We start from the raw sequence: 57671 nt of genomic DNA on the forward strand, positions 1-57671 counted from the left end.
GCCAGGCCCGCAGCCGGGACGGGCGCCGCGGCTCGGTCAGTGGCCCCGTCAGCCACGGGGCGGGGTGGAAGCGGTCGGGGAGCAGGCCGAGCGGGGGCGGCGGGACACCGGGGGGCCCACTGGCAATCAGCGTCTCCATCCGCTGCCCGAGGCGCAGGTCGCGCGGTCGGGCGGCCAGGAACGCTGCGGCGACCCCGTTGGCGTCGGGGATCACCGGGCCGGTGCGGCCGAACACCGGCATCGGGATGTTCCGCAGGTCGGGGATCCCGACCGCGACCGTCTCCGGCAGTTCGAACACCGCCACCGGCCGGACCCACTCGGGTGAGGCATCGGACCGGTCGTACGCGACCGCGCGCACCGCGCCGGTCATCGTGGCGGTGAAGCGGTACGAGCCGCGGCCGGACCGTGCGTCGAGTTCGACTGTGTCGCCGTCGGGACGGGTGATGCAGATCAGGGACGCGCCGCGCGTACGCCAGCCGACGGTGACGGATTCGCCCGCGAGCACCGCGGTCCGGTCCAGGTCGAGGGCGGTGATGACGGCCCTCGGGCCCGTGCCGTGCCGGGCGGGGTGGGTCATGGTCTGTGCTCCGTCAGGTGCGGGGGAGTCGAACTGCGGGCGACAATCGCGGCGTTGTCAGAGGAGTCGACCGTGCCGGGGTGATCGTTACCTTAACCGGAACGGGTTAACGGTGGAACGTCCTTCGCAGACTTCACCGGTAACAGGCAACGCGAGGCGAGGAGCCGTGGTGACCGAGCGCAGAACCCGGGAAAGTGAGCAGCGGCCCACGTTCCGGGACGCCTATGCCGCGGCCCGCCGCGACGCGGCCCCGCTGCCCAAGGGAAACCCGGCGGTGCCGGTGTCCGTCGAGCCGCCGCTGGTGCCGCTGCCGCGACTGCACGGCAGAGCCGACATCAAGAAAGCACTCGCCGGGTTCCTCGACCGCGACACCCACCCGGGACTCGTTGTCCTGCACGGGATCGCGGGTGGCGGCAAGAGCGCGCTCGCGCTGTGGCTCACCGCGCAGGCGAAGGGCCGCGGGTGGGACGTGTACTGGGCGGCGGACGGGGACGTGGCGCGGACCATGCCCGCGGTCGCCGAACGGCGCGACCCCGGCCTGTCGCAGTCCGGCATGGGAGTCGGGCCTGACCAGGTGTGGGAGACGCTGGAGCGCGCCGATCGCCCGTGGTTGCTGGTGTTCGACAACGTCGACGATGTCGACCGGCCCGGGCTGCTCGGCCGGTCGGGCGGCCAGGTGGACGGCACGGGCTGGGTGCGGCCGGGACGGGCGGGCCTGGTCGTGGTGACCTCTCGCCGCGGCGACCGGTCGACCTGGGGTGGCGGGGCCGTGCTGCACCGGGTCGACTGCCTGCCGCGCGTGGCGGGCGCACGGGTGTTGTTCGACCTGGCGCCGGACGCGGGCACGCCCGAGGAAGCCGAGGAGTTGGTCGGGCAGTTGGGTGGCCTGGCGCTCGCCGTGCGGCTGGCGGGCAAATACCTGGCCGCCGACCCGCCGCGGCACCGCACGTTCGCCGAGTACCGGGTCGCGGTGAGCGCGGACCTGGCGTGGTTGGACGTGGGGGAGCAGCGGCCCGCGACGCTGTCCGACGAGGAGTCGGCGCGGCTGTCGATCCGGCTCACCTGGGAGCTGTCGCTGCGCCTGCTGGAGAGCAGGGGACTGGCCGCAGCGCGTCCTGTGGTCGAACTGCTCTCCTGCTATGGGGCGCCCCACCCGATCCCGGTGGCCCTCCTCGATGACGCCGCCGCGCTGCGCGAGACCCCTGTCGGCGAGATCTCGGCGCCGGACCTGGCGCGGGTGCTGCGGAACCTGGTCGCCGTCGCGCTGGTCGACCAGGTCGATGTGGACGGCGCCGCGCACCTGACGCTGCACCCGCTGCTGACCGAGGTCGTCGGCGCGGCCCGTGACGCCGGTCCCCATCGGGACGCGATCTGGGCCACCGCGGTCGACCTGCTCCACGCGCACCTGCCGGCCACGCCCGAACCCGCCGAGTGGCTGCGGTGGCGCGCGCTGCCCGCCGTGCAGGCGGCCGTGCTCGGCGGACTGCGCGGCGACGGGCTGGATCTCGCGGTCGACGGCGGTGCGCTCTGCGCCTTCCACCTGCTCACCATCGGCTCGCTGCACGCCGCGCACGAGATGAGCGAGTTGACGGTGCGGCGCTCGGCGGAACTGGACCCGAAGGCGCGGGTCCGGCTCACCGCTCGGCTCGTCTCGGCGCTGGTGGGCTTCGCCGAGGGCGGCGTGGCGGCCCGCGACGAGCTGGGCGCGCTGATCGAGGACGCGGGCGCGGTGCTGCCCGTGGACTCGGCGATGCTGATCGTCGCCCGGCAGCAGCACGCGCTGGCGCTGGCCACGACCGGGCGTCCCGCAGAGGCCGAGCAGGTCTACGCCGACCTGTTCGCCGACCACGACGCGGGCATCGGCTCCGACCACGTGATCGCGACCCGGTTCGGGTACGCGCAGCTCATGAGCATCGTCGGGGAGTACGACATCGCCGAGGCCGAGATCGAGGCCGTGTTCGCCGCCGAGACCGCCCAGCACCCCGACGAGCCGGACCACCCGAACCTGCTGGTGACCAGGACGCTGCGCGCCGAGATCTGGCTCGGCGGCGGGCGGCGGCTGGTGGAGGCCAGGGAGGATCTGCAGGCCGTGCTGCGCGCGCAGGAACGGCTGCACGGCCCCGACAGTCCCTTGACACTGGGCGCGCGGGTGACGCTCATCGGCGCGTTGCACCAGCTGCGCGACGAGTCCGGGGCCGAGGACCAGCTTACCAGCATGCTGCGCATCCAGCGCGACGCTCTCAATGCCGAGCACCCGCTGTCCCTGCTCGGCATGGCCGCGCTGATCAGCCTCCGCACCGCGAATCCGCCGGAGGGGACCGACGTCGAGGCCACGGCCCGGGTCGACGACGAGCGGCTCGCCGCGCTGGCCGCGTCGCTGGCCACGACCGTCGGCGACGACCACCTGGTGGTGCTGTCGATCCGGCTGTCCGCGGCGATGCAGCGCTGTGTGCACGATTGGGACGCCGGGAAGGCGGCTGTGCTCGACGTGCTCTCCCACCAGACCGCGGTCTATGGCGAAGGGCATATCGCGACGCTGAACACCCGGCTGGTGTACGCCCAGCTGCTCGTTGCCGCGGAGGAGGACCAGCCCGCCGCCGAGCGCGAGCTGCGGGACCTGCTGCGGGTCCAGGAGCAGCACCTGGGCGAGCGCCACCCGCAGACCGCGGCGGTGCGTGCGGCGCTGGCCAACATCACCTTCCTCAATCACGGGCATGCGGACAGCGAACGGCTGCTGCGCGAGTCCCTGGAGATCTTCGAGGAGCTGCACGGCCCAGACCACCCCGACACCCTGCAGACCCGCGCGACCCACGTCCAGGTGCTGGCCACCTTGGGTCGCTTCGCCGAGGCGCGCGCGGAACTGCGGGTGCTGATCGACGCGCTCAACCGCGCCGAACCGGACGGCGAGCGGGTGCTGGCGGCCCGGCTGATGCTCGCCCTGCTGCTGTGGGAGGACCGCGACCTGGCGCGGGCCGAACGCGAACTGCGGGACCTGGTGGCCGCCGTCACCGGGTACGACGCGCTGGTGGTCCGGTGGATCCTGGGCGAGGTCCTGAAGGACGCCGACCGCGCGGTCGAGGCCGAGACCGAACTCCGCGCGGCGCTGGAAGGAATCGAGGAGCTGGGCGACCCGGATGACGACGTGCCCGCCATCCGCCTCAGCCTGGGCGAACTGCTCCACGGCGTCGGCAGGCTGGCCGAGGCCGAGCGGCACCTGCAGGTGGCGCACCTGACATTCACGCGCATGGACGAGCCCGAGAAGGCAGCATCCGCCCGGCAGGCCCTGACCGTCGTCTCGGCCGAACTCCGCGCGCTTGAGGAGGCAGCCCTTGGGAAGGCAACCCCTGTGGACGCGGCTTCGGTGGACGAAGACCCGATGGAGACAGCTGCGGTGGAGACGCCTGCGGAAGCGACTTCGGTGGAAGCTGCCCCGGTGGACGAAGTCCCGGTGGACGAGGCCGCCGTCCCTGGCCACGGCGAAACTCCTGGCGAAGCGACTGCGGAACCCTCCACTCGGGACGAGCTGCCGCTCGGGCCCGAGCCGTCGGGCACCGATGACCTGAGCAGGGCGCTGACCGACTGGCGCGACGGCAGACTGGACGACGCGGAGCGCGCACTCGCCGCGCTGGGAGCTCGCCGCTGGCTGGGCCTGCTGCGATGGGAACGCGGCGCCATCGCCGCCGCCATCCCCTCGGGCGACTGGTCCCGCGCCGAACTGTTGGCACTGCGCCGCGAAACCTGCGCCACCCGGGCTGAGGACGACGCTCTGTGCGCCGAACTGGCCACCCTCGACTCCCTCGACGCCAGGCGCCTCCACGCCATCGCCCTGGCCGACCAGGGCTTTCCCCGCGCCGCCTACGCCCAGTTGACGGCGGTGGTCGCCGCTCGCGCGCGGACCGAGGGCCTCGCCGCCCGCGACCTCGTCGACCTGGAACTGCTCCGCCCCGACGACGGCGGACCGGAACCGCTGGCCGCTGTGGAGCGCCTGCACGAGCGGATCGTGCGCGGCTTCGGCGCCGACCACGACCTGGCCCTGCGCCTGCGCCGCGCCCGGGGGGAACGGCTGATCAACCGGGGCCGCGCTACCGAGGCGGTGAACGACCTCGACGCGACGCTCGTGGCCCGCACGCGCGGCTCGGCCTTCCCGGACCGGGAGAAGGCGCTGGTGCGGCACCTGCTCGCCACCGCTGTCGAAGCCACCGGCGGGCTCCGCTCGGCGGCCGGGCTCCACCGCCAGGCCATGGCCGACCTCACCGGCCTGCTCGGCTCCGCCCACCCGCTGACCCTGACAGCACGGGCCCACTACGCGGCTTTGCGCTCGACCACCGAGGACGGCGGCGGCAACGAACTGCACGATGTCCTCGACGCGCAGGTACGCCGCCTCGGCCCCCACCATCCGGACGTCGCCGCCACCCGCTACCGCATCGGCGTCTTGGCGCGTACCCGAGGTGACCACGCCACGGCCGCCAGGGAACTCGCCGCCGCCCTGCGGATCAGGACGACCAGGCTCGGCTGCGGTCATCCGCTGACGACGGCGAGCCGCCGGGCCGTGGCGGTCAGGGCCGAAGGTGCCGGATGAGGATTCCGTAAACGTCGACGTCGACGTCGGGCGGTAGTTTTCGGGGCTGGCCCGGCTGTCCCCTGGCCGGGAAGTAGGTGACCAGCGCCCCGCCGTCGCGGGTGCCGCGCACGACGAACTCGCCGCTGACGCTCGGATCGCTCAGGCTGGCCGGTCGGGCGAAGCGCACGCGCCGGGAGCCCTCGAGGGCGATCCGCTGCGCGCCGCCGTCGGCGGACTGGGCGAGCAGGTGGCCGCGAAGCTGGGGATTGCGCAGCTCCCAGGTGACGAGCCCGGTGATCAGCACGCCGAGCAGCAGGACTCCGATGAACACGATCCACGTCCAGCTGAGCCCCGTCGTCCACACCGAGGGCCACGCGGCGGTGGAGTCGAGGTCGCGCAGGGCGAAGTCGATGTCCAGTTCGGACTCGATGGCGGTGGTCCACGGCGAGCTGACGACCCCGGCGAGCCGCAACCGGGTGGGGACCTCGGTCGTGCGCTCGCCGAGCCGGAGCCCGGCGGCCTCGGTCGAGCGCACCACCACGTCGATGTGCTGGGCCTCGCCCGGGGGAAGGAGGATCTCCTCGGGCAGTCCGGTGACTGTCCCGCCCACGCCGACCAGTTCGCCGCGCAGGCCGCTCACCCAGAGGGGGAGTACGGACGTGGTGGTGCGCAGGGTCAGGGTGACCCGCACGGACGAGGCCAGGTCCCCGCCGTCGGGGAACGCGCTCCACGTCGCGGCGACCGTGCCGTTGACATCGCCTGCCACCAGGCGGCCGAGTTCGGTCCTGCGCACGCGCTCGTCAAGCCTGTCCAGCAGGTCCACCACCTCGCTCGGGTTGGCCAGCGCGAGGGTGACGGTCCCGGGCACGGTGCCCGTCAGCAGCTCGGCGCCGTTCTCGCCGCCCGCGAGCGGGATCGCGTACCCGGAGACGCGCTCACCTAGCGCCCGCCCGCGCTCGGCGAGCGCGGGCCACGCCGTGCTGCTCGCGAACCGGCTGCCTGCCAGTGGCGCGTGCTCGCCGTCGGTGAGCAGGACTACCGCGCCGTGCGCCCCGGTGTCGCCGCCTTCCAGGACGGCGAGTGCGCGGTCGAGCGCTGCACCGATGTCGGTGGCGTTCCCCTCGGGCGTCGCGGGCATCCGGGCGATGACGGCCGGGCCCGGCCGGGGTCCGGTGTAGACGATGGTGGGCACCTCGGCGAAGGTGATCAGCGTGACCCGGTCGGCCGCGTCGAGCCCGGCGAAGAACCCCCGCAGCCCCGACCGGACGCCGCTGTAGCGGCCGTCCTCGGCCATCGAGCGGGACGTGTCGACAAGCACGACGTAGTCGGTCGGGGTGTCGGCGACCCCCACCTCGTGGTAGATCTCGTCGATGCCGACCTGCGCGGGCTCGTCGGCCAGCGCGGGCGCGGGCGCCAGCGTCCAGACGGCGAGGACGGCGGCTAGCGCGCGGGTGATCAGGACTGGTCGCGCCATGGCAGCACCTTGGAGTGGTCCTCGACGAAGCGGTCATAGCGGGCAAGGGTGTCACCCAGCGCGGCGTCGACCTCGTCGATCATCATCTGGGCGTCGCTGAGCATGGTGCGCACGCGGTCGGGCAGGCTGCCCTCGGTGGCCGAGGACAGCCGCTCGGCCAGATCGGCGTCGATGGCCGCGTGGGCGCGCAGAGCGGCCACCTGGTCTGCGCGCTCGGCGCGGAGCTTGGCGTACTCGGCGTCCTTGGCGCGGAGTCTCGCGTCGTCGTCGGCCATCCGCTCGCGGAGTTCGGCCCACGCGGTCTCGGTGCCGCGCAGCTTTTCCAGCAGTTCCCGGGCACGCGTGTCCAGGTCGGCGAGTTGCTGCTCGGACAGCCGCACTGCCGTTTCGGCGGTGTCGGCCAACGCCTTCTCGGCGTCGGCGGTCTCGCTCGTCAGCTCCCTGACACGCGCGGCGAGGCGGTCGCGCTCGGCGCGGATGTCCGGCAGGGCGTCGGCCAGCCGCCGCAGCCTGCGCAGGTTGGCCAGTTCGGCCTCGATGCGCTCGTGCTCGGCCCCACAGGCAGTCAACTCGGCGGACACGGCGGACAGCGCGTCGCGCTCGCGGCGGGCCACCGCGACCCGGTCGGCCAACTCGGCCAGGCGCCGCGCCTGAGTGTCCAAATGGTCCGCGACGGCGACGCCCGCGACGGCCGCGTCGACCAGGGCGGGCACGCCGTCGACGAGGGCGTCGGCCTCGGTCAGGGCGTCGTCGAGGGCGATCACCAGCTCCAGGGCCTCGGTGTCGCCGGGCGGCGGGCTGACGGCTGTGCCGATCGCGGTCGACGCCCACGCCATGGCGTGGCGCAGCACGGTGAGCGCGGCCAGGGCGTCGTCGCCCTCGGTGGCCGCGGCCAGCAGGACCGCGCGCGGTTCGTCGGTCACGGTGCGCTCCTGGCGGGCTCGGGGGCGCGCAGGCCCAGCGGGTAGACGATGTCCGCGCCGTTCTCCGGGCGCAGCAGCAGCGCGCCCAGCCCGGCGCGGCGGCCCATGGCGCAGACGCGGTAGCGGCCGGGCCGCACGTCGACGGGCGTGACGGCCTCGGCGGGCCGCCAGTCGCCCTCGCGGTTGAGCCGGACCCGTACCGGCAGCGGGCCGGTGTGGTCGTCCGGCACGGTGATCTCGGTGTCCGGCGTGCTGGACTCGCCCACCGGCAGCACGGCCGACTCCAGCAGTCCGCACCGCACCCGCCGGATCGCCAGGCCCAGCTCGTGCGGGAAGCCGTCGAGGGCCCGCGCCCGGCCGGTGGCGATGAGCAGGGCGCCGGATGCGGCGGCGGTCGGCGGGACGACCCGCGCCGAACTCGCCCGGCCGCAGGCCGCGGCCAGCGCGGCGGCCGGGACGGGACCGAGCGCGTTGCCCCCGGTGACCACGATGTCCGGCAGCAGCGGCTCGGCGCACCGCGCCACCAGCCGCCCCACCACGGTCCCGACCAGCTCCGCCAGGGCGTCGAGGGCGTCGACCAGCACGTCGGCGGTGATCGCGCCGCCGTGCCTGCCCGGCAGACAGACCGGCGTCGCGCGATACCGCTCGCGCACCGCGGCCTGCGCGAGCACGATCCGCGCCCGGTCGGCGCGCACACACCGCTCGTTCTCCAAAGCCGCCCACCGCAGGGGATCGCCCGCACTCGCCCCGGCCCGGGACGCCTCGGCCAGCCGGGCGGGCAGGCCGCTGGCCGCGGTGTCGGCGTACTCGACATCCAGCAACCGCGTCGCCCCCGACTCGCACGCGTACACCGCCGCCGTCACCGTGCGCGCTCCGACATCACACACCAGCAGCGCCCCGTCGTCGGGCAAGACACCCGCGGCGACACACTGCGACCCCGGCACCACCCGCACCGACTCCACCCCGGCCAGCCGGGCCACCAGCTCGGCCAAGGCGGCCCCCTCCGCCCCGACCGCCGACGGCCAGGTGTCCCCGTCTCCGGCCATCCACCGGTCGGGCGCCGCCACGACAACCCGTGCCTGCGACAAGGCCACGTTCCGCGAACCCAGCAGCCACCGCAGGTACTCGCCCAGCATCCGCCCAGGCAACCCGGACTCAGGCGAGTCTGCGAATGCTCCAAGCAACCGGTCGTACGACGTCGCGCCGGGCGCCGTGGTCAACGCCGCCGACCCGAACCACAATCCCCGCCCGGTGTCCACCACCAGCGACGGCTGATGCCATAGCCCAGTCCGACCGGCCGTCGCAGCCTTGGTGCGGACGGACCCGATGTCGAGCCCCAGGGCGGCCACGACCTCACTCATCCCTGCCCTCACGCCGCTCGCCGTCGGAAGACCGTATGACGGTGTTGATCGCCTTCTTGATCAGCCCCGGTTCCTTCTTCTCGAGGCTCTTGGCGACTTCCCCCAGCGTCTCCTGGACAGCGCGCAGCTTCCTGGCCAGGTCCGTGGCTCCGTCTTCGAGGCGGATGTGCGGGTGCGTTCTCAGCAGCACGAACGCCGCCAGGTCGAGCTGAACCGCCGAGTCGAAAGCGACCGGCCTGGCGACAGCCTCGGGAGGGCCGCTGCCGAAGCCGTGGTCGAGCAACGCGTTGACGAGCCGCGCGACGAGCTCGTGCGGCTGGGCCACCCGGTTCGCGACCTGACCCGCCATCACCTCGACCAGGATCGCACCCCAGGCGTCCGGCGGGATCTTCTGCTTGGCGAGGAACCTCCGCAGGGCTTCGCTGCTCGAACTTCCCCACTTGGGGATCTCGTTCGCGATCCACGGCACGTCCACCGCACGGCGGATGCCTGCCCGTCTTTCCTCGAACAGCCGCCGCATCTCCTGGTGGTTGGCGAGGTACTCCTGCCAGAGCTGGACGGCGGGCGAGTCGAGGAGCGCCCGGTTGGTGAGGATCTCGCCTGCGATCGTGTCCACGAGCGGGCGCGACACGATCTGCTCCCGCCCGCCGATGCCTGCGACCCACTGGAAGAACAGAAGGACCTCGTCGAACTCGATCTGCTCGCTCCACCCGGTGCCCAGTTCCCCGGCGACGGCATCGATGAACCTGATCCGCGTGGCCCGCAGTATCCCGTCCGACAGGGCGCACTCGGCCAGCGCGCGTCGATAGTCGCGGCCTCTCGACAGCGGGACAAGAGGCGGCAATCCGGTGCAGTACCGCAGCAAGTCGGCAGCGGGAAGGTGACGTTCGGAAAGCAGGGACGAGAGATCCGTCCACCTGTGCGGGAGACCTTGGTCGATCCGGTCGCGCAGCCACACCAGGACCGCGTCCAGCACCTCGCCGATCCGTTCCGGGCGGGCTTCGTGGACGACCGCGACCAGGTCGAACACCGGGGCCTCGTCGACATGGCCCAGCTGCGCCACATCCCGGTTGGTGAACATCCCCTGGGGGCCGGTCAGTGCCTTGCGGTAGGGACCCGCCACTCGCTGCCACACCGTGTTCTCGCCCGCTCGGTCGAGGTGGGCGGCCAGCTCCCCATCGAGCCCACCGTCGTGCTTGGCGAGCCGTGCGGCCAACCCGACGGCCGTGACCTTCGCGTCAGCGACGACGGACCCCAGGACCGGGAGCCACTCGGGGCGCCTGCCGAGGATGTCGACCGCCAGCACGACCTCGGCCCGCTCGGGGGTGTCCATGCCGACCACGGCGCGCATGACCTGCTCGGCCAGGCCGAGGCGCCGCGCGACCTCGGCGACCCCGACGATCTCCTCCTCGGTCCATCGCGCCGCCTTCTGCTGCCTGCGCGCGAACTCCTCGAGCCGGGGCGCGAGTTTGGCGACCCAGTGCGCGCGCAGCAGGGCGGCGTCGCGAATGACGTCCGCGGGCGTGGCAACGGCCAGGTACTGCTCCAGGAGTTGCCGACGTGCGAACGCGTCGACAAAGTCCAGGTCGCCGGACTTGTGCAGCTTCCGGAGCATCTCCGGCTTCAGCGTGCCCGCCCGCGCGGCCTCGACGGCCACCTTGAGGAGATCGAGGTCCTGGAGGATCGCCTCAGCCGCCCACGGATCGCGGGTGCGGAGGTCGGTCTGCCTGGCCAGGTGCTCGGTGACCTGGGGCTCGCCCTTGCGTTTGATCAACTGCAGCAGGGCGCGCTCGTACGGCGACGGGTCCCCGGCGTGCGACCGGTCCAGGTGACCGGTACGCAGGTCAAGGGCCACATCACCGTCGCGGGCACGGCGGCCGAAGGACAGGTTGAGGCTGGTGTTGTCCGACCAGGTGCCCGTGAACAGCCACGCCTTGGCGCCCGCGGGCAGCATGCGGGCCACCGCGTCGAGCAGGTTCAGCCGTTCCGTCATCTCGCCCGGCCCGTTGAGCAGGACGACCGCGCCTTCGAGTAGTCGCGCCGCCGCCGCGACCGCGCTCTCCGTGGCGAGTGCGGCAGGCTTGCCGCCGCGGCGGACCGGGAGGGTGCGGGTCGGCTGGCTGAGCGGGTCGGCGCACTCCCATTCGACGGTTTCCTCGCGCACCGTCTCGTAGAAGTCCGCATAGGACACACCTGCGGCGAGCATGTCGTCCAGCGAGACGCAGAAGTACCTGGTGAACACGATCGGTCGGTTCGTGGCGTCGAAGTGCGGGGACCACTCGCGGATCGCGATGCCGACGTAGGTCACGCCGCGGATCTGGGGGTGGTCGAACCAGACCCAGGGCAGCGCCGACGGGCCGTTCTCATGCGGTGGGGGTGGGTTGCCCGGGGTCGACGACGAGACGATCTTCTCGAACTGACGGGGCGAGAACGGTCCCGCGCTGGCCGCGATGACGGAGTACTCCTCGTACAGGCCGGGCTTCTTGCCGACCAGTGCCCACCCGATGTCGATCGAGTCCATCATTCCGCCTTGGTGAGGCTGTTGTAGAGCCACAGCAGCGGTTCGAGGACGTTGATCGGGTACACCCGGCCCTTGATCTTGAAGTCGGTGTGCTCCGGGCCGACCCGCTCGACGTTGAGGCAGTCGTGCGAGCGGAACCGGTTGTCGGCGACGTAGAACCCGATCGACGAGGTGACGAAGTAGTTCAGCGTGCTGAAGTACTGGCGCAGGCCGCGCTCGACCATGTCGGTGTTGGTCTGCGGGTCCTCGCACAGCATGCGGAAGAAGTCGCCTGCGCGCTCGTTGTCCACCCGGGGCAGGTAGGGCCGTTCGTTGTCGAAGACGGTGTAGCCACGCACCCGGGCCTTCTTGTAGATGTCGGGCTTGTCGAACTTGGTGACGCAGACCGCCACGTGGTGGGGCAGCTTGGGCTTGCCGTGGTCCTGCTCCATCACCCGCCGGGTGAGCTTCTCCAGCACTGGGTGGAAGTAGCGGAAAGCGTCGCCCTCGTGCGCGTCCCGCTCGGGGTCGAACAGGTAGACGATGCCGTGGCAGTCCTGCAGGTGGTCCAGCAGCCGGTCCTCCATCTCGTCCGGGTCGTTGCCGCGCGGCTCGAAACCGGTCGGCTCGTTGCCGAGGGTGAAGCCGTCGTCCTCGTCGTCGGTGGTGGCGGGCGCGGTGCCCGACCGGCCGTACGTGCCGCCGGGGACGTCGAGCACGTCGAGGTCGAAGGCGATCGTGTGGCTTTCGGGGACCTTCTTCCCGTACCACTTGCGGGACGCGGACCGGCGCTCCCCGGTGAAGCGGAACACCATGCTGTCGGCGTTGGTGGTCGCGACCGGGAAGGTCTTGGCGGTGGTCAGCGCGTAGGTGGTGTCCTGGAGGAACCGGGTGGCGGCGTCGTCGGAGCCGTGCATGATCCAGCTCGGCGTGTCGACGCCGTGCCGCATGGTGGCGATCTTGAGCGCGGCCAGGAACGTCGTCTTCCCGCTGCCGGGCGGGCCCCACAGGCCGATCCGCAGTTGCGTCGGGTTGACTGGCCCCGGGCGGGTCGGTCCGGTCATGACAACTCCTCCAGTGGTTTCCCCCCCGCGATGAGCGGGAAGCGCAGGGGCGGTGCGGGCGGCCTGCCGAGCAGCCGCGCCTCGTCGACGATCGAGTCCGCGTCGACTTCGGACAGCTGCCTCGGCCTGCGCGGCCGGGCGATGGCGTTCCACGTCGACTCGGCGTGCTTGCTGTGCTGGTTCTGCCTGGCCCGGATCGGATGGCGGTCCCAGACGACGATCCGGTGGACGTCCCTGCCGGTCAGCCTGGTCACCTCCGCGCTCCACTGCCGGTGGTTCGGGCACCGGGCGACGCCGCCGTCCTCGGACGGGTGCGGAGGCCGGTCGCCGATGACGACGAGCCGCCGCGACAGCGCGCGCCAGCGCAGCAGCGCGGCCGCGTGCAGGGCGTCCTCGACGGGGGCGGCGTAGGGCTCGACCTTCGGTCGCTCCCGGAGTTCGACCAGCGTCGACCGGGCGGTATCGATGGAGGCGAAGTCGGCGGCGTCGACCACCGAGTGCGGCTTGTGCCCGAGGTGGTCGCGGTAGCCGATCACGCCGACGCGCACGGTGTCCGGGGCCGGGTGGCGGGCCCGCAGCGCGTCGACGATCCCGACGGCCAGGTCGCGGCGTCTGCCGACCTCGCGCTCGGTGCCGCCGATCTCGATGGCGAACACCAGGTCCACGGCCGCGGAGTACGGCTGGTAGTGCGGCGGCAGCTCATCGATGGGCTCCGGCCAGCTCGCGCGGGCGGACTCGTCGTCGACGCCCGGCGGGGAGATCAGCCGCACCTGACCCGCACCGTGGAGCTGGAACTGCAGGGTGTGCTCGGCGCCGCGCGCGAGGTCGCAGCGCAGCACGGCCACGGGCGCGCACTGGCCCGCGTACGCGCGGGCAGGCCCGGCGACGACGGCGATCGTCAACGACTCGTCGGGCTGGTCTGGCGCGGTCACGGTGACGGTGGCGCGGGGCCGCTCGATAGCCCGTGCCCCCGCGGGGAACAGCGGGCACAGCACCGGCCGGGGCACCCCCCGCTGGTCCACGACCGCAGCCACCAGCGAGTACCCGTGGCGCAGCGGCGCGATCGCGGGCAGCTCGCGGATCGCGCGGTCGTCAAGGCGGGGCTCGTCGACCCCGATCTGCCGGACCGACGGGTGGTACCGCAGCAGCTGGTCGGGCACGGGCCAGCCGCCGAGCCGGTGCAGCACAAGCACCTCGTTCTGGCGGCCCGCGGTTTCAACCGGGAGGTGCCGGGGGGCGGCGACGACCCGATCGGCCGTCGGCGGGTCGGTTCCGCCCCGGCCGACGCCGCCTGCGAGGACGAGGAGCCGCTCGTCGGGGTCGGCGGGCAGCCAGGGCAGCACCTCGTCCCACGGGAAGCGGCGCACCGGCTCCAGCGGGAGGGGCACGCCGAGGTGGTTGACGCCGAGGTGGGCCACGCCGATGCCGTCCGAGGCCACGTCCACCAGGGTCAGGACCGCGTGGTCCGCAGCAACCAACCGGGCGAGGGCGCGCTCCAGTGCCCCGGTCAGCGGCTCGATGCCGGGTCCGGCGACCGCGGCGCGGCGGGCGGCGGCCAGCTCGGCCGCGCTCGGCGGCCCGTCGCGCACGATCTCGGCCAGCCGCGCGAGGACCGCGTCGTCGCCGTGGTCGGGGAAGCCCGCGGCGCGGGCCGCCGCGGCGAGGTCGTGCGCGCGGCGCGCGGCGGCGAGGCGGTCGGCGAAGGCGGCGCGGTGGGCGTCGGTCAGCTCACCCACCCACGGGCCGTCGCTGAGCCGCCAGCCGCAGCGCGCGCAGGTCGCGGCGTCGGGGCCGCCGCTGCGGCACACCGGGCAGAGGACGGGCGCGCTGGTCATCGGCCGGCCTTCGGGTCGGGCACGTCGGCGGGGGTGATCGTGGTGGCGTGCGCGGCGCGCTCGGCGCGCGGCAGGCTCGTCACCCGGACGGCCACGTGGCGCTCGACGACCCCGAACAGCTCGCGCACGGCGCGGCCGTTGCCGAAGCCGTAGCCGCCCGCGAGCGCGCGCTCCCGTTCGGCCTCCAGCCAGCGCGCCGCCTTCGCCGACGCGGTGGGCGCGAGCTGGTAGCCCTCGGTCTCGGCCAGCCGCTCGAAGATCAGCCGCAGCTCGGGGGCTGTGTAGTCCTCGAACACCAGCCGCTGCGCGAACCGCGACCGTAGGCCGTCGTTCGCGCGCAGGAACGCCTCCATCGGGCCGGGGTAGCCCGCGGCGACCACCACGAGCCTGCCGCGGTACTCCTCCATGATCGTGAGCAGCTCGGTGATGGCCTCCCCGCCGAAGTCGTTGCCCTCCTTGACCAGGTCGTAGGCCTCGTCGACCAGCAGCACCCCGTCGAGCGCCTCCAGCGCCTTCGCCCTGGTCCGGCCCGCGGTCTGGCCGACGAACCCGGCCACCAGGTCGGCCCGGGTCACCGGCACCACGTGCCCCTTGACCAGCAGGCCGAGCGCGGCGAACACCCGGCCCATCAGCTTCGCCACGGTCGTCTTGCCCGTGCCGGGCGAGCCGACGAACAGCATGTGCGGGGCCACCACCGTCGACCGCCGGTGCGGTTGCTCCTGGCGCAGCTCCAGGACGGCGGCGATCTCGCGGATGGCGTCCTTCACCGCGCGCAGCCCGACGAGCTGGTCGAGTTCGGCGAGGACTTCGGGCAGTGGGGCGGTGGCGACCAGGTGCCTGCGGAACTCCTCCGGCACGTCCGCCGCGGTCGCCTGCTCGATGGGCCCGCCTCCGCGGGTGGGTTTCGTCCGCCGCGCCCACTGCCGCTGCACGCCGTTGGCCAGCTCGCGCATGACCCGGCCGTTGCCGAAGTCCTCGTCGCGGGTGCGGTAGAGCGTCGCGGTGATCGTCCGGAGGGCGGCCTCCAGGTCCGGCGCGCAGGGCAGCTTGGCGAGCCGCTTCCGGACGATCGCGTACAGCTCGTCCGGGGTGTAGTCGGGGAAGTGGATTCGGTTGCCCTGCGGGAACCGGCTGGGCAGGCCGGGATTGATCGCCAGGAACGCGTCGACGTGGCGGGGGTAGGCGGCGATCACCACGGCCAGCCGGTCGCGGTTGCGTTCCATCTCCTCGAGCAGCACGTTGATCGACTCCCCGCCGTGCCCGTCGGCCTGGTCGCTGAGCCGGTACACCTCGTCGATGAACAGCACGCCGTCCAGCGCGCTGCGGATCGTCGCCGCGGTGAGCCGCGCGGTCTCGCCCACGTTCGGGGAGACGAGCTGCTCGATGGACGCCTCCACCACGTGGCCGCGCCGCAGCAGCCCGAGGTCGCGGTAGAGTCCGCCGATCAGGTGCGCCACCGTGGTCTTGCCGGTGCCCGGGTTGCCGATCAGGGCGAGGTGCAGCGACGGCGGCTCCGGGTCGGCGCCGCCGAGTTCGCGCAGCACCGCGTCGGCCTCGACGGTGTGCCGGTGCGCGGCGAGGAACTCCTTGACCGGACCGAGCCCGACCAGATCGTCCAACCGCTGCCAGAGGTCGCCGCTGTCGGGCACGTCCACCCGGATGAGCCCGCGCTCGCGCAGCGCCGCGACCGACAGCGGCTGCTCGCCGAGCGCCCTGAGGTGCGCTTCCCACCGCCGGACCGAGTACTCCTGCGCTGCCATCAACCGCTGGAGGTAGGGGAGCGCGGTCCAGTCCGCGATGGCCATGCCGTGCTTGAGGCGCGCGACCTGCACGAGCCTGCCGAGTTCGTCCTCGTCGGGGAGCCCGAGCGCGGTCACCGGCCCGGCCGCGCCCCAGCCCGCGAACCTGGTGCGCAGTTGGGGCAGGTAGCGCTGGCCGCCGACGAAGTCGACGATCCTGGTGAAGTCGGGCTCGGTGAACATCAGCACGCACACGTTGCCCGCGCCGACCTGCCCGGTGTGCCAGCGGCCCATCATCTCCGCGACCGCGCGGCGCATGTCCGCCTGCAGGTTCTCCAGCAGCGTCTCGGCGTTGGGCACCACGACCGCGGTGCGCACCGAGTCCTGCTCCATGAGCGCGCTGATCATCTGCACCCGCTGCGGGTCCGACGCCGCGGGCCGCCGCGCCGGTTCGGGGCGCGGCGCGTCGACGACCATCCGCTTGCCGAGCGGACCGGAGAACCGGCGCATGGTGCGCGGGCGGGCCGGGGCGGACGCGGTGCTTCGGGTCAGTCCGCGCGAGTGCTCGTCGCGGAAGTACACCGGATTCCGGTAGGCGCTGAACACCACGCGCTCGAAGCCCGCCGCGCGCAGGGTCGCCCACACCAGTTCCTCGGCGGGGCGGACCCGCAGGTCGGCGCCGACGACGTGGTCCTCGACGCCGGGCCCGTGCACAATCCACAATGGCTCGCCGGGGACCGGAGCCCGCGCGCCGGTCAACCGTTCCGGGACAGCTAAGGGCGTCGGGAAGCGACGGCCGGTCACCCGGCCGGTGTCCGCGATCATCTCGCCCCCGTCAGGACTCGGTGGTCCGGTCGGCGGAGGCGCGCGCGGTGCGCGTTCTGGTTTCGGTCACCAGCGCCCGCACGTCGCGTTTGGTCTCGTCGGGGCGGGCGGCGTCCTCTTCGGCCGACAGCTCGATGCCGCTCTCGGCGAGCACGCTGTCCCGGATGGACCGGGTGCGGGCGGCGCGTTCGGACTCCGCGGCGTTGTCGGCGTCGAAGTTGTGCAGCCGCACCGTCGGCGGGGCGTCGGCCGGGCCCGGCTCCACCTCGATGACGATCTCGCTGCCGCTGGCGTGGTGGACGGTCTTGGCCAGGAACGCCGCGCGCTGGTCCTCGCCGCTGAAGCCCGCCTCGGCGACCTCGTAGTGGTGGTGCTCGTCGAGCGCGTCGGCGATAAGCTCGGCCAGGTTGGTGCGCAGCTGCGAGGCGTGCATGGCGGTGACGGCCTGGCTGACCACCGACTCCAGCCGCTGCTCGAAATCCGGCGCCGCGGTGCTGACCACCCGCATGAGCGCCTCGGTGGTCATCGCCTGGTCATCGGCGCGCACCTGGGCGAGCAGCGCGTCCACCTCGCCTGCCAGTCGCGACAGCGCGCCGCGCGACCAGTGGTCGACATCGGGCGCCTCGGCGTCCGGCAGGTTCAGCTCCACAGTGGTGTTCTGCGCGATCAGCTCTCGGACGCCGAGCAACTCGCGCTCGGCGGCCGCGCGGCAGGTCCGCCACTCCTGGTCCAGCTGCTCCAGTTCCATGCGCAGCTCGCCGAGGGACTGGCACAGCTCCTGGGCGCCGCTGAGCCCGTACGCGCCGATCCCGGCGCTGTCGTTTCCGCGCGCCGTCGCCAGCCGCGCCTCCAGCGGGCCGAGCCTGCCGGGCAGGTAGCGCTCGTGCGGCAGCGCCCGCACCTGCTCGCACAGGATCTCGGCGTCGGCGACGAAGGCGCGGGCCAGTTCGGCGGCCCGGTCCTGGTCGGCGCGCAGGGCGGTGATCCGGCCGTCGAGTTCGGCCATCCGCCGGACCCGGTCGCCGCGCTCGGCGTCGATGGCCGCCCGCAGTTCCCGACGCTGGGCGCTCAGCACCTTCTCGGTCTTGACGCCCTGCCTGTCCAGTTCGGCGCGAAGCGTGTCCGCGGTCGCCCGCAACCGCCGCGCCGTCTCCTGCTCGATGCGCCGGGTGTTCTCGCTCAGCCCGGAAACGGCCTGCTCAAAAGCGTTCTGCCGAGTGCGCACCTCGTCCATGGACCGGTCGATGTCCCGCTGCGTCTGTTCGCGCACGCGCTCGATCAGCCGGGGAACGTCGCGTCTCATCTCCGCGAGCTTCCCGGCGTCGCGGCGCAGGCGGTTCCACTCGCCCTCATCGACGTAGATGCGCTTGCGGCCACTCACGAACGCCAACCCCTCGCTGCCATGCCCCAGGTACCCATGACGTCATCGGTGCCAAGGGGTTTGTTACACCCCCAGCACCACCAATTGGTTTCCAATCTCGCGACAGTGCCGGTCAAGCCCCCCGGCCTCCACGGAGGCGATCCGCGCGGCCGACCCCAGCGCGGGCCGCGGCTCGCTGATGAGTGCGCGGTAGAAGCAGCCCGCGAACGCGATCGCGCAGTCATCGTCAAGATCCCCCCGCCACGCGACGACCGTCGCCGCCAGCCCGGCGAACAGCTCAGCCACCTCGGCGCTCCCACAACAGGAGAGGACGATCCCGTCCAGGCCGAGGCCCCCGTGATCACGGTAGGTCCGCAGCCGCTGGGCCACCGCATCGGCCGCCACCGCGTGCGTCTCGCCCTCCGCGTCCTCGAACAGGAACTCCGCACCCCGCATATGACAGGACAGGTGCAACACGTCATGCCGCTCGCGCAGCAGGTCGGAGAGGTCGTCAACCCCAGCGGCAGGCCGGTTCGCCACCACGAGCCGCCCCGGCCGCGCAACCCGCTCGATGGCCCGAAACTCCCGATCCGCCCGAATCCGGTCAAGGTCGATATCGAACGGACTGGCCCCGACAAAGAAAACCCGCAGCGGGTCGGCCTCCGCTGAGGACCGCTCACCATTCGCCCTGTTGTCGACCCTGAAGTTCTCGACAGTTCCCTGGAACACATACATGTCGCGCTCCGCGCGCAACTGACGCTCCCGGCCCCCACCCGAACGAGCGGCATCGGAGGTGGGTGGGGGGTTGTTACTCGTTGGTTGTGGATAACTGGGGTGGGGAGTGGTCACGGGTTCGGGGCTCCGGTGGGGGAGGGACGTCGACCGGGGGCGGTTCGGGAGGTTCGGTGAAGACCGGGAGTTTCACCGTCACCGTGGTTTTGTGTCCGCGAACGCGGCGGCGTTTGGGGGTGCTGGGCTGTCTGTCCGGCTGGGTGGTCATCCGCACTCCGGTGATCAACGAGCGGTGAGTATGACACAATCAGGTGATGCCGTCGACGCTGGTGGGTCTGGTCATCTTCGTGGCCGGTCTGGCACCTGGCCTCGCGTTCGTCCTCGCCCGGCAGCGTATCTCGCCGCAGCGGGCGGTATCGGCGGTTCGGGAAACCGCGCAACTGGTGTTCGTCAGCCTGGCGCTCGATCTCGCGGTGCTCGTCGTCTTCGGGGTCGTGCGGGCGGTCTGGCCGTCGGTGACGCCTGATGTCGGAAGGCTGGTGCGGGAGCCGGGCGCGTACTGGCGCGAGTCCTATCTCCTCGTCACCTGGTGGTCTGTGGGCGCGCTGGTGCTCGCGATAGCCGCGGGCGCGCTCGTCGGGGCGCGGACCGTCGGGCGGATGCTGGGCAGGCCCGATCCGCGGCCGCACGAGTCGCGGGCGTCGGCGTGGTGGCTGGTGCTGCAGGAAGCCCCCAGGCGGCGGGTGCACGTGGCCTGCACCTTGGACGACGGGTCCTATGTGGCCGGTTGGCTGGCGTCCTACAACACCGATGTCGCCGAGACCGGTGACCGTGACCTCGTGCTCGCCGCCCCCATCCAGTACCGTCCGGCGGGCGCTGCGAACAGCGCCGAACTCGTGCGCACCACGGCGGCCGTCGTCAGCGCCCGCAAGATCGCCCTCCTGCTCGTCAGCTACCAAGCGCCCGATCCAGCACCCCGAGCAGCCCCTTCGGCGGAACCCCCACCAGTGTGACGTCCCGCTCGCCCACCCGGATCTCCACGGACCGCGGCGCGCCCGCGAAGTCGAAGCCGGCCAGCCGCCCGGTCAGGTGATGCACGGTCTGGTTCGCGCTTCCGCGCATCCCCACGCCGTCGTTGAGCCGCTCCACGTACTGGCCGTCGATCAGCACGTCCACTTCGGACAAAAGCGCCGCCGCGTCCGGCATGCGACGCAGGCGGCCGAGGGTGTACCCGGTGAAGCACACAACGGACACGTCCCGCCGCGCCCGCACGACCCCGACCAGCTCGGCCAACGCCGCCGCCTGCGCCATCGGCTCCCCGCCGCTCAGCGTGAGGCCGTCGACATCGGGGTCGGCCAGCACCTCGTCGGCGAGATCGGCGACCGCGACCGACCGACCGCCCTCCTCCGGTATCCACTCCGGCGCGACGCACCCCCGGCAGCGGAACGGACAGCCCTGCACCCACACGACCGACCGCACGCCCGGCCCGAGCGCCCGCGTCCCGACGCAGGTTGCCGCCACCCTGAGCATCGCTGTCCCCTTCCCGCCGCTGGATCGTCGGACCGGAGCCAACCGTTACGGCAGGAACGCGCCGGACCGCGACCACGGTATCGGCGGGCGTGGGGGGATCTGCCCTCGGCGGCGTGCTCGGCCTGGTCGCCACCCATAGCGGCGCGTCGGGCAGTTACTTCTCGACGCACCGGCCGGGCCAGATCGGTTCCAGCAGGGCTTGGGCTCTCGCCGTGGTTGGGAGGCGACGTTGGCGGTGCGAGTCCGTAGAACGCGGCGTACTCGCTGACCCCTTCGGGCCCGGTGTGCTCGAACAGCGGCAGGGTGAGGACGAGCGCTCTCGTCGAGGAGCGCGATGAAGTGTCCCAGTTGATCCACGCGCCTTCGGCGAGTGCGTTGCCCAGTCGGGTCTCGATGCTCCCGCGACAAGCGCGGTGGGGCATCGGATGGTCGAACGGAGAACGCCCAGAGCAGCGCTTTCCGACCGATCCGTGGACCTTCAGCTCGCGGACGAGCTCGCCCACGATGGCCCGGAGCTCTTGAAGTCGTTGTGCACATGGCCGAGCCAACTAGCCGACATCTGCCACCCGATCGTCGGCAGGATACCCGCTGGCATAGGTGGAGTAGGCCTGGAGCACGCGTGCGTGCTGGAGGGTATCCAACCCGCGGTTGATGTGGCCTGCTCAAGCAGCGCATTAGACAACCGTCAGAGACCGGTCCTCAGGCCCTCCGGTGTTGACTCATCGATAACCGTTCGACGGTGCGTTCGGTAGCACCCGTCTAACCGCGGGGCCGCTGCTCTCTGGTACGGCACCCAGGAGCGGCGGCCCGCGCGACCAGACGACTTATGGGCACGGCGTTAGGGAACGTATTGCCTGAGCAGTCCGGCGAACTCCTCCAACGTGGTCAGGCTGGCGCTGGTGAGTGGCTGGGGACGAAAGTGGGCGATCTCGTTGCGGATCACGCGCACTCTGTCCAACCGGTGCACGAACTGGTCACGCGGCACCCCCGTCCACCCGATCCGCTTCCAGTTGACCTCGTTGTCGATCAGGCGCTTGTACTCGCCGAAGGTCAGATCGGCGATCCTCCCGGTCTTCCACTTCTGGACGGCCCTGACAGCTTCCTCATCCAGGACGGCAAGGCACTTGCGCAGCCGCGCTTCGATGTCCCCCACGAGGAAGAACGGCCTGGCCATGGTTTCGAAGTGGCTGCTGACGTCCGCGGAGGTGATGATGCCGCAGAACTTCCCGTCATTGGCCCGCACGAGCAGATAGCCGTGCTCGGTGATGGTGGGCAGGTGGGCGAGCAGTTGGTGGTGGACTTCGGCCGAGACTGGGTTCTTCACCATCGCGCTGCTTAAGGTCGGTTGCTTACCCGTTTCCAGGTTGACGGCGATGCTGCTCCAGGTGAGCACCCCGCGCAGGTCGGCCGTGCCGTTGATGACCGGCAACTGCGAGTAGTTCTTGACCCTCATCAACATGGTGGCGGCGGCGAGATCTGTGTGCGGTGATACCGACTCCACCCCGTTGCGTGCGCTGGGCAGGTCGCCGACCTGGAGTGCGCGGTGGGGCATCGCCGTCGGGGACAGCTCGCTCTCGTCCTGCGCTACGGACACGGCAGTCGGTTTGGCTTTGACGAGGTGGAGCTCGGCGGTGCCTGCGCAGGTGGTGAAGGACGGGATGGTGCCCACCTCCGCCGCAGCGAGGCAAGCGCTGATCCGGGCCACGTTGTCGTGGTTGCGCACCCGTACCCCGAACATGGCCAGGAACTCCCCTGCCGGGATCGTCTTTCCCACCATCTTCACCAACGCCGCGGGCTCGATCACCTGAAAACCGTCGGTCACGTCGTTTCACCTGCCCTGCGGACGACCCGCTTGCCCATCGTGCGCTCTACCAGGGACAGGAGACGCTCGTAGCGGTCGTTGTAGAAGGTGGTGAAGTCGTCGCTCCTGAGCGCGACAGGGTTGACCAGGTGGGTGCCGAGGATGTCGTCGAACCACTCGTCGGGTGTCCCGGTCTCTCGGGCCAGCACGCTGACGTAGGTCGACGGCGCCCCCGTCATCCGACGGCTCGCGTGGTGAGACATGGGTGTCTTGTTCACGATCGAGTCGGCACGCGCCTTGGGGTACCCGTTCCTCGTGACCCAGCTGGCCGGAAACACCTGACGGATCGCCACGCCCTGCCCGATGACGAACGGCCCGGTCATCTGCGACTCCTCAGGATGGAGCCAGTCCACCGCACCCTGTTTGATGATCAATGCTTGGAGGCCCTTGTACGCGGCGCTGTTGCGGGTGGTGAGGGTGTTGAGCCGTTCGGCGAGGAACGCCGCTTCCACGACGGTGTCCGGTTCTCCGGGGTCGCCGTTCATCCACGCCACGAGTTGCTCCACGTCCCTGGTGAAGCGGCTCTCGACCGACCCGCCATACATCTCGCCGAGCACCCCGCACCAGAACCACCGGGTGAGCCGCTCCACCGCGTCGGGTTCGATGGCCTGGTCCCCGAGCAGCGCCCTGACCGCGGCCAGCGGCACGAGTTGTGTGCGGTAGGGCAGGTCCCTGATCGTGAAGATCGCCTGGGTGCCGAGGAACTCCCCGACCCAGGCGAAGGCCTGGGCCACGACGGGCTCCAGCCGTCGGAAGTCAGCGAGCGGGAGCGCGAGCAGATCTCGCCGCTTACAGGCGACGGAGTTCGCCATGCCCGCCCGTTTGCGCTCGAACGAGAGCACCAGGCTCACCGCTTGAAGGAAGTCGACATTGGTCAGCCCCTCGTCACGGCCGCTCTCCACCTGACCGAGCACCGGGTACTGGCTGACGAGCTTCTCCTTGGTGCCGCGCCAGACATCCGGGAGGCCGTACTCCGTGCCGTACTCCTCGGTGTGCTTGCGGTCACCCGCGTACGTGGCGGTGAGGAGTTCGAAGACGTTGAGCGCGACACCGCCGGTGTTGACCCGCTCGAACACCGAGCAGACCGCTTCGTTCGGCGTGGTGGAGTCGAGCCGGATCATCGGGATCAGGCACTCGCGGATATTGTTGAGGACCCGGGCGTTGAACGCCGTCCACCGATCCCAGTTCTCGTCCGCCAACTTCACGAAGGATTTCTGCCACGCGCTGACGGCGTCGTCGTCGAAGACCAGGTGGAGCGGGAAGTAGCCCTCCCGACATTCGCCGTCCCTCGTGCTCAGGTCGAGGCGCACCCGGCGCGCGAAGTCCTCCCTCAGCACCCGATCAGCTGGCACGGAGACGACCGCGTCGTCCCGATCGGCTTCCGGGTCGATTGCCTTGTCGATGTCGAGGTAGTACCAACGCTCGACCTTGCGGTCACGGGCGTCCACGGTGGCCACGGGTCGGTCCAGGTACAGCGCTTGGACCAGGGAGGTCAGCCGTTGCTGGCCGTCCAGCAGCAGGAGGTCGGGGATGACACCGGCTTCGCTCTCGACACCGGCGAGCGTACGGGCGCGGAACTGGGCCGCACCGCCTGTCTCCAGGGTCATGACGACGCCGAGCGGGTAATCCAGTGTCACCGTCGCGATGAGAGCTCTGATGCGCTCGTCGTCCCACTTCCACTCGCGCTGGAAGTCCGGCAGTTGAATTTTGGCTGCGGCGACGTTCTTCAGCAGTTCGCGCAGCTTGGGGCTGTCGAGGGCCACGAGCGCTCTTCCTCTTACTCCGGCGACATGTCACGTACGGTGGGCAAGTCGTAGCCGAAGGCGCGAAGGTTACCGGATCCGGGCGCAGTTCCCTGTGCCGGCCTGGTGCGGGGCCACTGGCTGGGGGAGGCTGCACGGGCGGTGCGGACCTCGGCCACCCGGTGCTGGGCCTGGCCGGTGACGAGATCACGGCCGACTGGGGCGAACCCGTGCCGGTTGCTCAGCACCGCGACGGACTCCTCCACGCAAGCCGAATGCGTCGGTCCTCCGCGCCCAGGTGCGGCGCGGAGGACCGACGTATTGTTCTAGGCCCAGCCGGTTCGCACGTCACCGGCTTCACCCCGGCAGAGGTACGACGGGCTGTAGATCATCTTCGTCCACAGGAAGTACCCGTTCTTGGTGCTGTAGCCCTGCTTGTAGCCGGTCGTCTGCACGACCCAGAGCGAGCCGCTGTAGCCGTTCTGGATTCGCGCCCAGTTGGTCTTGCACGAGGGCGACCAGCGCAGTTCCAGCGTGAAGTTGCCAGCCCGAGCGCTGGCGGTGGTCACAGCATCGCCACTGCAACCCATCGCTTCCGGATCCTTGCCCGAGCAGTAGTCGCCGTAGCAGCCTGCGGTGATTCCGGCTGCCGTGGTCGGTACTGCGGAGGCGGCTGCTGGGACGAGAAGCCCCAGGAAGGCCGCCAGAGTGACAATCACTGCCGTCATCAGTTTCTTGGTAATCATTGATCCTCGCGTTTCAGGTTTGCTACCAGGGTCGGTGCTGGTCGTGAAATCACCGTGACAGGCCCGACGAAGTGGATGCCAGTGGTCACCGTCCTTAAGGTGTCCTCTCTTTGTCCATTCCCGCTTCATGTGCATCTGCGCAGGTAGACGCGTCGCGGTTGAGGTGTCCCCGTGTGTCCGGGCAGGCTTGCGGGACAGCGTGATCACCCGACTGGCGGCGGCAGGGTCACCTACTTGTCGCTAGAGTGACCGGATTGATCGCTGTACGCTCGCCTAATGGCGAGCGGTGCTGAAGATAATGTGCGAAGACCTGACGACACCCTGGCTGAGTTTTGCGCGGATTTCGTCGCGCAGTTGAAAAGCCGAGGTGTTTCCCTTAGGCAGGCTGCCGAGCGATCTGGCTGGTCGAAAACGTCGATTGGCAATATCGCGAAGAGCGAAAACCTTCCCAAGCTCGATCTCGTCGTCGATGTGCTCACCAGTATTGGCCTGTCCGCTAACGAGGTGGAGGAATGGGCGAAGCGCCATGCGCTCCTCGCTGCTCTGCCGTCAGCAGCAAGAAGCGGCGGTCCCGTCAGCGAAACGCCTTCGACAACGCCAGCCCCGAAGCGATCGGCGGTGCTCATTGCTACAGCACTGCTGGCGGCTGTGCTTGCCAGTGCCATAACCGCCGCTGGGTTCACATACCTGAGGCCGGTAGCTTCCGGGAATTCGGGCCAAACTGCAGGCGGAAGCACCACGGGCGAGACCAGACCTGTTGCGATCGAGATCTACAACAAGGTTGCCCTCGGTAGCAACGATCTGCGCGAAGACACCACCCGAGTCTATCTCTCAAGCAGGACGGTCGGCTCCTGTTCGCGCAAGGCGTGCAAGATCGAGAACACCGAGATGAACAGCGGCGTGTTGGTCGTTGCTACTTGCCGGACCCTCGGTGATGAGTTGGTGAACTTCAACCTGGATGCGCCGGGGTCGGCCAGCAACCCTCACAGTGCGAGATCGGCGCTCTGGTACCGCGTTGTACTGCCTGACGGGCGTTCAGGCTTTGTTTCCGAGGTCTATGTAGCTCCGCGTGATCGCGGAGGGCTCGGTCTCCCCGACTGCCCAGGAGTCATCGCGGCCTCGCCATAACCCTGCGCTCTGGTTGGACGCCCGGCTGCCGGAACGGGCGTGGCAGCGGCTCGTCCGCTGGCAGCGGGGCCAAGGGCCCCCTGCTCTACGACCGGAGTGGATCATTGTCACCGCACCGGGCTGACGTGCCGCCGGGCACCACTGGTTGCTGGTCCGCCGCAACCGCCATACCGCGTTCCAGACCCTCGAAGGGGCAGACGGGCCTGGACCAACATCAGGTCCGAACCTGGACCTCGTGGCATCGCTGGACCACGTTTGTGTTGTTGGCGCACCTGTTCCTGGCCGTCACAACCGCGGCCGAGCGGCCGCACCGGCTCCGGCAGGATTGCTTCCGTTGTCATCGAAGGAGATCCCGGCACCTGTTCGTCCGTCTGGTGGCATGAGTGATGGTGACACGAAGACCGGTGCGGGGGCTGCGTACGATCAGTCCCGCGAAGTGTTGATCGTCCAGACTTCCTACAATATCCACGCGTACCGATATCCGTTCGACAAGTTCGACCAAGGAGGTATGTGAAGCGATGAGGGCATCGGTACGGGCAGAACTGGTATCGGGTCAAACGTGGAGATTCTATTTCAGCCGATGGCAAAAGGATGCCATCTGTGGGTGTTTCTCACTGATGACCTCTCTGGCTGTTTCTTCGAACGCAATTCGCGTCCAAGTGGGAGCGTCGATCGGTGAACTGCGAATATTGGAGGCGCAGTTCGCCTCTGCGGTTAAGGCTGGCTGGTTGGAGCTAGCCGAACAGGAAGTGCATGTTGTGCACGCTGTTCTGCTCAGCTCTGTGGAGCAGTTCGCTGTCGAGGAAGCGTTTCATGTGCGAATTGGTTTCTATCGCGAGAACATCAGAGATCTTGTCGAGGAATCGTTCGCGCTGTCGACACGGATAATCGCCCCAGCGCGGAACGGGTGTAGGCGTGATGTGTGAACGGTCGTGTCGGGCGGTGCCGCATCGTTGAAGTGGCAGCGTGCGCTCAGCAGCCACCGACTACGCCGGTGGGGTGACACCGAAGGATCAGATACGGCAGTAGTTGTCCGCCTGCATCGGCTGGTAATTGATGGGGTGGTCGTTGATCTTCCCGCGAAGCTGGAGATCACGCGGATCCGGGCGAGTTGCTGTAGATGGTTGTCAAACAGGATTATCCGCCATCCATGTCACGGGATGGCGGGCGATGATGCTATCCACTACCTCATCTCAAAACTTCAAGGCATTCCGGGCGAGGGCTCGGACTTCCTCCCAGCGTTGGTCCGTGGACAAAGCCTCCACTGCCCATACGTCCTGATGGTCATTGCCGCTCATCGCGGCAAGAGCTGCATCAATTGGGCCGAACTGTTCCCGTGCGTTGGCAGGGAGCCATCCATTCGATATGAACGCGGGCAACAACAGGTAGCCATCGTCGAACTCAAGGGCGAGTTCGTCGGCAACCGCCAGCTCGCCAGGGAGCCCCAGGGACGCCAACCACGCACGTTGATGCGGAGCGTCTAGCGCGAGGATAGCCACGGCTCTCAAGAAGGCCACCAGGGTGCGAACATGCGGTTCGGTCATTGCGGGAACCTTACAGTGCCAACCTGCCCATTCGATACCTTCCACCATGGCGCACGGCCATAGTGGCGTATCGAGCCTGGGGGTCCCGCGGATGTAGCGACCGGTGCAGTCGGTGCCCGCGGCGTTCATTTCCCCGGAAGTTCCAGCCGCTGCCAGCATTCCTTCCCTTGTCCATGGTCCCGATCACCCAGTTCGGTTCCCGATCAAGCTCTTCACCTGGGCGAGCGTCTTCCCCACCACCAGTGTCAACGGCAACGGAGCATCCGTCTTTGACCCCTCACACTGCCAGCGTGGTGCATGTTGCTCTGACCTGGCTTCCCCATGGATCAGCAGGTCAGCCGCTTCCGTGGTAGCCGTTGGGGGTCGTTCGGTGTTGATCTCGCCGGACTCTCCACGGTGAGCTCTCCCAGCTCACCACGGCCCGCAGTCCGGCGACCATGCCTTTACGCAGTCGGTTGGATTGCGCGGCCCGGCCTCCCTTGTCGCGCAGCGACCTGGCGGTCGGTCTTACCGGCGGTCAGGGGACCAGCAGCGCTGCGGCGATCGCTGACGACAAGCAGAGGCAAGACCGAGACGTTCGATGATCCCCGCGTCGGCAGAAACGATCCCTTGGGGTACTTGCGGATCGTGCCCAGAAACGAACAGCTGCTGCGGGCACCGGCGACGACCACCGCGGCGGTCCTCGGGTCCACGTCTGGTTGATAATTGATCTCGATCGGCACGAGCCTGGAACTGCCGGTTCACCCGACCAGTGGCTCTGTCTGCACCATCATGCGCGCGAGTGGCTTGTGAGTACCTTCCTTTATCCGTCTTTTCGGTGTGACCACTCGTCCGCAGCGGTTCAGATTGCTGATCATGCGCCGGTTATGTGGACCGCCTGCTAGCCTGTTTTCGATTTATCCGCCACGGGTGAGGTGGGTAACGATCTGCGGTCAAGGGGGAGGAGTGCGAGATGGGTGCGGGGCGACCTGAACAGCCGTTGGATCCGGGCGGCGTGAACAGGCACACGGCCATCGCCTACGACTGCCACGGCGGTGACAACCAGTTCTGGCAACTGGAGTCGCTGGGTACCAACATCTACCGGGTCCGCAACCTGGGCAGCGGTGAGTGCCTGCACCAGAAGTACGACGGCAGTACGCCCACGACCACGGTCCAGGTCCTGGCGTGCACCGACGCGAACTGGATCAACCAGCGGTGGCGGGTCACCGAGTGGAACGACGGGTCGTACACGTTCAAGAACGTCCGCAGCGAGTGGTTCCTCGACCAGAGCCTGATCCCTCAGGTCGGTGCGGACGTCATCGATGCCGTGGACCCGACCATCCTGCGCGTGTTCGACGATCCCTCCTAGCCGTCGTTGCAACCGCAGGCTTCCCACCGGCGCTCGTAGTCTAGTCCGCGCTCTACCGAAACGGCTGGTTCGGAACTCAACGGGTCGACGCGTACCGACCTGGGGAGTGCGGCGCTGCCGTTCTCGCAGCCCGCGTGCCTGCAAACTGCCTCGCGAGATGCGTGGCGGCCCTGAGAAATGAGGCCTCCTCGATAGAGGGTGAGATCAGTGCGTCGGCTCCCGAAACTGTTCGCAATTGGCCTATGATCTTCTCTCGGAGCCGCGCCATCGGACGAGGCTCTTATAGGTGTCCGATTGCGTTACCTAGTCGCTAGCGTCGAGGCGCGTCCCGGCTGAACGGGGGAGTGAAAATGGGTACGAGGCGACAGCACAAACGACCTGGAGATGCGCGACCCGTCAAACCGCAGGCGAAGGGTGGGGCGCCGAAAGCGGCTACAGACTACCTCGGTTGGATCGCACTCCTCGTGACCGTATTGCCTGCGTTGGTCGCGACTTGTCGAATCCTTTCGCTAGCGCGCTGGGACTTCACGCTACTGCCGGTCGTGCTCAAGGCGGCAGAGTTCAATGTCGTAGTTCTTCCCGCGTTTCTCCTGTCGTACCACATCATGGGTCTGCTTGGCATCGTGCTGGTTGTGAGGATGCTGCGCGCGCGGGCGATCTCCCTGGTGGCGGCCCGGCTATCACTAGCTTCGCTCGTCGGCTTCGGACTGATGTTCACCTCCGCCGTTCACGTGGTGCTTCTCTCGATTGTGAGCACCTTGGCGCTTCGGGAAGTTGATCCCGACAAGCCGACCGCGTGGTATGTCAAGCTCGCTTTCGGCGCCTTCGGTTCTGTTTATGCGGTGCTGTTCTTCCTGCGGCTGATGTCCAACACGAACTACTGGCTTCCTAGTGAGATAATCGAGCTGAAAGACAATGCCGGGAAGCATGTGGTGTACGTAGTCGAGTCGGGCGATCATGACCTGACGGCGATTCCGGTCGAGTGGAAGGACCCCTTGATCATTCGACAGGAGGACATCGCACGACGCACCCTCTGTGCGTGGTGGCAGCCGACTACTGCTGAGCGCATCTTTCGTCTTCCGATCGTCCAACTCCTTCAGCCCGAACGAGAGCAGAAAATGCCGCCCTGTTTCAGCGCGTAAGTGCGCTGCACGGTGACTGCGGCGGATGCCGCCGATGGGAGCACAAGGTCAACGACCACGAGCTGGTCACCCCGCTGGACGGGCACGCTCCCACGCGGACTACGCCGCGCGGCTGGCTGTTACGTGCCCCTCTCAGACGTCGTCGAAGTGCACTGGGCCGAGGTTGCGCACGGTGTGGGCGAGGGCGCGGATGAGGTCGGTCTCGCTGTCGGTCCGCCACACCAGGGCGTAGGACAGGGGTGGCATGTCGTGGACGGGCAGCCATCGGATGTGCGGCATGAGCCAGTACCTGGTGACGTGGGACGGAAAAGTGTGCACGACGTCGCCGTTGCCCACCAGGTTGATCAGCTCGTCGCTGGTGGTCACCCAGTGGGTGCGCTCGATGGCGCGGCCGCGCGGGGTGTGGAACGGCAGGTACCGGTCCTCCCAGTAGTCCAGCCTCAGCGGCGCGGAGGCGTGCGGATGGTCGGCCAGCGTCTCCAGGGAGACCGAGGCCCGGCTGGCCAACTCGTTCTCCGCGAACACCGCGAGCAGGCGGGGGTCGGTGAACAGCACCGGCCCTACGGTCAGGTCCGGCTCCTCCACCGGTAGCCAGACGACCAGCACGTCCGTCTCGCCGCGGCGGAGGGCGGCGAACGGGTCGACATAGGGCAGGGGACGGACCCGCAGCTCCCACTGCGGGTTCTGGGCGCGGAAGGCCTTCCAGTACGGGTGCAGTTCGGCGACGTTGAACGGCAGCAAGCCGACACGCAGCGTGCCGGTCACGCCACGGGCCGTCAAGCGCGCCCGTTCCAGACTGTCGCGCAGGCCGGTGTAGACGGGTCGGAGGTCGTCGCGGAGCTGCTGTCCCAGCGGGGTGAGCCGGATCCGCCTGCGGTTGGAGCGGTCGAACAGCGCGCCGCCCAGGCGCCGTTCTTGCCCGGCGATGGCCTGGCTCACCCGCGCCTGGGAGACGTGCAGGCGCTCGGCGGCCCGGCCGAAGTGCAGCTCCTCGGCGAGCGTCAGGAAGATCTCGACATCCCTCAGCTCCATTAACACCTCCCCGCGGCACGACCGGCCCGTGCGATAACCGACGGGTTATCGGCACGCGCGCGAAGTCTACGTTGATCCAGGTCAGGGCGGCGGCGATGGTTGGACCGGTCACCCCATCCTGGAAGGAACCGCGATGTCAGCCCGCATGACCAACCCCGCGTACCTGCTGCCCGACGGCCTCAAGGGCATCGGATCGATCTTCAAGGCCGTCAACGCAGGCGGCATCTCCCACGAGCTGCAGGAGCTCGTGGCCCTGCGCGCCAGCCAGCTCAACGGCTGCTCGGCGTGCGTGCACGCGCACAACATCAACCTGGTCAAGGCAGGCACGAGCGCCGAGCGGATCGCGGCGGTCGCGGCGTGGCGGGAGGCGCCGTTCTTCGACGACGCCGAGCGGGCCGCGCTGCACCTGGCGGAGACGCTGACCCGGCTGGCCGACCGCTCCGGCGACGCCGTGGACGACCGGCTGTGGGACGAGGTCGCCGACCACTACGACGAGAAGCAGGTCGCCGCGCTGATCCTGCTGATCGGCGTGACCAACATGTTCAACCGCCTCAACGCCGCCATCAAGGAACCGGCTGGCGCCACCTGGAACTGACAAGGAGCACGCCGTGAGCGACAAGCTCGACATGACCCCGATGTACGCCATGCACGACGCGCTGAGACGGGAACTGGAGCACCTGGCCAAGGTCACCGTCCGCCTGGACGACCCGCGCCGGGTTCTCCGCGCCGCCGTCGGCTGGGAGCTGTTCCGCAAGTCGCTGCACGTCCACCACACCGCCGAGGACGACGCGCTGTGGCCCGCGCTGCGCCGGACCCTGGCCGACCGGCCCGACGACCTGGCGCTGCTGGAGGCGATGGAGGCCGAGCACGCAGGCGTGGACCAGCTCATCGAGGCGATCGACGCGCAGCTGGCCGACCCCGAGGCGCCGCTGAACGGCCTCGGGGACCTGGTCGACTCGCTGGTCACCGGCCTGAGTGGACACCTCAGGCACGAGGAGGCCCAGGCGCTGCCGCTGATCCAGGCCGTCGCCACCCCGCAGCAGTGGGCGCACTTCGGCCAGGTCCACGGCCAGCGCATCGGTCCGGACGCGCCGCGCCTGCTGCCGTGGCTGCTGGAGGGAGCGAGCGACGAGACCGTGGCGACGATGCTCGCTCCATTGCCCGAACCGGCCCGCGCTGCCTTCACGGCTCAGTGGCGGCCCGCTTACGCCGCGCTGGACCGCTGGGGCACGGCCTGACGGGAACGCGCCATCGAGTGCCGAGCGCTGCCGCGACGTGCCGTCACGGCAGCGCTCGGCTCCACGACCGCCCCGGGACATAGCCGCCGAGCGCGATCCAGGTGGTCAGGTGGATCAGATCGGAAAAGAGTGTCGGCCGGATCAGCGAGCGTCTGTGCGGGTGTCTTCGTATTTCGACGCGAACGTTCATCACTCGGTGAAGAAATTCCGAATCGCGTTGAGCGGGCTCGGATGGGGGCGGTTACCGTCGATTCCGAGATTGATCACCCATTTTCAGGCGGTGGCGATGGACCAACCAGAGCACGTCAATCGCAGGCAGTTGTTGTTCGGTGTCACCGGGCTGGCGGTCCTGGCGGCGGTCGGGGTCGGCGTTCCGGCGCAGGCCGTCGCGATCCCGCCGATCCGGGACACCTTCCAGGGGTTGCTGGTGTTCCTCGTGCCCGGCCGCGACCGGTTCTCCGCGCACCAGGGACGCACCGCCGACGGTCCGAGCGGGGCGGAGACGGGCGCGGCCGGGCCCCTGCAGCGCACCTACGACCAGGCCGTCCCGATCCCGCTCGTGGGCCGCCCGTTCGACCTGAACCTGCCGGGCGCGGCCGCGGTCGCCGCGATCCTCAACCTCACCGCGCTCGACGTGGACGCCCGCGCCGCACTGGGCCCGTTCGCCTCGGCGTTCGCCAACCTGTCGTTCGAGGGCAAGGCGGAGGTGTTCCGCCGCCTGGAGCGCCCTGGCATGGCCGACGGCACCCCGGCGCGGTTCCTCATCAACACCATCCCCACCCTGGCCGCCTTCGCGGCGTACTCCGAGGCGCCGGTGTTCCGGCGGGGTGAGCTGGTCGCCACGCCAGTGGGCTGGCGGCTGTCCGATTACGACGGTGTCAGCGACGGGTGGCCGGAGTTCCTTGGCTACTACCGCGGCGTGGACCGGGTACGGGACTAGGGAGGACGGACATGCCAGACGTAGTGGTGGTGGGCGCGGGCGGCGGCGGGCCGGTGGTCGCCAAGGAACTCGCCGCGCGCGGGCTCGACGTGCTCGTACTGGAGGCCGGGGCCCGGCACCTGCGGCCCGAGCAGGAGTGGACCCGGCTGGAGGACGACACCAACAACCCGATCACCGGCCTGCTCCGGGTCGGCCCGTCCCGGCGGGAGGAGGCGCCGTGGCTGCGCGACTTCCCGCAGAACTCGTTCGTCTGGCAGATCGCCGGGGTAGGCGGCACGACGCTGCACTACTTCGGCAACTGCCCCCGGCCCGCGCCCGGCGCATTCTCCGGCTACGACGGCCCCGACCGCGACAACTACGACACCGCCCACCTGTTCCCGTTCACCTACGCGGAGTTCCGACCGTACCTGGAGTGGTGCGAGGAGACCCTGCCCGTGCGGACCGCGGCCATGGGCACGAAGGAGGCCCTGTTCTTCCGCGGCGCCGAGGCGCTGGGGGTGGCGCACCAGACCTGGAAAGACCTGCGGGGGCCGAGCTACCGAGCGCAGGAGAACGCCATCCTGCAGCCGGAAGGCACCGCGGGCCGCACATCGGACCCGCTGCGCCTGCGCTACCCCGAGGCCCAGGGCTGCACCTTCTGCGGCCACTGCTTCCAAGGCTGCCTCGAACCCCGCCACGCCCCGCGCAACCTCAAGGCCCGCCGGTCCACCGACAACTCCTACGTGCCGATGATGCTCACTGCCGACGCGTGGTCGCCCGGCGGCCGCGCCGCGAAGCTGCTCACCGACGCCTACGTGGTGCGCGTGCTGACCGAGCCGGGCGGAGCCGCCGCGCGGGGTGTGGTCTACCGGACCGCCGATGGCGCCCTGCACACCGTCGAGGCCAAGGTAGTAGTGCTCGCGGGAGGGTGCGTGGAGAACCCGCGGCTGTGGTTCACCAGCGGGCTGCCCAATCCCAACGGCTGGGTGGGGCGCGGGCTGACCGAGCACCACCTGGACTGGGTGTTCGGGGTGTTCGACGACTACACCGGGGCGTCCAAGGGCGCCGGGTCGTCGGCCCGCTGCGACTTCCCCGGCTACGGCGGGGTGGAGAACGTCTGCCTGCCGCCTGCGTTGCAGAGCTTCGCGATGACGTTCAGCGACTCGGGGATGGCCGGGTTCTACGACAACGGGAGCGGCGTCGGCCCGCAGGGCGCGGACACCGTGGGCAGGCTGGTCGGCGCGGAGCTCAAGAGCGCCCTGGCCGACGTCGACAACCTGCTTACCGCGCTCGTCGTCACCGACGACGACGTCGAGCCCGCCAACCGCGTCACCCTCTCGCCGACCCTGCCCCCGGACCCGCACGGGCCGGTCCCGCGCATCGAGGTCCGCCACCGCGGCCGCACGGCCCGCACCCGCCGCAACCGCGACTACCTCGCCGCCCGCGCCGCCGAGCTGCTGCGCGCCGCCGGAGCCCGCCGCGTCCACCGGATGGACTGGGCGCCCCTGCTGCTGCACATGCAGTCCAGCATGCGCATGGGCGCCGACCCAGCCACGTCGGTGCTGGACGCGGACGGCCGTTCGCGCTGGGGCGACCGGCTCTACATCGCCGACAACTCGGCCCTGGCCAACTCGGTGGGCGGCGCGAACCCGACCCTGAGCACACAGGCCCTCGCGACCCGGACAGCGGAGAAGATCTTCCAACGCCACTTCGGCGGCGACCCCTGGGTGCACACCGAGGCCCCGGTCAGCTCCATCGACGACCGCGTGACCAGGGCAGTGATCGAACGCGGCCTCTGACGGCGTCGCGAGTCGCCCTTCCACAACGCTGGGACGACGTACTTCACACCATCGGCACCGCCGTCGACACCCCGCTCCTCGCGCTCACAGCCGCGTGACTCCACTGTGGCCCAAGGTCGGTAGAAGGCGATGGTCTCGTCGGTATTCGACGAAGAGATGATCAACGCCGTCGCGGTCGAACCCGACGCGGAAACCACGTGGAGGTTTGGCGCATGCAGATGCGCAGCGCCCACCACCCATCCCTCACGTCAACCTCATGGTCAACGAAGCGGGTCACCTGTACTGACCGCCCGTCACGATCGGACGACCGGGGCGAACCCGTCAGGACGTGGTTGGATCGGCTGCCCTGGCCGCCCGCTCGATTTCCGCCCGCCGGTTCTCCCAGAAGGCCGCATCCTGCCCCCGCCGGGCCATGGCTTCCGCGTCCATCTCGACCTCGCCGTCCAACTGCTCCCGCAGGATGTCGGCGTGCCCGGCGTGCCGACTTGTCTCCGTGAGCACGTGGACCAGAACGTTGAACAGCATCACGTCAGGACGTGGCCACCAGGGCACGTAGCCGGGCGAGTCGATGGCGAGAGCAGCGATCGTGGCGTCGGAGTGTTCCCAGACCCGTCGGTAGCGGCTGGTGATCTCCTCGCGTGTTTCGTGCTCAGTCGCCCACAGGTCGGTACCGCGCTGTTCGACGTCGTCCCACCGGGGGATGGACTCGGGGAACGGACGACCGAAGACCTCGCCGAAGTACCGCGACTCCGACACCGACAGGTGCTTGACCAGACCGAGAAGGTTGGTTCCGGTGGAGGTCAGGGGACGACGGATGTCGTACTCGGACAAACCGTCGAGCTTCCGGAGCATCGCCTCACGGATCTCTCGCAGGTCGCTGTGCAGGTATTCCTTCGCGAAATCATCGATCACAGGTACGAGCATGCACCAACAGCCACGACCGGCCCGCAAGGGAGCCCTGCGGCCACGGCTGAAGGTCCTGCCGCTGTCCCCGGCACATCGCTGGCCGGTGTCATCGCCGCGATGTACGCCGCCTGGGGAGTTCGAGCAGTCGGCGGCGTTCGCGGAACTACGGGGGCACTTTCCCGGCTCGACCGCCTGGCGGAGTGCGCTGGACTCTGTGGTCTCCGATCCGGACGGCGTCGACATCGCACTGCTCGACGGGTTGAAGAAGATCACCGTCGATGTCGTGCTCCGCCCGAGCGCCTGATCTTTGGGCTCGACCTCCCCGGGCACCGCGGGTCGGTCGATGCTTGCTTATCTGCGGGCGCACGGCGCGCCTCCGCACAACAACTGGGAGAATCGCGCCACCGGGCCATCGCCGACCGTGCTCCCCTTGGAGCTGGCGCCTGATGAGGGCGCGGGAGCCGACCGGATCGGGTGAACCGGTCGGGCCTTCCGTTAATGCCGTCCCGGTGGGGGCACTCGCCTCACGCTTGGTCTGCTGGCTGGTGGGGAGGTGTGATGTCATCGCGCTGGGTCGATGTGGTGGTCGTGGGCAATGGAGTCCTGGGCCTGTCGACCGCGGTGCGGCTCGCGGGCCGGGATCCAGGGGTTCGGGTAGCCGTGGTGGGGCCCGCGGGACGGGATCGGGGGGCGTCGGTCGCGGCGGGGGCGATGTTGAACTGCTTCGGCGAGGTGACCACGGACACCGGAGCGCATCCGGCGGGCCGGGCGCGGTTCTCCATCGCCCGTCAGGCGTTGGACGAGTGGCCGGGGTGGCTGGACGCGCTGGTCGAGCTGGCCGGGCCGGAAGCCGCTGCGGTGCAGGAGACCTCGGTGGCGGGCACGGTGGTCGTGCTCAGCGGCAGGTCGGGTCGGGTGGCCACGGCCAACTTCGCGGCGATCGAGGCCGCGTTGGTCGAGCACGGCGAGCCGCACGAGGCGGTGGCTGCCGAGGATGTGGCGGGGTTGACGCCGGAGTTCGGCGCGCACCCGTCGCGGGCGGTGCACCTGCCGCGCGAAGGTGCGGTCGACGCGCGGGCGGTGATGGCGGCGCTGGAGGCGGCGGCCCGGCGCCTCGGTGTCGACATCGTCGACGCCATCGTCCGGGAGCTGCTGGTCGACGCGGGCAAGGTGCGGGGCGTGCGCCTCGCCGACGGGGAGACGATCGCCGCGGGCACCGCCGTGCTCGCAGCGGGCAGCGCCAGCGGCGCGCTCGCCCAGGCCGTGCTGCCCTCCGGCGCGGTCCCGCCGGTGTTGCACGGCACCGGCCTCGCACTGCTGGTCGAGCCGCCCCCGTCAGGCCCGCGTCACGTCCTGCGCACCCCCAACCGCGCCGGATCCTGCGGTCTGCACCTCGTGCCCGCCACGGACCCGCTGTACGCCGGGGCCACCAACATCATCACCCCCGACCCGGCCCCCGGACCGGACATCGGCTCCAGTCAGACGCTCCTGCGCATGCTGTGCGAGCAGTTCGACCACCACCTCGCCGACTGCCACGTCCACCGCTGGCTGTGCGGGGCACGCCCGGTCACCGCGGACGGCTTCCCCCTCATCGGCGGCTGCTCGATCGACGGCCTCGTGCTCGCCACCGGCACCCACCGCGACGGCTTCCACTGCTCACCCGTCATCTCCACCCACATCGCCGACATCGTCCTCGGCGACAGCACCGACGACAGGTTCGACCGGTTCGCCCCCGAACGACCGCCCATCGAGGCCATGCCCCTGGAACAGGCCATCACCGAAGCAATCGACCATGAGACCGACGCCCACTACGAATACGGCCTGACCCTGCCCTACTGGCTCGACGAGGACGAAGTGCGCGCCCACATCCGGCAGCGCGTGCGGCGGGTTTACGAGCACCTCGACACCGCCCTGCTGCCGGAAACCGTCTGCATCACCCGCGCCGCTGTGGACCCCGCCAGAGAAGACCTCCTGAACACCTACCTCCGCGCCGCCCGCGCCTACCACTCGGACTGCAAAGACCACACTGACACGACCCGAGAACACGGCTCATGCTGACCGCGTCGCCGGGGCCGTTCTTCCTCTCCGGAGGCCTTGATGCAGGCCGATACGGCGGATGGGTCACGAAGGCAGTCGAAGCCCAGCTGGCACCAGCCCGCCGTGATGTCCGGTGACACAGCGAAGCCTGCTCCATCGAATGCAGGAACCTCCGAGCCGCCTGCGGCCACCGCTGGCATGATCGTCACCCGGGATCCACGCCTTCTTGGAGGAGAGCCAGGTCGAGGTGGACGGTGAGTCGGGAATGGTCGGTGAGCCGTGGGCGTGGTCGTAGCGGTAACCGAGGTCTGGCGTCGGGCCCAGCTGTGCTCGACGCGGTCGGGGTGCAGGTTGGCGGAACAGGTTGACCAGGCCGTGCCGGCGGGTGAGGTCGTACTCGAAGGGCGCGAACTGGCCGCGGTGGGCGAGCCGGTGGCCGGGTTCGAGGACGTTGAGGTCACCGAGCAACCACAGCGGCCACCCAGCACGACGAACCCGAACCTACCGTGTTCTGACCCGCGGGCCACCTCGCGCGTCGGCCGTCACCAGCAGCGACCAGGAGGACCACCCCACGGATGCCCACCACGCTCCCGCGACGCTGCGCGCGCGTCCTGCTGCTCGACCCCACCGACCGGGTCCTGCTCATCCACGCCCTCGGCCCCCACCAACCCGACCACCACTGGTGGGAACTGCCCGGCGGCGGCCTCGACCCCGGCGAAACACTCCACCAGGCCGCCCTCCGCGAACTCGCCGAGGAGACCGGCATCCTCCTCGACACCCTCGGCCCCGAACTCTGGACCCGCGAATCCCGCTTCCGCTACCAGGACCGCGACCACCATCGCATCGAACACGTCTTCCTCGCCCGCACCACAACCACCGACCCCCAGGCGCCGGTCCGTCCCACCGCCAACGAGAAGGCCGGACTCATCGAACGCCGCTGGTGGAGCGCACACGATCTTCAGCAGTGTCGGGACAAACTACTCCCCGCCAACCTCCCCCAACTCCTCACCGGACAACTCGCCCCCACACCACTCACCCTCACCCACTAACGGCCCGATCAGCGCCGATAAGCAAGGCTCGCCAACCCGGCACGGGTAGCGGCCACCGAGCACGCGGTCCGTCGAAGCTCCTCCCGGACGTCTGCGCACACCTCCGACGCGAGCTCGCGCGGGAAGACGCTGCTGCGCTGCAGCTCCAAGTCGATAAGCGAAGGATCCCTCGGGAACTCGAGCATCAGCCACGAATGCGCCAGCGCCCGCAGCCGCACACCAGCACGGGCCAACCGGACCCTCTCCTCGCTGCGGGACGTCGATCAGATTTGGAGCGAGATCGAATCGTCTCGCTATCGCCTACCCGATGCGCGCCGCCGACGGTGCTGGCACTGGTCGCTCATTGACCGATCGACGGATGGGCGACGACGACGACTTGATCAGCGTCCTCGTAGAGGATGCGACCTGGATTTGTTGAGTCCAGTCGGATCCAGCCGATCCCGTGCGCGTCGAGGATCGCGAGGTAGCCTGCCACGCGCTCAAGGAGGTGCGCTGCGGACGCCTTGAACCAGGCGGCGGCGCCGGGGTGCAACTCGTGGTCATAGACGGATGGGTCGATAGTGCTGGGGTTGGTGAAGTTCGCGTTGTACCAGTCGTTGTTGGTGCGGCGGAACCGTTCCTGCGTCTCCGACAGCTGGCCTGCTTGCGCTAGGCCGTTGACTAGGCAGAAGATGCCCACGAATCGGCCTTTCCGGTCGCGCTCGGATGCTTGGAACCGTACGTAATGATCACCATTCACACCACGATCCTGTCACCCCTCACGCGCACGGGCCTAGGCCGAACCTCGAAGGGCTAGCGCTGGGCGTGGGCGATCCGGGGTTGTCCGACGACCGCAGCGGCTGTGTGGACACAAGACCAAGCTTCGGCACGGGATGTCGCGCTCGATCCCACCCAGCCCTCCGATGCGGGGCCTGCCCACGGTTCCGTCACCGTCCCGGGCTGGTCTCGGGGTCCCCGCACGTCTCCTCCAGGTCGCCCCGCATTCGGTACTCGCAGCGGGGGACGCTGTTGAAGTCCTTGATGTCGTCGATCCGCAGGATGGCTATCGGGCGCGTCGATCCGTCCCGGTGGACGCTGAAATCGATGGGGCCGCCTGCACCCTCGAAGCATGGCTCGCCTTGGGGCGTGGCCTCGCTGGTGCAGGCGAGTTCGCGGAACTCCTGGGCGATGGCGGCGCGGTTGGGGGCGAACGGGCTGGGTTTGATGCGCTCGCGGTTCTTATTGGCATCGACGAGTCGCACGAACAGGCTCGCGGCGTCGTAGGCGATGCCGGTGCGTTCGCTAGGCCACGGCTGGTTGGTTGTCTCCTCGACTGGTCGGAGGGCGAGCTGGAACGCCCGCCACGCCGGATCCGGGGAACTGTTCTGGAAGTAGAGCCGGTTCAAGCCGCCGCACAGGGCGACGATGGGTCGGGCCGGGCTGTCCGCGCTGGAGGCCCCGGCGGGTATCCCCTTCGCCACGCAGGAGGGTCCGGCCAGGACGACCTCGCTGCCCAGGGAGACGTAGTGCAGCGGAACACCCGCGAAGTCGTCCTGGTCACGGAGGCCGCGCTGCGCGACGAAGCGGGTGACGGCGTCGTCGCCCACTACCAGCGGTGGGTGTTTCGCGCATTGACTGCGAACGCGCCGCAGGAAGCCGAGGAACTCGCCTTCCCGACCTCCGTAGAAGGCCAGTTGGTCGTCTCCGCAGCGGATGTTGACGTTGCTGACGCCGTCCCACTCCACCACCTCATCAGGAGTGCCGCCCTGCGCGATGAACTGCGCTTCCAAGGAGTCGAGGTAGGAGTCAGGGCCTGCGGTTGGTCGATAGAGGGCCACGGTCCTACCGGTGTGGGCGCCGTAGCGCAGCACCAGTCTGACCTCGGCGGTGTTGCCGGGGACCATCTGGAAGTACATCGGTGACCGTTCGGCGAGGCCGTCGCCGGTGAGCGTGGTCGCCAGCACCGGGATGCCGCGGTCGCCGAGGGCGCCGATGGCGCTCTCGGTGGCGATCACGGTGCGCCCCATGCCGATCACGCCCATCACGGACGGGTCGGCGTCGAACAGCGGCCCCAGCAGCCGATCGACCACCTCCCTGGCGTGGCGCATCTCGGTCCCGCCGTTGGCGACGACGACCCGCAGCAGCGGCGCGGTCGTGCTGATGGTGCTGTTGTCCTGGCTCTGCCGTATGAGCAGCCCGGCCAGTTCCTCGGTCACCGCGTCCGCCGTGTTGGGCACGTCCTCCTGGTTGGTGAACTCGCCGAAGTACACCACCGTGACCAGCGGACGGTCCGGGTTGCTGTCCCGGACCCGCAGCGCCTTCGCGTTCTGCTCGAAGATCGCCGCCTGCGCCGCCCGCAGGCGCGGATTGGCGCCGAAGATCTGCGCGTCGCTGTCGCTGTAGCCGACGCACTCGCCCGCCAGCCACTCGACGGCGACGCCGCCGCTTGGAGAGGGCAGGCAGTCGTTGGCCAGCCGCGTCCACAGCCACGGCACGCCGACGGCCGAGGCCGCCGCGAGGACGACCAGCACCACCGCGACGATCATGCCGCGGCGGGCCAGGACCGGCACCTGGGCGGGGACCATCCTGCCCTGCCGGTACCAGCCGTGGGTGTCCTCGTCGCTGGCCGCCTGCGGGTCCGGGCCGGGGAGGCCGACGACGATGAACCGGGCGTCCTCGCGCTGGACCAGCCTGCTCTGCGGCAGGGTGCGCTGCCAGGCACCGAGTTCGGTGGGAAGCTGGCGGACCGGCGGCGGCGTCCCCGCGCGGCCAAGCCAGGCGGGCACGGCGTCGGCTGTGGCGATGAACAGCACCGGGTCGTGCCGGGTGGAGCTGTTGCGCACCTCGTTGACCAGGCGCAGCAGCTCCCACCCGCCGTTGGACTCGGTGATGTTCTCCAGCAGCACCACCGTGTACGCGGTGCGCCGCCACCGCCGCAGTTGCAGCGGGCCCGTTCCGTAGACCCGCCTGAGGTCCTCGAGGAACGCGTGCACCAGCAGCTTCTTGATCTCCGCGTCGTTCTCCTCGGTGCGCCGACCCGCGGTGAGCAACTCGGCGAAACCGGTGAAGCTGCTCGAGTGGCCGGGCAGCATGAACGGCTGGCGCATCAGCCATCGCGGAACCCGCCCGATCAGCGGGAACCGGTGCGACCACAACCAAAACCTCAACGGGCGGTGCCAGGCGGCCAGCAGCAGCACCGCGAGCCGCATCCACAGCGGTTGCGCCGCGGCGGCTTCCGCGACACCCATCCGCTGCGCCTCCGCGGGCCGTTCGCCCGCCGCATGCCACACCCGCAGCATGTCGGTGATGTCCACGCGCTCGTTCTTGCGCGTCCCGGGGCCGACGGTGCGGCTGGTGAGCCAGTCAACGAACCGGTAGTGACCGAACCCGCTCAGCCGCCCCGTCCCGAACCGATCGGCGCTGAGCTGGTGGCGCAGCTCGTCCAGCAGCGGCAACAAGGGTTCGGCGCCCTTGCGGACCTGTTCCCAACGCTGCTCCACCGCGACCCGCGCCGTCTCGGCGTCCACCCGCGCGTGGGGCACCTTGACCCGCTGCTCCTCGTCAAACCGCCGCGACAGGGCAGCGAGAATGTCGTTCGGGCCGTCGACGCGCACCAGGCACAACAGCGGCAACGGGCGGTCGCTCTCGCCGGCTGCGGGCCGGGAGCGACGCCACCGTGGCCGCCGCACGAGGTCGTGCACCACCGATAACAGGGCATGGAGTCCGCGGAACACCGGCTCGCTCATATCTGGATCATCGGCTGAGCCCAACGAACCGTTGCGGCACGGTCACTCGATGTGATGATCCAGGGGGAGGACCATCGGATGGCACACCAAGCTCCTGAACGGGCGCTTCGGTACAGCTTGTGTTCTCCGTTCGTCGGCGCCGAGCGGCCGAAGACGATGAAGACTCGTTTTGCGGTTACCGCGGGAGGGACGACCCACGCGGGGCTTGTACGTGCGTAACGCTGTACCCGCCCTGAACGACGAGGGTTTGGCGAGTGCCTTTCGGTCGGCTTGGAGGAGCGAGTGTCAGAGATGTTCGAGGTCGACCGCGTGGATCGCATCACGGACATCCTGTTCGGGGTCGCCGTGGCCGGGGGCACGATCGAGTACGCGCCGCTGGCTCGCCGGGTGGGAACTCGGCCGGACTTCCTGAGCCATCCGTTGGACCAGGTGTCGCGACGCGCCGCGCAGCGGGGAGAGCCGATGTGGAGCGCGCTTGTCGTGTCGAAGGCGAGCGGTCGACCGAACGAGGGCTTCTACGCCATGGCGCGCCGGATGCGGACCGAGTACGTCGATGTCGACGACGCGACGTTATGGGACCGAGAGCGTCACCGGTGCTACGAAGCGGCGCGCAGGTGACCACGAAATGCGACAGGTCGACCGCAACGAGCGGGAATAAGAAAGTCCACCACCGTCCCGTAGGTCAGAGGTTGATCGTCGCGCCTCTGGGATGAGGGCGCAGCTTCAAATCCTGTCAGTCCGACGGTCTGATGACACGCTGGCTTGGAAGTTCACCAACTGCAGTGGCTGGCCAAATAGTTGATCATGGAACGCGCAGTTCACGTCACAGAACGGTCTGATTTGCTGCGCGGGTGAGGCGGGTGGCCAGGGTTTTGATGTGGGCGACGAGTTCTGGGGGTTCGTGGACCTGGAAGTCGAATCCTGTGGTGGTGACGTAGATGGCCAGCTCGTCTAGGGAGTTGGAGCCTGCTCGGAGGGTGCAGTGGTGGTCGTCGATCGGCTCCAGTGTCGCGGTGGTGGGGGCGAAGCGTTCGGCTGCGGTCTTGGCGTTGGTGTGCAGGGTGATCCGGGCTTGGTAGCGGTAGGCGGCGGTGGAGATCGCTCGGGAGGTGTAGCCGCTGAGGTCGGGGTCGGGTGGGGTGCGGGGGATGAACCGGGGGCCGGTTGGTGTGCGTGGGGTGAGACGGTCCACGCGGTAAGTGCGCCAATCCTGGCGATCGACGTCCCAGGCGATGAGGTACCAGCGCCTGCCCGCGTGCACGAGTCGGTGTGGCTCGGTGGTGCGGGTGGTGATGGTGTCGTCGTGGCTGCGGTAGTCGAAGCGCAGACGCACTGCGTCGCGGCAAGCGGTGGCGATGGCGGTGAGGGTGCTCGGATCGACGGTGGGCCCGGTGTTGGCCATCGGCACGGTCATGGTCTGGAGGGCGTTGATCCGGTGGCGCAGCCGAGAGGGCAGCACCTGTTCGAGTTTGGCCAGTGCCCGCACCGAGGTCTCCTCGATGCCGGTGATCGAACCGCTGGCCGCCGTGCGCAGGCCCATCGCGACCGCGACGGCCTCGTCGTCGTCGAGCAGCAGCGGTGGCAGGTCCGCCCCGGCGGCGAGCCGATAGCCCGCCGTGCCCGCGGTCGCGTGCACGGGGTAGCCGAGGCCGCGCAGCCGGTCGATGTCGCGGCGAACGGTACGCGGCGTGACCTCCAGCCGCTCCGCCAGTTCGGCGCCGGACCAGTCGCGCCGGGTCTGCAGCAGCGAGAGCAGTCGCAGCAGCCGCGTCGAGGTTTCCCACATGCCCTGAAGCCTGCCATCGAGCTAGGACCGATTCTGACCTAACCGTCTTCTAGCGTCGAGCTCATGCAGAACAGCAGCGAGATCCGGTCCTTCACCATCGACGTTCCCCAGGCCGACTTGGACGACCTGCGCGACCGGCTGGCCAGGACGAGGTGGACCCAGGACCTGCCCGGTGTGGGCTGGAGCCGGGGCGTGCCGGTCGACTACCTGAAGGGGTTGGCGGAGTACTGGCGCGACGGCTACGACTGGCGTCGCCACGAGCGGGAGTTGAACTCCTTCCCCCACTTCACGACCGAGATCGATGGGCAGAACATCCACTTCATGCATGTGCGCTCCCCCGAACCGGACGCGCTGCCGCTGATCCTGATCCACGGCTGGCCCGGCTCGATCGTCGAGTTCTTGAACGTCATCGGCCCGCTCACCGATCCCCGTGCGCACGGCGGCGACCCGGCCCAGGCGTTCCACCTGGTGATCCCGTCGATCCCCGGGAGCGGCTTCTCCGGCCCGACCACTGAGCCCGGGTGGGACACCAACCGGGTGACCAGGGCGTTCGCCGAGCTGATGGAGCGGCTCGGCTACGACCGCTATGGGGCGCAGGGCGGCGACACCGGCGCGATCATCTCCCCGGGGCTCGGTCGGCTCAACCCGGATCGGGTCGTCGGCGTGCACGCCAATGGGCTCTCCGCGTTCACCCGGGTCAACGCCGACGAGGTTCCCGAGCTGACCGATGCCGAGCGCGCACGCCTCGCGCACCTGGAGTACCTGGAGACCGAGCAGTCCGGCTACGCCATGATGCAGATCAGCAGGCCGCAGACGCTGGCGCACGCGCTGCACGATTCCCCGGTCGGGCAGCTGGCCTGGATCGTGGAGAAGTTCAAGGAGTGGACGGACCCGGCCGCCGAGCTACCCGAGGACGCGGTCGACCGGGACCTGTTGCTCACCAACGTGATGCTGTACTGGCTGACCGGCACCGCGGGCTCTTCGGCCAACAGCTACTACGAGACCGCACACAACGGAGCCTGGGGCGCGGGCGCACGCTCCACCGTGCCGACCGGAGTCGCGGTGTTCCCCCTCGACGTGTCGATTCGCCGGACCCTCGAGCTCGAACACACCATCACGCACTGGTCCGAGTTCGACCGCGGCGGCCACTTCGCCGCCATGGAGGCCCCCGATCTCCTCGTCGAGGATGTCCGCGCGTTCTTCAGCACACTCCGCTGACACGCCGCCGACCTCACCGTGGGTCGGCGCCGCGATGGGCCGTCACCCTGTCGGCTCGGCGGAGTCGTGGGTGATGGTGTGGACGGTGGTCAGGTCGGTGAGTCCGGAGATGGTGAGGACGGGGGCCAGGAGCGGGGTGGCGATGATCTCGATGCGTTCGGCGTGGGTGAACAGGACGGCCAGGCCCGCGCTGTCGAGGTAGTCAACGGCGGTCAGGTCGATGACGAGGTGGCCGGGGGTGGCGGTGATGGCCTCGGCGAGGGTCTCGCTGTTGCTCATGTCGATCTCGCCCGCCGCGGTCAGGAGTGGGGTGCCGTCGGGGCGGTGGCCCGCGGTGAGGGTGAGGGGGGTGGTCATCAGGTGATCCTCGTGTACAGGTCGACGGTGGTGCCGGTGGCAGTTCGGGTGATGGTGACCCGTTGCATCAGGGCGCGCATGAGGCTCACGCCGCGGCCGCGGTGGGGGTTGGCCTCCGGCTGCGGGGTTTTCCAGGCGCCCTGGTCGACGATGGTGAGGTGGAGGTTGTCGGCGAAGGCCTCGGCGCGCAGGTGGACCGGAGCGCCGGGGTTGTGGCGGTATCCGTGTTCGATGGCGTTGGCGAACGCCTCGCCCGCGGCGACGACGATGTCGTGGGCCTGTTGCCTCGGGAGCTGGACCTGGTCGAGCCAGGAGCGCAGGGCTTGGCGGACGGGGGCGAGTTGGCCCGCCTCCGCGGGGAAGGTCATCTCCAGGGGAGCGGGGTGGCGGTACAGCAGCAGGGCGACGTCGTCGTCGTAGCCGCCTCCGGGGGCCAGCCGGGTCATGACCTCGGTGGCGAGGTCGTCGACGAGGAGGTCGCTGCCGTCCTGCACGACGGCGCTGGCCTGGTCGATGCCTTCGCTGAGCGGGCGGCGTCTGCGTTCGACCAGCCCGTCGGTGTAGAGCATCAGGGTGGATCGCGCGGGGAGGCTGTACCGGCCTTCCGGGCGGTGCCTGCCCGGGCGGATGGCCAGCGGCGTCGAACGGCCCTCCTCCAGCAACCGGGTGGTGCCGTCGGGGTGGGCGAGGATGCCCGGCGGGTGTCCGGCGCTGCAGTAGGCCAGGTCTCCGGTGCGGGGGTCGAGGACGCCGCAGAACACGGTGGTGCACAGGGCGCCGGGCAGGCTCGCGGCGAAGCGGTCGAGGGCCATGAGGGTGCGGGCGGGGCTGGCGTCCTGCAGCAGCAGGGCCCGGCAGGCGCTGCGCAGCTGGCCCATGACGCTGGCGGCCTCCAGGCCGCGGCCGACGCAGTCGCCGACGACGATGCCGATGCGTCCGTCGGGCAGGGCGATGACGTCGTACCAGTCGCCGCCGACCTCCAGCCTGCTGGTGGCGGGCTGGTACCGGACGGCGAAGCCGTCGGGCAGGTCGGAGGGGCCGAGGATGGCCCGCTGCAGGGCGATGGCGGTCTCGCGCTGCTGGTCGATCTGGTGGGCGCGGCCCAGGCCCTGGGACAACTGGCCCGCCAGCAGCGACAGCAGCAGGTGGTCCTCACCGGTGAACGGCCGGTGGTCGCCGAGCTCGACCCACAGGGCCATCGGACCGTTCGGGTGGTCGAGGACGATCCCCGCGCCGGTGTGGTCGCTGATCGGGGTGAGCAGCGGGCTCTCGCGGAGGTCGACGATGCGCTCTCGACGCTGGACGGGCAGCCGCGCCCAGGTCAGGGCCGGGTCCGTCGCGGTGACGGTGGGCGCGTCGGCTTGGTCGAAGACGGCGGCCACCACGTCCTGGGCCCGCCACAGCGCCTTCAGCTCCGCCAACGCGCCTTCGAGCGCGTCGGCCAGGCTGGTCGCCCCGGACAGCCGGGTGCTCAGCGAGGCGAGCGCGCTGTCCCGCTGGATGGCGTGGTGCTCGGCGGTGACGTCGCGGAAGGTGCCGACGGACACGCGGCGCCCGGTGTCGGGGTCGTGGGCCTGGTTGAACGTGGCGCTGATCCACACCCGCCGCCCGTCGCGGTGGGTGAGGGGGATCGTGTGGCTGCCCTGCCGCTCGTCCAGCAGCGCGGCGAAGGCCGCGGCCACCTGCTTGTGCGCCTCGACGTCGGTCTCGGCGTCCGGCCACCACGGGTGGATGGGCGGGTACGGCAGCCCTTCGGGCCCGTAGCCCAGGATGTCGGTGAAGGCGGCGTTGATCTCGATGACCGCGCCGTCCTCGTCGCAGACGAAGAACGCCTCCTGCAGCGAGTCCACCAGCGCCGTGCGCCAGCGGATGTGGTGGTTGCGCAGTCGGGCCAGTTCCACGTTCGCCCGCACGCGGGCCAGCAGCTCGGCGGCGGCGAACGGCTTGACCAGGTAGTCGTCCGCGCCCGCCTCCAGGCCCTCGATGGAGGCCTCCTGCCCGGCCCGCGCCGACAGCAGCAGCACCGGGACCGACGCGGTGCGCGAGTCCGCGCGCAGCGCCGCGACCAGCGCCAATCCGTCGAGCCTCGGCATCATCACGTCGCTGATGACCAGGTCGGGCGCGGCGGCCCGGACGGTGGCCAGGGCTTCATGGCCGTCGTTGACCGCCTCGACGAGGTACCCCGCCTCGGACAGGATCCGGGTGAGGTACTCGCGCATGTCGGCGTTGTCGTCGGCGATCAGCACGCGGGCCTGGGTCGCCGCGCCGGAGGGGAGCGACGGCGGCTCCGCATCGCCGGGCAGCCAGCGCAACGCCTCCTGCAGGTAGGGGACGGCCGTGGCCGAGACGCCCGCTGCCGCCCCGGCGGGCGCCAGGGACTCGGCGGGCAGGTGCGCGGACCCGAAGGGCAGCCGGATGGTGAAGGCGGTCCCGCGTCCCTCGGCGCTGTCCGCGGCGATCGTGCCGCCGTGCAGGCCGATGAGCTCCTTCACCAGCGCCAACCCGATGCCGCTTCCCTCGTTGGAGCGGGCGCGGGCGTTGTCGATGCGGTGGAAACGCTCGAACAGCCGGGGCAGTTCCTCGGCCGCGACCCCGATCCCGGTGTCGGCCACGACGACCTCGGCATGACCTTCGCGGGCGCTGACGCTGACCCGGACCGCACCGTCGAAGGTGAACTTCAACGCGTTGCTGAGCAGGTTGAGGATCACCTTCTCCCACATCCCCGGGTCGAGGTAGACCGGCTCGGCCAGCGGCGGGCAGTCGATCTCGAAGGCCAGCCCCGCCTTCTCGATGGCCGAGCGGAAGACGCTGGCCAGCCCGGCGGTGAGGGCGGCGAGGTCGACCGGCTCGAACCGGGCCTGCATGCGGCCCGCCTCGATGCGGGAGAAGTCGAGCAGGGTGTTGACCAATTTGCTCAGCCGCAGGCCGTTGCGGTGGATGACCTCCAGTTCCTCCTGAACGCGCTTGTCCGCTCCGGCCAAGGCGGTGCGCAGCTCCTCGACCGGTCCCATGATCAGGGTGAGCGGGGTGCGGAACTCGTGGCTGATGTTGGAGAAGAACGCGGTCTTGGCCCGGTCCAGCTCGGCCAGCTCGTCGGCCCGCCGCTGCTGGGCCTGGTAGCTGCGCGCGCTCGCGATCCCGGTCGCGATGTGCCCGGCGACCAGCTCGACGAACCCGCGATAGCCGTCGTCCACCGGGCGGTAGCGGTTCAGCCCGGCCACGAGGAACCCGTACGGGGAGCCGCCCTGCCGCAGCAGCGGCATCACCAGCGCCTGGGTGGGGGGCGCGGGCCAGTCGCCCGAGGGCAGGTCGCCGTCGAGCTCCACCGACTCGGCCTCGCCGCGCGCCGCCGCGGCCGTCGGCCACACCGCGGGCAGGTCGTCGGCCGCCAGCGTCGCCGGGGCGGCCCGGTGCCCGGGAGGAATCCCGGTCGCGGTCGCCAGCCGAGCGCCGCCGTCATCGAACAGGTAGATCAGCGAGAAGGGGAGGTCCCGCAGGTTGCGGCCCAACTGCTGGCCCGCGAACGCCAGCGTCTCCTGCTCGGTGCGCACCACGCTCGGGTCCGAGCCCAGATCCCGCAGCGTCGCCATCCGCCGCTCGCCGATGACCCGCTGGGTGTCCTCGCTGACCACGCACAGCATGCCCACCACCGCGCCGGTGTCGTCGCGCAGCGGGCTGTAGGAGAAGGTGTGGTAGGTCTCCTCCGGGTAGCCGGACCGCTCCAGGAACAGCAGCAGCGCCTCGTCCCAGGTCGCCTGCCCGGTCTCCAACACGGTGTCGATGCGGGGGCCGATATCACCCCAGATCTCCGCCCACACCTCCCGCGCGGGCCGTCCCAACGCCCACGGGTACTTCCGCCCCAAGGTGTCCCTGCGGTAGGCGGCGTTGCAGAGGAACGTCAGCTCCGGGCCCCAGGCCATCCACATCGAGAACTTCGACGACAGCAGGATGCTCACCGCCGTCCGCAGGCTCTGCGGCCAGCCCGCTGGCGCCCCCAACGGGGTCCCCGCCCACTCCACGGCCGCCAGATCCCGCCCGACCTCGGCGTCCACGGCGAACACATCGATCACCGCAGCGTCCTCAGCGTCCTCGAACCGCGCCACCGACACTCCTCCCAATCCTTCGGCGCACCGAATGGATCACGAGTCACTCGTCATCGGCCACGCAACCCGTAGATTAGACAGCCGACCCGCGTCCCGGGGAACACGCCCGAACCGGCCTTTCGTTCCGATGATCGATGGACGCGGCTCGTCCGGACGCGGACTCCGCGCTACCCGAGCGAGCCTGGGGATTCTCGGGCGGCCGCGGCCCTGATCGGGATTCGTTCGCGCGCTCTTCGCGGCTGTCGTGGGTCGCGCTGCGGCAGGCGCCGAGGCGGGGGAGGGTGGTGGGCGGAACGCCGGGGAGGGAAGATGCCGCTGATCGACCGACTCGTCTCCCGCTGGCCCGCGCATGTGCCGGTCAGGCCGATCGCGCCGCAGCCGTGGCCCGCGCAGGAGCCCACGTGGCGGCAGGCGCGGCCCGCGGTGATCGCGGCCGCGACCCGGCGGGCCGCGGCACGGCCGTCGGGCAACTGGTTCGTGCTGGCTGCCAGCGGCGACGTCCGCGCCGATGTGCCGTTGGGCGCTTACGTGGGGCCGCACGAGGTGGTGGCCTGGCGGGACGAGGACGGCGGGGTGGTGGCCGGGCCCGGCGCGTGCCCGCACCTGGGTGCTCCGCTGGCGCTGGGCCGGGTGGACCGCGGGGTCCTGCGGTGCCGCTGGCACGGTCTGCCGGTCTCCGGCGACGGCGGCCCGGGTTGGCGGCCGTTCCCCGTCCACGACGACGGGGTGCTGGTGTGGGTTCGGCTGGACGGCCTCGGGGGCGAAGCGCCGTCGCCCGCCCCGGTCGTTCCGGCCCGGCCGACGCGCGGGGTGGCCGCGGTCGCGTCAGTGACCGGGGTGTGCGAGCCGATCGATGTGGTGGCCAATCGGCTCGATCCGTGGCATGGCGGCTGGTTCCACCCGTACTCGTTCACCCGTCTGCGGGTGGTCAGCGCTCCGGAGGAGGACAGCGCGCCGGAGCGGGATCGGTTTGTGGTGGACGTGACGTTCCGGCTGGGGCGGCGGCTCGGTGTTCCGGTGCGCACCGAGTTCACGTGTCCTGAGCCGCGGACGGTGTGCATGCGCATCATCGAGGGGGAGGGGGTGGGCAGCGTGGTGGAGACGCACGCGACGCCGCGGGCCCCGGGCCGGGACGGGCGGGCGCGCACCTCGGTGATCGAGGCGGTGATCGCCACCTCGGAGCGGGAGGGGTTCACGGCGGCGATGCGGGCGGCCGTCGTGGTGCGTCCGGCCATGCGGTGGGCGGCGAAGCGGTTGTGGCGCGACGACATGGCCTATGCCGAGCGCCGGTACGCGCTGCGCACGGGCGGTTGCTGAGCCTGGTGGGCGCTGAGGGTGGTGCGGTAGCCGAGGATCAGCACGACGTGCAGCAGGTACAGCCACAGCGCGACGGCGGCGGCGACGCCGACCGGGGCGAGTCCGGCGAAGGGCACGCTCCAGTCGACCGGGATGGCCAGGAACAGCAGGAAGCCGTGCAGGAACCCGGTGAGGAACGCGCCGGTGGCGAACGCGCCCGCGACGGCGGCGCGGCCGGGCAGCGCGTTGGGGGCGGTGACGGTGAAGACCAGCGACAGCGCCACCGAGATCAGGACCCAGTCGAGGTGGAAGGACACCACCACGCCCAGCGCGAGCGACCAGCCGCCCGCGCTGTAGAGGGAGCCGATGGCGGGGGCGAGCGCGAGCGGCGCGGCCAGCAGCAGCGGGGCGGCGGCGAGGACGGGGAGGAACCCGAGCCTGCCCCGCCACCCGGTCGTCCCGGTGACGGCCTGCCCGGCGGGCTGGTCGAGGGCGCGGCGCAAGCCCTCGCCGTAGAAGGTGGCGGGGATCAGCGCGACGGCCAGCACGGGCCAGGGGGCGCGCAGCGCCGCGTCGGTGATCGCGGCGACGGCCGACCCCGCGCGCTGCTCGTCGGGCAGCGCGGCCGCCAGGGCGGCGGCGCCGTCGACGACCACGGCGTGGCCGAGGAGCGTTGCCGCGCCGCGCAGGCCGAGCAGCAGCAGGGGAACGATCGCCAGGCAGGCGAAGAAGGTCAGCCCGGCGGCCCACAGGGCGATGTCGCGTCCGCGCAACGCGGCGCCGGTGTGGCGCAGCACGGGCCGGACGGGGGTGGGCATGGCGGTGTCGTACCCGCTGTTCGCGCTGCTCTCACCCGCCGCTCGGGGTTACGGTGGCGCGACGGACCGGCGGGGGTGACCGATGGCCGAGGATCGGGTGGACCCGGTGCGCGGCTGGGAGCGCCTGCACGGCGAGGACGTCTCCGGCAACCGGCTGGCGGTCGGGTGGATTCGGCTGGTGCATGTGCTCGCCCGCCCGGTGCTGTCGGTGGCGCCGGACGCGCTCTCCGCGGCGGGGGTCGCCTCGGCGGCGGCCGCGGTGGGCGCCGCCGCGCTGGGCTTGACCTGGGCGGCGCTCGGATTGGTGCTGGTGTCGGGGTTGCTGGACGGGATCGACGGCGCGGTGGCGCTGCGGACCGGGCGGGCTCGGCCGCTGGGTGCTGTGGTCGACGCCGTGGCCGATCGGCTCGCGGACCTGTGCCTGATCGCGGTGCTGGTGGTGCTCGGCGGCGACGCGCGGCTGGCGGTGGCGGTGGCGGCCGCGGTGCTGCTGCACGAGTACGCCCGCGCACGCGCCCAGGGGGCCGGGATGGGCTCGGCGGGCGCGATCACCGTCGCCGAGCGCCCGACCCGGGTGATCCTGGTCGCGGTGACCTGCCTGGGCGCCGGGGTCGCGCCCTCGGGCCCGCCGGGCACCGGCTGGTCGTGGCCGATGGTGACGTTGTGGCTGTGGGTGGGGGTCGCGGTGGTGGGCGGGACGCAGTTGGCGGCGGGGATCCGGCGGGAGCTAGGCCGGGCCGATCAGGCGGGCGACGATCGCGGCGGACAGGGCGACCAGGGGTAGTCCGCCGCCGGGGTGGGCCGAGCCGCCGACCAGGAACAGCCCTGGCACGCGGCTGCGGTTGGCCGGGCGCAGCAGGGCGGCGCGGGCGCCGTTCGATGAGGACCCGTAGAGGGAGCCGCCCACCGAGCCGGTGTCGCGTTCCCAGTCCGCCGGGGTGCGGATGGCCCGGTGCAGGACGCGGTCGCGCACGTCGAGGCCGCGGGCGGCGAGCACGGCCAGCACCTTGTCGGCGTAGTCCTCGGCCAGACCGGGGGCGTCCCAGTCGACGGGACCGTGACGGGGGGCGTTGACGAGCACGAACCACGCCTCGTGACCAGGCGGAGCCACGGTGGGGTCGTCGGGGGAGCAGGCGTAGACGGTCGGGTCGTCGACCGGACGCGGCCGCTGGCCGAAGACGGCGTCGAACTCGGCGTCGTAGTCGGCCGGGAACAGCACCCGGTGGTGGCGTCGCGGCGTGGTCGTGCCGCGCAGGGCGAGCAGCAGCACGAACCCCGACAGCGAGGGCTGGGTGCGGGCCAGCGCGCGGCGGGCGCGGGCGGCGCGCGGGTCGGTGAGCAGGTCGCGGTGCAGGTGGTGGGCGTCGGCGTCGGAGACGACGATGTCGGCGGGCACGGATTCGCCCGCCACCCGCAGCCCGCGAACCCCTCGGCCGTCGGTGTCGATTCCGGTGACGGGCGCCGCGAAGTGGAATCGCACGCCCAGCTCGCGGCAGTGCGCGTGCAGGGCGTCGGCGAGGCGGCGCAGGCCGCCTTGGACGTACCAGCCGCCGTGGTGCTGCTCGATGTACGGCACGACGGTCATCAGCGCGGGCACCCGGCGGGGATCGGAGCCGGTGTAGGTGGCATAGCGGTCCAGCAGCATCCGCAGCCGCGGGTCGGCCAGGCCGCGCCCGGCGCCGCGCAGGGTCCGCCAGGGGGCGATGGCCAGCAGGTCACGCACGTTCCGGCTGTGGCGCAGCAGGTCCGGCACCCCGTTGAGCGGTCGGTGCAGCACGGGTTCGCCGACCAGGTCCCACAGCCGCCGTCCCCGGCTCATCAGGCGGGTCCACTGCTCGCCCGCGTCGGGGCCGAGCGCGGCGGCCAGGGCGGGGGCGACCTCGTGCTCGGCGTGCGGCAGGTCGAGCACCGAGCCGTCGGGGAACCGGTAGTGGCACAGCGGGTCGACCGGCACGATGTCCACGTGCTCGTCGAGGTCGCCGCCGGTCTCGGCGAACAGGTCGCGGTAGACGTGCGGCAGGGTGAGCAGCGACGGCCCGGTGTCGAAGGTGAACTCCCCGAGCCGGGTGACGCCGAGCTTGCCGCCGTACGTGGGCGCGGCCTCGAACACCGTCACCGCGTGCCCGGCGTGGGCCAGGCGCGCGGCGGCGGCCAGTCCGCCCATGCCCGCCCCGATGACGGCGACGTCGGCCATCAGCGGCCGCCGTGCAGGGCTCGGCCCTTCCACACCAGCGTGCCGCGGCGGCGGGCCCGCCATGAGCCGCCCAGCAGCGTCAGCAGCGCGGCCACCGACACCGGGTGCGCCAAGGCGTCCGGCCAGGCCCGGCCGCCGCTGGCGCGGGCGGTGACGACCCGCCCGAGCACCCCGGCTGCGTACCCGAGCAGCCCGGCCCGCGATCCGGCGACGGCGGCCAGCGGCGGCACCAGGAACATCCAGGCCAGCAGCGCCGCGACCCCGGCGGCGGCGACCGGGCTCCCGGTGGCCGACCACAGCGACTTCTCGTAGCCCGCGCGCACCTGCGCCCACCCCCGGTACATCCGGCACACGGCCACGGTGCTGCCGTCGACGACGACCCCGCGCCCGCCCGCGGCCTTGACCGCCCGCATCAGCGCGATGTCGTCGAGCACGGCGTCGGCGACGGCCGCGAACCCGCCGCACCGGGCCAGCATGGCCGCGTCGATGACCAGGAACTGGCCGTTGGCGGCGGTCAGCGACGGCCGGGCGGACCGCTCGGCGGCGCGCAGCGGCAGGAACGTCAGCCACGACCACTGCAGCAGCGGCTGCACGAGCCGGGTGGCGGCGTCCTCGGCCAGCTGACGGGGGAACGGCGACACCGCGTCCAGGTCGTGGGCGCGCATCACCGCCACCGCGGCGGCCACGGCATGCGGCGCGAGTTCCACGTCGGCGTCGACGAACACCAGCACCCGGCCGCGGGCGTGCCGGGCCAGCAGATCGCAGGCGTGCGGCTTGCCCGGCAGCCCCGGGGGCGGTTCGGGAGAGCTGATCAGGCGCACGCGCGGGTCCCCGGCGGCGATCTCGGCGACCAGCGCGGCGGTGCCGTCGGCGGAGCCGTCGTCGCACACCACGATCTCCAGGTCGGCCACGCCGCGCTGGGCCAGCAGCGACCGCAGGCACGGCCCCACCCGGTGGGCCTCGTCGCGCACCGGGAGCAACAGCGACACCGGCTCGAAGCACTCGCCCGGCGTCGCCGACGGCCGACGGAGCAACCGCGCGTTGACCAGCGCGTGCACCGACGACACCGCCGCGGCGACCGCCGCCACGCGCACCACCGCCCCGCTCACCGGTGCGCCCGCCACAGCGCGACCGCGAACGGGACCGCCACCACGCCCATGAGCAGCCCGCCGACCAGCGAAACCGCGGGCCGGCCGAAGAACGCCGCGTGCGCCCACACCGATGACCCGTAAGTCCACAGGTACAGCACCGGCGCCGGGCCACGCCGCAGCTGGCCATCCGATCGGGTGAACGCCACCAGGCCCGCGCTGATCAGGGTCGCCACGAGCAGCCACCCGGCGAAGTTCGTCAGCGGCACGCCCGCGACCCCGGGCAGCGCGGGCGTCGGGTCGGCCCAGACCCAGTGACCGGCGTCGACCATCTGCGGGTCCAGGAACACATCCCAGGACGCCAGCGCCCACCCCGCGACCGGCACGGCCAGCCAGCCGCGGCCCAACACCCGCCCGACCAGCGCCGCGGGCCACGCCATCATGATCCACGCCAGCGGCACGAGCACCGGCACGCCGACGAGCGCCGGGCCCAGCGAGCCGGTGTAGGCGTAGTCGCCGAACGGGAAACCCGTGTGCACCCCGACCGCCTCGGCGGCCAGCCCGCCCCCGCCCGCGACCGCGACCAGCGCGACGGCGGCCCGCGGCCCGCAGCGGGCCGCGGCGTCGAGCACCGACGCCGCGGCGAAGGCGACCACCGCCAGCACGGTCATGGCCGTGCGGTCCGCGGGCGCGGTCATCGAGTACACGATCTGCGCCACCACGGCCGTTGCGCCCAGCGCCCACGCCGCGATCGCCGCCGTGCGGAAGCCGGGGACGGCGCGCACGGACATGCGGCTGAGCATGGGTGAACCCTAAGCGCGGCAGGCGCGGTCGGCGCGGTGACCGGAAAGGCGCAGGCGCCCGAGGCCCCGATCCGGGGCCCCGGGCTTTCCAGCGCCCGTGACGGCGACCCGGCCAGCAGGCCGGTTGTGGCCGCGTGGGGCAGTCCGGTGTTCCCACCGGCTACCCGTTCGATGGCGCGGGAACCGCCCTCCGGGAGGCGGACCGGCGTCGGAGCAGGGCCCAGCGGCCCCGGTTGGGCACCGTCCACAGGTCGTGCCCGCGCAGGCCCCACCGGGCGAGCAGGGTGTTCGCGGCGAGGAAACCGCTGGTCGCGGCGCGTTCCATCAGCGCGACCGGCAGGTCGACGCGCACCAGGTCGCCTGCGACGGCCAGGGTGGGGTCCGGGGTGGACACCGTCGGCCGTTCGGTGAAGGTGCCGGGCGCGAACAGCGGGCAGTCGGCCTCCAGGACGTGCTGCCGGTGCAGCACCCGTGCGCCGCGCAGCTCCGGGTAGACCGTGTGCAGCTCCTTGATCAGCATCTGGGCGCAGTGGTCGGGGTCGGTGTCCCCGGGCAGGGCGTAGGCGTGCAGTTCGATGACCGACCCGCCGGTGCGGGCGCGCCAGCGGCGGGCCTCGCCCTCGAACAGGTCGACCACGCTGATGTTGTCGAGCAGCCGGTACCCGCTGGTGCCCAGGAACGCCGGGCGGTCCGGCCGCGCAGGGCGGTCCAGCCACAGCCTGGTGACCAGGAACGGCGGCGCGCAGGCCAGGCAGGCGACGCGTCGCCGCCACCGCGGGTCCCCCAGGTCGGGGGACGCGGCGACCAGTGCCCGCAGGCCGCCGACGTCGGTGGCGAGCACGACGCCGTCCGCGGTGTGCTCCGTTCCCGCCCGCACCCGGTAGCCCTCGTCGGTGCGCCCGATCCGCTCGACGGCGGTTCCGGTGTGGATCTCGGCGCGGAGGGAGAGCAGGTAGGCGTGCAGCGGGTTCCACAGGGTGTGCGGGTAGGGGTCGTCGGGCACGTCGAAGAGCAGGCCCTCGCTGGAGCCGAGGAAGTAGATGTGGAACATCGTCGCCAGCTCCGCGGCCGACAGCGCGCCGGGGTGGGCGAAGAAGCTGCGGGAGAACACCTCGAACGCCAGGTGCCGCGCGGAGGCCGGGAACCGCAGCTCGCGCAGGAAGGTGTCGGCGTCGATGGCGTCGAGTTCGTGGTAGACGCGGGGGAGGCTGACGTCGAACAACGCGCCCGCCGCGCGCGTGTTCATGCCCATGAGGTCGCGTGCGGAGAAGGTGGGGCTGCGCACCATGAACCCGGCCGCGTTCCACGGGG

At 70.8% G+C, this 57671-nt stretch carries 43 protein-coding genes and 1 pseudogene (2 of these 44 running past the window's edge); 16 read left to right on the forward strand and 28 right to left on the reverse strand.

Annotated features, from left to right (window positions below):
- Positions 1-577: the 5' portion of a hypothetical protein gene (locus tag IEY98_RS28320; RefSeq protein WP_189213724.1), read on the reverse strand. The gene continues 26 nt to the left of window position 1, outside the view; the window shows 577 of its 603 coding nt (coding positions 1-577); its start codon is at positions 575-577; its stop codon lies beyond the left edge, outside the window.
- A 169-nt stretch (positions 578-746) separates the two neighbouring features.
- Here IEY98_RS28320 and IEY98_RS28325 point away from each other — a divergent pair, with 169 nt between their 5' ends.
- On the forward strand, positions 747-5156 hold the full coding sequence (locus IEY98_RS28325; RefSeq protein ID WP_189213725.1) for a tetratricopeptide repeat protein: 4410 nt from the start codon (positions 747-749) through the stop codon (positions 5154-5156).
- Here the strand turns inward: IEY98_RS28325 and IEY98_RS28330 are convergent.
- The 9 genes from IEY98_RS28330 to IEY98_RS28370 all read right to left on the reverse strand — a co-directional run bounded on the left by IEY98_RS28330 (position 5134) and on the right by IEY98_RS28370 (position 18972).
- Complete coding sequence (locus tag IEY98_RS28330; RefSeq protein WP_189213726.1) at positions 5134-6612, reverse strand: vWA domain-containing protein; 1479 nt, start codon at positions 6610-6612, stop codon at positions 5134-5136. The genes IEY98_RS28325 and IEY98_RS28330 overlap by 23 nt on opposite strands.
- A complete protein-coding gene (locus IEY98_RS28335) occupies positions 6594-7535 on the reverse strand; it encodes a hypothetical protein (protein WP_189213727.1) in 942 nt (313 codons plus the stop codon). Before IEY98_RS28335 ends, IEY98_RS28330 begins: the two co-directional genes overlap by 19 nt.
- Positions 7532-8896, reverse strand: coding sequence for a hypothetical protein (locus tag IEY98_RS28340; RefSeq protein WP_189213728.1), 1365 nt, complete (start codon positions 8894-8896; stop codon positions 7532-7534). The genes IEY98_RS28335 and IEY98_RS28340 overlap by 4 nt, the downstream gene beginning before the upstream one ends.
- Positions 8889-11417: a hypothetical protein gene (locus IEY98_RS28345; protein WP_189213729.1), complete on the reverse strand. Its 2529-nt coding sequence runs from the start codon at positions 11415-11417 to the stop codon at positions 8889-8891. Before IEY98_RS28345 ends, IEY98_RS28340 begins: the two co-directional genes overlap by 8 nt.
- Positions 11417-12460: a hypothetical protein gene (locus IEY98_RS28350; RefSeq protein WP_189213730.1), complete on the reverse strand. Its 1044-nt coding sequence runs from the start codon at positions 12458-12460 to the stop codon at positions 11417-11419. Before IEY98_RS28350 ends, IEY98_RS28345 begins: the two co-directional genes overlap by 1 nt.
- A complete protein-coding gene (locus IEY98_RS28355; protein ID WP_189213731.1) occupies positions 12457-14295 on the reverse strand; it encodes an amino acid adenylation domain-containing protein in 1839 nt (612 codons plus the stop codon). The genes IEY98_RS28350 and IEY98_RS28355 overlap by 4 nt, the downstream gene beginning before the upstream one ends.
- Positions 14292-16859 (reverse strand): AAA family ATPase, encoded by a 2568-nt coding sequence (locus IEY98_RS28360; RefSeq protein WP_189213732.1) that lies wholly within the window; start codon positions 16857-16859, stop codon positions 14292-14294. The genes IEY98_RS28355 and IEY98_RS28360 overlap by 4 nt, the downstream gene beginning before the upstream one ends.
- A gap of 10 nt (positions 16860-16869) precedes the next feature.
- Entirely contained in the window at positions 16870-18240 is a 1371-nt protein-coding gene (locus IEY98_RS28365) for a hypothetical protein (RefSeq protein WP_189213733.1), read from the reverse strand.
- A gap of 63 nt (positions 18241-18303) precedes the next feature.
- Complete coding sequence (locus tag IEY98_RS28370; protein WP_189213734.1) at positions 18304-18972, reverse strand: CHAT domain-containing protein; 669 nt, start codon at positions 18970-18972, stop codon at positions 18304-18306.
- Between the two features lie 293 nt (positions 18973-19265).
- Between IEY98_RS28370 and IEY98_RS28375 the strand changes: the two genes are divergently transcribed.
- Positions 19266-19964: a DUF6338 family protein gene (locus IEY98_RS28375; protein WP_189213735.1), complete on the forward strand. Its 699-nt coding sequence runs from the start codon at positions 19266-19268 to the stop codon at positions 19962-19964.
- Here IEY98_RS28375 and IEY98_RS28380 read toward each other — a convergent pair.
- The 4 genes from IEY98_RS28380 to IEY98_RS28395 all read right to left on the reverse strand — a co-directional run bounded on the left by IEY98_RS28380 (position 19900) and on the right by IEY98_RS28395 (position 24830).
- Positions 19900-20481, reverse strand: coding sequence for a 4Fe-4S single cluster domain-containing protein (locus IEY98_RS28380; RefSeq protein ID WP_189213736.1), 582 nt, complete (start codon positions 20479-20481; stop codon positions 19900-19902). The genes IEY98_RS28375 and IEY98_RS28380 overlap by 65 nt on opposite strands.
- 838 nt (positions 20482-21319) lie before the next feature.
- Positions 21320-22303: a CBS domain-containing anti-phage protein gene (locus IEY98_RS28385; protein WP_189213737.1), complete on the reverse strand. Its 984-nt coding sequence runs from the start codon at positions 22301-22303 to the stop codon at positions 21320-21322.
- The gene (locus tag IEY98_RS28390) at positions 22300-24105 is read right to left on the reverse strand and encodes a DUF262 domain-containing protein (protein WP_189213738.1); all 1806 of its coding nucleotides are present in this window, start codon (positions 24103-24105) and stop codon (positions 22300-22302) included. Before IEY98_RS28390 ends, IEY98_RS28385 begins: the two co-directional genes overlap by 4 nt.
- 305 nt (positions 24106-24410) lie before the next feature.
- Positions 24411-24830, reverse strand: a complete 420-nt coding sequence (locus IEY98_RS28395) for a DUF2690 domain-containing protein (RefSeq protein WP_229787626.1) — start codon at positions 24828-24830, stop codon at positions 24411-24413.
- Between the two features lie 276 nt (positions 24831-25106).
- Between IEY98_RS28395 and IEY98_RS28400 the strand changes: the two genes are divergently transcribed.
- Positions 25107-25958: a helix-turn-helix domain-containing protein gene (locus IEY98_RS28400; RefSeq protein ID WP_189213740.1), complete on the forward strand. Its 852-nt coding sequence runs from the start codon at positions 25107-25109 to the stop codon at positions 25956-25958.
- Between the two features lie 13 nt (positions 25959-25971).
- Positions 25972-26335 (forward strand): annotated as a pseudogene (locus IEY98_RS33515) (IS701 family transposase); the annotation flags it as partial.
- A gap of 357 nt (positions 26336-26692) precedes the next feature.
- Here IEY98_RS33515 and IEY98_RS28405 read toward each other — a convergent pair.
- Together IEY98_RS28405 and IEY98_RS28410 are read right to left on the reverse strand one after the other, a co-directional pair.
- Positions 26693-26941, reverse strand: a complete 249-nt coding sequence (locus tag IEY98_RS28405; RefSeq protein WP_189213741.1) for a hypothetical protein — start codon at positions 26939-26941, stop codon at positions 26693-26695.
- A 210-nt stretch (positions 26942-27151) separates the two neighbouring features.
- On the reverse strand, positions 27152-27502 hold the full coding sequence (locus IEY98_RS28410; protein ID WP_189213742.1) for a hypothetical protein: 351 nt from the start codon (positions 27500-27502) through the stop codon (positions 27152-27154).
- A gap of 994 nt (positions 27503-28496) precedes the next feature.
- Between IEY98_RS28410 and IEY98_RS28415 the strand changes: the two genes are divergently transcribed.
- Both IEY98_RS28415 and IEY98_RS28420 read left to right on the forward strand, forming a co-directional pair.
- Positions 28497-28850, forward strand: a complete 354-nt coding sequence (locus IEY98_RS28415; RefSeq protein WP_189213743.1) for an RICIN domain-containing protein — start codon at positions 28497-28499, stop codon at positions 28848-28850.
- Between the two features lie 464 nt (positions 28851-29314).
- Positions 29315-29992 (forward strand): hypothetical protein, encoded by a 678-nt coding sequence (locus tag IEY98_RS28420; RefSeq protein ID WP_189213744.1) that lies wholly within the window; start codon positions 29315-29317, stop codon positions 29990-29992.
- A gap of 132 nt (positions 29993-30124) precedes the next feature.
- Here IEY98_RS28420 and IEY98_RS28425 read toward each other — a convergent pair whose 3' ends face one another.
- The gene (locus tag IEY98_RS28425) at positions 30125-31024 is read right to left on the reverse strand and encodes a LysR family transcriptional regulator (RefSeq protein ID WP_189213745.1); all 900 of its coding nucleotides are present in this window, start codon (positions 31022-31024) and stop codon (positions 30125-30127) included.
- Between the two features lie 133 nt (positions 31025-31157).
- Here IEY98_RS28425 and IEY98_RS28430 point away from each other — a divergent pair, with 133 nt between their 5' ends.
- From IEY98_RS28430 to IEY98_RS28445, 4 genes are all read left to right on the forward strand, one after another.
- Positions 31158-31619, forward strand: coding sequence for a carboxymuconolactone decarboxylase family protein (locus IEY98_RS28430; protein ID WP_189213746.1), 462 nt, complete (start codon positions 31158-31160; stop codon positions 31617-31619).
- A gap of 13 nt (positions 31620-31632) precedes the next feature.
- Entirely contained in the window at positions 31633-32262 is a 630-nt protein-coding gene (locus tag IEY98_RS28435; protein ID WP_229787628.1) for a hemerythrin domain-containing protein, read from the forward strand.
- A gap of 286 nt (positions 32263-32548) precedes the next feature.
- The gene (locus IEY98_RS28440; protein ID WP_189213747.1) at positions 32549-33202 is read left to right on the forward strand and encodes a hypothetical protein; all 654 of its coding nucleotides are present in this window, start codon (positions 32549-32551) and stop codon (positions 33200-33202) included.
- 11 nt (positions 33203-33213) lie between these two features.
- Complete coding sequence (locus IEY98_RS28445; RefSeq protein WP_189213748.1) at positions 33214-34980, forward strand: GMC family oxidoreductase N-terminal domain-containing protein; 1767 nt, start codon at positions 33214-33216, stop codon at positions 34978-34980.
- A 321-nt stretch (positions 34981-35301) separates the two neighbouring features.
- Here the strand turns inward: IEY98_RS28445 and IEY98_RS28450 are convergent, their stop codons facing one another.
- On the reverse strand, positions 35302-35904 hold the full coding sequence (locus IEY98_RS28450; protein ID WP_189213749.1) for a DinB family protein: 603 nt from the start codon (positions 35902-35904) through the stop codon (positions 35302-35304).
- Between the two features lie 540 nt (positions 35905-36444).
- Between IEY98_RS28450 and IEY98_RS28455 the strand changes: the two genes are divergently transcribed.
- Both IEY98_RS28455 and IEY98_RS28460 read left to right on the forward strand, forming a co-directional pair.
- Positions 36445-37944 (forward strand): NAD(P)/FAD-dependent oxidoreductase, encoded by a 1500-nt coding sequence (locus IEY98_RS28455; protein ID WP_189213750.1) that lies wholly within the window; start codon positions 36445-36447, stop codon positions 37942-37944.
- Positions 37945-38498: 554 nt separating this feature from the next.
- Positions 38499-38972 (forward strand): NUDIX hydrolase, encoded by a 474-nt coding sequence (locus IEY98_RS28460; RefSeq protein WP_189213751.1) that lies wholly within the window; start codon positions 38499-38501, stop codon positions 38970-38972.
- Between the two features lie 340 nt (positions 38973-39312).
- On the opposite strand, the gene IEY98_RS28465 is transcribed toward IEY98_RS28460, so the two are convergent.
- A complete protein-coding gene (locus IEY98_RS28465) occupies positions 39313-39651 on the reverse strand; it encodes a hypothetical protein (RefSeq protein ID WP_229787630.1) in 339 nt (112 codons plus the stop codon).
- Positions 39652-39898: 247 nt separating this feature from the next.
- Positions 39899-42697 (reverse strand): hypothetical protein, encoded by a 2799-nt coding sequence (locus tag IEY98_RS28470; protein WP_189213753.1) that lies wholly within the window; start codon positions 42695-42697, stop codon positions 39899-39901.
- Between the two features lie 291 nt (positions 42698-42988).
- On the opposite strand from IEY98_RS28470, the gene IEY98_RS28475 reads away from it, so the two are divergent.
- Complete coding sequence (locus tag IEY98_RS28475; protein WP_189213754.1) at positions 42989-43315, forward strand: hypothetical protein; 327 nt, start codon at positions 42989-42991, stop codon at positions 43313-43315.
- A 205-nt stretch (positions 43316-43520) separates the two neighbouring features.
- Here the strand turns inward: IEY98_RS28475 and IEY98_RS28480 are convergent, their stop codons facing one another.
- The gene (locus IEY98_RS28480) at positions 43521-44483 is read right to left on the reverse strand and encodes a helix-turn-helix transcriptional regulator (RefSeq protein WP_189213755.1); all 963 of its coding nucleotides are present in this window, start codon (positions 44481-44483) and stop codon (positions 43521-43523) included.
- Positions 44484-44546: 63 nt separating this feature from the next.
- Between IEY98_RS28480 and IEY98_RS28485 the strand changes: the two genes are divergently transcribed.
- Positions 44547-45701, forward strand: coding sequence for an epoxide hydrolase family protein (locus tag IEY98_RS28485; RefSeq protein WP_189213756.1), 1155 nt, complete (start codon positions 44547-44549; stop codon positions 45699-45701).
- Positions 45702-45743: 42 nt separating this feature from the next.
- Here the strand turns inward: IEY98_RS28485 and IEY98_RS28490 are convergent, their stop codons facing one another.
- Both IEY98_RS28490 and IEY98_RS28495 read right to left on the reverse strand, forming a co-directional pair.
- Complete coding sequence (locus tag IEY98_RS28490; protein WP_189213757.1) at positions 45744-46058, reverse strand: STAS domain-containing protein; 315 nt, start codon at positions 46056-46058, stop codon at positions 45744-45746.
- A complete protein-coding gene (locus IEY98_RS28495) occupies positions 46058-50161 on the reverse strand; it encodes a SpoIIE family protein phosphatase (protein WP_229787632.1) in 4104 nt (1367 codons plus the stop codon). Before IEY98_RS28495 ends, IEY98_RS28490 begins: the two co-directional genes overlap by 1 nt.
- 309 nt (positions 50162-50470) lie before the next feature.
- On the opposite strand from IEY98_RS28495, the gene IEY98_RS28500 reads away from it, so the two are divergent.
- Positions 50471-51478 (forward strand): Rieske (2Fe-2S) protein, encoded by a 1008-nt coding sequence (locus tag IEY98_RS28500; protein WP_189213758.1) that lies wholly within the window; start codon positions 50471-50473, stop codon positions 51476-51478.
- On the opposite strand, the gene IEY98_RS28505 is transcribed toward IEY98_RS28500, so the two are convergent.
- Positions 51436-52275, reverse strand: a complete 840-nt coding sequence (locus IEY98_RS28505) for a YhjD/YihY/BrkB family envelope integrity protein (RefSeq protein ID WP_189213759.1) — start codon at positions 52273-52275, stop codon at positions 51436-51438. The two genes, IEY98_RS28500 and IEY98_RS28505, sit on opposite strands and share 43 nt — an antisense overlap.
- An 82-nt stretch (positions 52276-52357) precedes the next feature.
- Between IEY98_RS28505 and IEY98_RS28510 the strand changes: the two genes are divergently transcribed.
- Positions 52358-53059: a CDP-alcohol phosphatidyltransferase family protein gene (locus IEY98_RS28510; RefSeq protein WP_189213760.1), complete on the forward strand. Its 702-nt coding sequence runs from the start codon at positions 52358-52360 to the stop codon at positions 53057-53059.
- On the opposite strand, the gene IEY98_RS28515 is transcribed toward IEY98_RS28510, so the two are convergent.
- From IEY98_RS28515 to IEY98_RS28530, 4 genes are all read right to left on the reverse strand, one after another.
- Positions 53003-54469, reverse strand: a complete 1467-nt coding sequence (locus IEY98_RS28515; protein ID WP_189213761.1) for a phytoene desaturase family protein — start codon at positions 54467-54469, stop codon at positions 53003-53005. The genes IEY98_RS28510 and IEY98_RS28515 overlap by 57 nt on opposite strands.
- Positions 54469-55578, reverse strand: a complete 1110-nt coding sequence (locus IEY98_RS28520) for a glycosyltransferase family 2 protein (protein ID WP_229787635.1) — start codon at positions 55576-55578, stop codon at positions 54469-54471. The genes IEY98_RS28515 and IEY98_RS28520 overlap by 1 nt, the downstream gene beginning before the upstream one ends.
- Positions 55575-56360 carry a carotenoid biosynthesis protein gene (locus IEY98_RS28525; RefSeq protein WP_229787637.1) on the reverse strand — a complete coding sequence of 262 codons (786 nt, stop codon included), beginning with the start codon at positions 56358-56360 and terminating at the stop codon, positions 55575-55577. The genes IEY98_RS28520 and IEY98_RS28525 overlap by 4 nt, the downstream gene beginning before the upstream one ends.
- A 160-nt stretch (positions 56361-56520) precedes the next feature.
- Positions 56521-57671: the 3' portion of an FAD-dependent oxidoreductase gene (locus tag IEY98_RS28530; RefSeq protein ID WP_189213762.1), read on the reverse strand. 427 nt of this gene lie beyond the right edge of the window; the window shows 1151 of its 1578 coding nt (coding positions 428-1578); its start codon lies off the right edge, out of view; the stop codon is at positions 56521-56523.

Source organism: Actinokineospora fastidiosa, assembly GCF_014648415.1.
In the GTDB taxonomy this organism is placed as follows: Bacteria; Actinomycetota; Actinomycetes; order Mycobacteriales; family Pseudonocardiaceae; genus Actinokineospora; species Actinokineospora fastidiosa.

Coding starts and splice junctions, on each gene's coding strand:
- IEY98_RS28330 (WP_189213726.1), bottom strand. CDS start 6,612: ATGGCGCGACCAGTCCTGATCACCCGCGCGCTAGCCGCCGTCCTCGCC.
- IEY98_RS28340 (WP_189213728.1), bottom strand. CDS start 8,896: ATGAGTGAGGTCGTGGCCGCCCTGGGGCTCGACATCGGGTCCGTCCGC.
- IEY98_RS28345 (WP_189213729.1), bottom strand. CDS start 11,417: ATGGACTCGATCGACATCGGGTGGGCACTGGTCGGCAAGAAGCCCGGC.
- IEY98_RS28350 (WP_189213730.1), bottom strand. CDS start 12,460: ATGACCGGACCGACCCGCCCGGGGCCAGTCAACCCGACGCAACTGCGG.
- IEY98_RS28355 (WP_189213731.1), bottom strand. CDS start 14,295: ATGACCAGCGCGCCCGTCCTCTGCCCGGTGTGCCGCAGCGGCGGCCCC.
- IEY98_RS28360 (WP_189213732.1), bottom strand. CDS start 16,859: ATGATCGCGGACACCGGCCGGGTGACCGGCCGTCGCTTCCCGACGCCC.
- IEY98_RS28375 (WP_189213735.1), top strand. CDS start 19,266: ATGCCGTCGACGCTGGTGGGTCTGGTCATCTTCGTGGCCGGTCTGGCA.
- IEY98_RS28380 (WP_189213736.1), bottom strand. CDS start 20,481: ATGCTCAGGGTGGCGGCAACCTGCGTCGGGACGCGGGCGCTCGGGCCG.
- IEY98_RS28395 (WP_229787626.1), bottom strand. CDS start 24,830: ATGATTACCAAGAAACTGATGACGGCAGTGATTGTCACTCTGGCGGCC.
- IEY98_RS28400 (WP_189213740.1), top strand. CDS start 25,107: ATGGCGAGCGGTGCTGAAGATAATGTGCGAAGACCTGACGACACCCTG.
- IEY98_RS28410 (WP_189213742.1), bottom strand. CDS start 27,502: ATGACCGAACCGCATGTTCGCACCCTGGTGGCCTTCTTGAGAGCCGTG.
- IEY98_RS28425 (WP_189213745.1), bottom strand. CDS start 31,024: ATGGAGCTGAGGGATGTCGAGATCTTCCTGACGCTCGCCGAGGAGCTG.
- IEY98_RS28430 (WP_189213746.1), top strand. CDS start 31,158: ATGTCAGCCCGCATGACCAACCCCGCGTACCTGCTGCCCGACGGCCTC.
- IEY98_RS28440 (WP_189213747.1), top strand. CDS start 32,549: ATGGACCAACCAGAGCACGTCAATCGCAGGCAGTTGTTGTTCGGTGTC.
- IEY98_RS28445 (WP_189213748.1), top strand. CDS start 33,214: ATGCCAGACGTAGTGGTGGTGGGCGCGGGCGGCGGCGGGCCGGTGGTC.
- IEY98_RS28450 (WP_189213749.1), bottom strand. CDS start 35,904: ATGCTCGTACCTGTGATCGATGATTTCGCGAAGGAATACCTGCACAGC.
- IEY98_RS28455 (WP_189213750.1), top strand. CDS start 36,445: ATGTCATCGCGCTGGGTCGATGTGGTGGTCGTGGGCAATGGAGTCCTG.
- IEY98_RS28460 (WP_189213751.1), top strand. CDS start 38,499: ATGCCCACCACGCTCCCGCGACGCTGCGCGCGCGTCCTGCTGCTCGAC.
- IEY98_RS28470 (WP_189213753.1), bottom strand. CDS start 42,697: ATGAGCGAGCCGGTGTTCCGCGGACTCCATGCCCTGTTATCGGTGGTG.
- IEY98_RS28475 (WP_189213754.1), top strand. CDS start 42,989: ATGTTCGAGGTCGACCGCGTGGATCGCATCACGGACATCCTGTTCGGG.
- IEY98_RS28480 (WP_189213755.1), bottom strand. CDS start 44,483: ATGTGGGAAACCTCGACGCGGCTGCTGCGACTGCTCTCGCTGCTGCAG.
- IEY98_RS28485 (WP_189213756.1), top strand. CDS start 44,547: ATGCAGAACAGCAGCGAGATCCGGTCCTTCACCATCGACGTTCCCCAG.
- IEY98_RS28490 (WP_189213757.1), bottom strand. CDS start 46,058: ATGACCACCCCCCTCACCCTCACCGCGGGCCACCGCCCCGACGGCACC.
- IEY98_RS28500 (WP_189213758.1), top strand. CDS start 50,471: ATGCCGCTGATCGACCGACTCGTCTCCCGCTGGCCCGCGCATGTGCCG.
- IEY98_RS28505 (WP_189213759.1), bottom strand. CDS start 52,275: ATGCCCACCCCCGTCCGGCCCGTGCTGCGCCACACCGGCGCCGCGTTG.
- IEY98_RS28510 (WP_189213760.1), top strand. CDS start 52,358: ATGGCCGAGGATCGGGTGGACCCGGTGCGCGGCTGGGAGCGCCTGCAC.
- IEY98_RS28515 (WP_189213761.1), bottom strand. CDS start 54,469: ATGGCCGACGTCGCCGTCATCGGGGCGGGCATGGGCGGACTGGCCGCC.
- IEY98_RS28525 (WP_229787637.1), bottom strand. CDS start 56,360: ATGCTCAGCCGCATGTCCGTGCGCGCCGTCCCCGGCTTCCGCACGGCG.